Origin of the sequence: Bacillus sp. CFBP9009, from assembly GCF_036541465.1 — a bacterium.
In the GTDB taxonomy this organism is placed as follows: domain Bacteria; phylum Bacillota; class Bacilli; order Bacillales; family DSM-1321; genus Peribacillus.
In genome coordinates this window covers 57,672-103,947 of the sequence record NZ_JAZHFU010000016.1, presented here as the reverse complement: position 1 = coordinate 103,947, position 46,276 = coordinate 57,672, and the positions used below count along the sequence as shown (strand labels likewise).

The window sequence follows — 46,276 nt, the reverse complement described above, 5'->3', positions numbered from 1 at the left end:
CAGCGCCGATGGTAGTTGGGGGTTTCCCCCTGTGAGAGTAGGACGCCGCCAAGCCATTTATTAAGATCAGCCATCCGGCTGGTCTTTTTTGTATTGCAATCTTTTCGGCTTTCAGGGATGAGTGACGTAAATTAACATCTAATCGACCTGCAGCCTAACTTTTTCGACCTAAAATAAAATAAATCGACCCACAGGCTAATTAATTCAACCTAAAGTGAAATAAGTCGACCTTCGTTAAATTCTCTCAAATTACAACAGCTGACTTATAAAATCGGTCTTACTTGAATTGAAATAATTCGCGAGAGCAAGATACGAATATGGAGCAGAGGTTAATTTCATGAATAAGGCTATAGTAATTCAGAGGGGAAGAAGGGTAGGATAGTGAAGAGGATGTATAATTTATGGGTGTAGGTGCTTTTACGGAAGACAGGGATATCATAATCTTAGGCATTATGGAATTTCCATTATAATGTAATCGATTTTTTTGAAATGTATTCTTGTCTTTACTTGTTCTTTTCATTATACTAGGAAGAATTTATTAATGATAATAATACAAGTTAAATGCTAAGGAAGAAGACAGACAAAATAGAATTATGGAAGGAATAGGTATTGTGAGTAAAAAGAGTAAGGAAAAGTTTGAAGTTATCGAGGGCGAGACAATCAATGCATGTTTAGATCGAATTAAAGAGGCAGGGTATTTTCCTGTAAGGAGAACGGAAGAGCCTATCTTTGCCGAGAGAATCGAGAATGGCAAGGTCCATTATGTGCCAGTTGATCGAAAAATTGTATTCGAAGCAAAATTAATTGAGTAAAACACGAACGATTAATTAATATCATGTAAAAATATTCGATTTTAACTTGACATTAAAATGCCCGGAAGGTAAGATGAAGTTACATTAATACATCTCATATAATCATGGGGATATGGCCCAAAAGTTTCTACCTGATGACCGTAAATCATCGGACTATGAGAAAAGCATCTGACTATTTCGGAAACTAGCCAAGTCTTTTTGTTTTTTCAAAAGGGCTTTCTTCTCCGGACAGGTTGCTTTCTCGATGAGGAAGCAACCTGTCCGGTTTTTTAATTTACATGTTATAGATAAATGATAAGCGTCCGTCTGCATACCCGGGACGCCATAATATGAGTGTTGGAGGGAAAGATGATATGAAACCGCAAGTTGGGGTTATTATGGGAAGTGTCTCGGATTGGGAAACGATGAAATACGCTTGTGAATCATTGGAACAGCTTGAGATTCCCTATGAAAAAAGAGTCGTTTCCGCCCACCGGACGCCGGATTTACTATTTGAATATGCAGAGAGTGCAAAAGATAGAGATATTAAAGTGATTATTGCCGGAGCAGGCGGGGCTGCACATCTTCCAGGTATGACCGCCGCTAAAACGATTGTCCCTGTGATAGGCGTGCCAATACAGTCGAAGGCATTAAATGGGATGGATTCGTTATTATCGATTGTTCAAATGCCTGGTGGCGTACCGGTTGCAACGGTTGCGATCGGAAAAGCGGGCGCAGTCAATGCCGGTTTGTTTGCGGCTCAAATATTAGCAGCTTTTGATTCTGACATTGCTGATAGGTTAGAGGCTTTACGAGACGAAACGAGAGAAAAGGTGTTACAGAGCAGTGAACAACTTAAATAATACAATCATTTTACCGGGACAGACCATTGGAATAATCGGCGGTGGACAATTGGGCAGGATGATGGCCTTATCGGCTAAGGCATCGGGCTTTAAGATAGCGGTCCTTGAGCCGACAGCAGAAGGTCCATGTGCTCAAGTGGCGGATATTGAAATCACTGGTGCTTATGATGATATCGAAGCATTGAAAAGGTTGGCTGAGGTCAGTGACGTCATAACATACGAGTTTGAAAATATCAGTTCAGAAGCACTGGATTGGTTAAAGCAACATGCATTTCTTCCACAGGACTCAGAATTATTAAAGCTGACACAGGATAGGCTGACGGAAAAAAAAGCCATATCTGATGCAGGAGCTTCCGTTGCTCCATATCAGGAAATACAGGATATTTCAGAAATTTACCTTCATATAGAGAAATTAGGGTACCCTAGTGTGTTAAAAACGACGCGGGGCGGTTATGATGGAAAAGGGCAGTTGGTCATTAAGGAAGAAGCCGACATCAAAAAGGCTGAATCCCTGCTCAAAACAGGTATATGTGTGCTGGAAGCCTGGATTCCTTTCGTAAAAGAAATATCCATTATCGTGACGCGCAAGGCAGATGGCGAGACAAGTCATTTTCCGATTGCAGAAAACATTCATGTTAAAAACATTCTTCATAAAAGCATTGTTCCCGCCCGTATTAGTCAACAAGCTGAACGGAAAGCTATTAATGAAGCTTTGCAGCTTGCAGAGAAACTTGATTTGGTGGGGACATTGGCGGTCGAGATGTTTTTAACCGCTCAGGATGATATCATCATTAATGAATTAGCTCCAAGACCTCATAACTCAGGCCATTATACAATGGAAGCATGTGAGACTTCACAGTTCGAACAGCATATAAGGGCTGTCTGCAATTGGCCGCTCGGAAATACGGAGTTATTGAAGCCTGTGGTAATGATAAACATCCTAGGTGAGCATGTCAGGCCCTTAATGGATGAAATTCCGACGCTTTCAGATTGGAAGGTTCACCTTTACGGTAAGAAAGAAGCCAAGCTTAAGCGGAAAATGGGTCATGTGAATATTTTACGTCCAACGATTGAGGAAGCTCTTTTGGAAAGTGATCGAAGCAAAATATGGAATCAACAGGTTGAAACGGAGGAAGTAAAATGATTGAACGTTATACCCGCCCAGAGATGGGAAACATTTGGACAGAAAAGAACCGCTTTAATGCGTGGTTGGAAGTTGAAATCTTAGCTTGTGAAGCATGGTCTGAGCTAGGTGTCATTCCTAAAGAAGATGTGAAGCTTCTTCGTGAAAATGCTACATTCGATGTAGACCGTATCAATGAAATCGAAAAAGATACACGCCACGATGTTGTTGCTTTTACACGTGCGGTTTCTGAAACGTTGGGTGAAGAACGGAAATGGGTCCATTACGGACTGACTTCCACTGATGTGGTGGATACAGCTCTTTCATATGTGATAAAGCAAGCGAATGAGATACTTGCCAAGGATTTAAATAACTTCGTGGAGATCCTGAAAAATAAAGCGAAAGAACATAAATACACGGTTCAAATGGGACGTACACATGGAGTTCATGCTGAACCGACCACTTTTGGGTTGAAACTGGCTCTTTGGTATCAAGAAATGAAACGCAATGTCGAACGTTTTGAAGAAGCTAGAAAGAACATAGAGGTTGGGAAAATCTCTGGAGCTGTCGGAACTTACGCAAACATCGACCCGTTCGTTGAAAAATTCGTTTGTGAAAAGCTTGGCCTTGAAGCAGCGCCAATTTCAACACAAACATTGCAGCGCGATCGTCACGCACATTATATGAGCACATTGGCTTTAATTGCGACATCAATTGAAAAATTCGCAGTTGAAATTCGCGGCTTGCAAAAAAGTGAAACACGCGAAGTGGAAGAATTCTTTGCAAAAGGACAAAAAGGATCTTCGGCAATGCCTCATAAACGGAATCCAATCGGTTCTGAAAATATGACGGGTATGGCTCGTGTAATCCGCGGTTACATGATGACAGCATATGAGAATGTGCCATTATGGCATGAACGTGACATTTCGCATTCTTCTGCTGAGCGCATCATCTTGCCGGATGCAACGATCGCATTAAACTACATGCTGAACCGTTTCAGCAACATAGTGAAGAACTTGACCGTTTATCCAGAAAATATGAAACGCAATATGGACCGTACGCTTGGATTGATTTTCTCACAACGTGTACTGCTTTCCCTTATCGATAAAGGACTTGTCCGTGAAGAAGCTTATGATACGGTTCAGCCGAAAGCGATGGAAGCATGGGAGCTTCAGGTTCCATTCAGAAGCCTGATCGAAAAGGATGATAAAATCACAAGCTTGCTTACGAAAGAAGAACTTGATGATTGTTTCGATCCTACACATCACCTGAAAAATGTTGATGTAATCTTTGATCGTTTAGGTTTATAAAAGTGAAGGCGGCAAACATGGCACCTCTAAACGGTAATATGTTTGCCAAGCCTGATCAATGGCAGGAAGATTCATAATATTCACAATGTGGGGGTCTGGACAGATGGAAAAACGAGAATTGTTGTATGAAGGAAAAGCGAAACAGATTTTTGCAACGGACAACAGTGAAATAGTTTGGGTGGAATACAAGGATTCGGCAACAGCGTTTAATGGTGAGAAGAAGTCAGAGATTGCCGGAAAAGGTAAGTTGAATAATCAAATTACTAGCTTACTATTTTCAAAGCTTGCCCAAGAGAATATCCCATCCCATTTTATTGAAATGCTTTCCGACCGGGAGCAGCTAGTCAAGAGGGTATCCATCATTCCACTTGAAGTCGTTGTCAGAAATACGGCTGCCGGCAGTTTTTCTAAAAGAACTGGCATTGAAGAAGGCCAGCCGCTCAAGAAAACGCTGATTGAGTTTTACTATAAAGATGACGAACTCGGCGATCCTCTGTTAACGGAAGACCATATTGAAGAATTGGAACTTGCAAGCAAGGAAGATGTAGCGATTTTAAAAGAAAAGGCACAAGAAATCAGTATCGTCTTAACTTCCTTCTTTAAAGAGTTAGACATTAAATTGATTGATTTTAAATTAGAGTTTGGTAAAACCTCGAATGGAGACATTCTGCTGGCGGATGAAATTTCACCTGATACCTGCCGCTTATGGGATATTAATACGAACGAAAAGTTAGACAAAGATGTATTCCGCCGTGATTTAGGAAGTTTAACAGATGCTTACGAAAAAATACTAGCAAAGTTGGAGGGCACTCAACATGTATAAGGTTAAGGTATATATCACACTACGCGAAAGTGTACTAGATCCACAGGGAGCAGCAGTGCAACAATCACTTCATAGTTTGACTTATAACGAAGTTAGTGATGTTCGAGTGGGGAAATACATTGAACTTACAATTAAGGATACGGATCGTGATTTAGATCAACTTGTGAAGGAAATGTGTGAAAAACTATTGGCCAATACGGTAATTGAAGCTTACCGTTATGATGTTGAGGAGGTTATCACCCAATGAAATTTGCTGTCATAGTTTTCCCTGGTTCCAATTGTGATGTCGATATGTACCATGCGATAAAGGATGCACTGGGGGAAGAAGTGGAGTATGTTTGGCACTCTACAGACAATCTAGATCAGTATGATGGGATTCTTCTTCCTGGAGGTTTCTCTTATGGAGACTATTTACGCTCTGGAGCAATTGCAAGATTTTCGAATGTAATGGCAGAAGTCGTAAAAGCGGCACAAGCAGGAAAGCCTGTATTGGGTGTCTGCAATGGTTTTCAGATTTTACTTGAAGCAGGACTTTTACCTGGTGCGATGCGCCGTAATGAAGGCTTGAAATTCATTTGCCGCAATGTAGGACTGAAGGTTGAAAATAATCAATCGATGTTCACGACAGGATATGAATTAAATGAAACGATTACGATCCCTGTTGCCCATGGTGAAGGGAATTACTACTGCGATAATGAGACATTGGCTGAATTAAAACAAAATAACCGCATCTTGTTCACGTATGATGGTGAAAATCCAAACGGAAGCTTGGAGCAAATAGCGGGAATTACAAATGAACAAGGAAATGTCCTCGGAATGATGCCTCATCCCGAACGTGCTGTTGATTCGCTGCTTGGCAGTAAAGACGGCTTAAAGATTTTTCAATCCATCGTAAAAAACTGGAGGGAATCACATGTTATTACAGCTTGAACCAAGTCCGGAAAAAATTAAATCGGATCGATTGTACGCAACAATGGGACTATCCGATGATGAATTTGCAATGGTGGAGAAAATCTTAGGCAGACTGCCGAATTATACGGAAACTGGATTGTTTTCGGTTATGTGGTCAGAGCATTGTTCCTACAAAAATTCAAAACCCATCTTAAGGAAATTCCCGATTACAGGGGAGAAAGTGCTACAAGGTCCTGGTGAAGGAGCAGGTATCGTTGATATCGGTGACGATCAGGCTGTCGTTTTTAAAATTGAAAGTCATAACCACCCTTCGGCAATAGAGCCTTATCAAGGTGCCGCTACTGGTGTCGGCGGAATTATCCGTGATGTTTTCTCCATGGGAGCCCGTCCGATTGCGATGTTAAACTCGCTTCGCTTCGGTGAGCTAGACAATGATCGTGTGAAATATTTATTTAAAGAAGTGGTTGCAGGGATTGCAGGATACGGGAATTGTATCGGAATTCCAACTGTCGGCGGAGAAATTCAATTTGATCCATCGTATGAAGGAAATCCTCTTGTCAATGCAATGTGTGTCGGTTTGATCGATCATAAGGACATTAAAAAAGGCCAAGCGCATGGAGTGGGCAACACAGTGATGTATGTGGGTGCCAAAACTGGACGTGATGGTATTCATGGAGCAACATTTGCATCTGAAGAGCTATCAGAGTCTTCGGAAGAGAAACGGCCTGCCGTACAAGTAGGCGATCCATTCATGGAGAAGCTGCTTTTGGAAGCATGCCTTGAATTGATTCAAAATGATGCCCTTGTTGGCATTCAGGATATGGGAGCAGCAGGTCTTACAAGCTCATCTGCCGAGATGGCGAGTAAAGCTGGCTCAGGAATAAAAATGAACCTGGATTTGGTACCGCAGCGTGAAACGGGAATGACAGCATATGAAATGATGCTATCTGAATCACAAGAGCGGATGCTGATCGTTGTCACTAAAGGACGCGAACAGGAAATCGTCGACTTGTTTACGAAATATGACCTAGAAGCGGTTGCTGTTGGTGTAGTAACGGATGATAAAAACCTAACCCTTTCCCATCAAGGTGAAATCGTTGCTGAGGTTCCGGTTGATGCATTGGCTGAAGAAGCTCCTATTTATCACAAGCCATCTGCAGAGCCGCAATATTTCCGTGACTTCCAAAGCATGACGGCAGAAGTGCCAGTCATTGAAGATTATAAAGAAACATTGGTATCACTATTGAAGCAACCGACAATTTCGAGTAAGGAATGGGTCTACGACCAGTATGATTACATGGTCCGCACGAATACAGTCGTCTCACCTGGATCGGATGCAGCGGTAGTGCGTGTACGTGGTACGAATAAAGCCCTTGCCATGACGACGGATTGTAACTCCCGCTTTATTTATTTAGATCCTGAAACAGGCGGCAAAATCGCTGTGGCTGAAGCAGCCCGTAACATCATTTGCTCGGGTGCGGAACCTTTAGCGATTACGGATTGCTTGAACTTTGGGAATCCAGAAAAACCAGAAATATTCTGGCAACTGGAAAAAGCGGCAGACGGTATGAGTGAAGCTTGCAGAAGCTTAAGTACTCCCGTAATCGGCGGAAATGTTTCCCTTTATAATGAAACGAATGGTGAAGCGATTTATCCGACGCCTGTAGTTGGAATGGTTGGTCTAGTCAATGACCTTAAGCACATCACAACACAAACATTTAAAAATGAATCCGATTTGATTTACGTGGTCGGTGAAGCGAAAGTTGAATTCGGAGGCAGTGAATTACAGAAAATGCTCGAGGGTAAAATCTTTGGACGCGCTCCAGAACTTGATTTGGACCTTGAACAAAAACGTCAGCAGCAAATTCTGACGGCAATTCAAAACGGACTTGTTGCATCAGCCCATGACCTTTCGGAAGGCGGTTTGGCAGTGGCTTTAGCTGAATCTTTATTCGGGGCTAGCAAACTAGGGGCAAAAGTGAATATATCCGGGGAACCTGTATCTGAATTATTCAGTGAAACGCAATCACGATTCTTACTGTCCATCAATCCTGATAATCAAGCGTCATTTGAAGCTCTTGTTGAAGATGCGATTTGCATAGGCTCAGTAACGGCTGATAATAAATTAGTCGTAGCAACAAGTGATAGCAAAGTGTTGGAAGCGGACGTTGAAGATTTACAAACAGCTTGGAAGGGAGCCATACCATGCTTGCTGAAATAAGAAGCCTAAACGAAGAGTGTGGTGTTGTTGGAGTCTGGGGACATCCCGATGCAGCGCAGCTTGCTTACTACGGTTTGCATAGCTTGCAACATCGTGGTCAAGAGGGAGCGGGCATCGTCGTGACGGATGGTGAGCAGATGTCCATCTCTAAGGGCGAAGGACTTGTCACAGAGATATTCACTGCGGAAAAAATGCAGGCACTTTCCGGTAGCGGTAAAGCGGCAATAGGCCATGTCCGTTATACAACGGCAGGCGGCGGCGGGTATCAAAATGTTCAGCCTTTCCTGTTCAATTCTCATACAGGAGGGCTGGCCCTTGCTCATAATGGGAATATCGTCAATGCCCATCAATTAAAAGCACAGCTTGAAGGACAAGGAAGCATTTTTCAAACGACCTCTGATACGGAAGTTCTGGCACATCTGATTAAACGCTCCGGCTACTCGGATGTAAGAGATTCTGTGAAGAACAGTTTAAGCATGCTGAAGGGAGCCTATGCCTTTGTCATCATGACCGAAACCCAAATGATCATGGCAAGAGATCCGCATGGCTTCCGTCCACTTTCCTTGGGGAAAATAGGCGATGCATATTTCGCTGCATCCGAAACATGTGCACTTGATATTGTAGGTGCAGAATTCATCCGCGATATTGAGCCGGGTGAACTCGTTGTCATTAATGATGAGGGAATCACATCCGAATACTTTTCGCTTTCCAGCCAACAGGCAATGTGCACGATGGAGTACGTGTATTTTTCCCGTCCGGATAGCAACATTGATGGTATCAATGTTCATACGGCACGGAAAAACCTTGGTAAGCAAATGGCACTCGAAACCAAAATTGAAGCAGACGTAGTTACAGGTGTACCTGATTCCAGCATCTCGGCGGCGATTGGCTATGCTGAAGCTGCAGGCATTCCTTATGAAATGGGTTTAATAAAGAACCGTTATGTTGGACGGACTTTCATTCAGCCATCACAAAGTCTGCGTGAACAAGGCGTAAAGATGAAACTATCACCTGTAAGAGGGGTAGTGGAAGGCAAGCGGGTCATAATGGTTGATGATTCAATCGTCCGTGGGACAACGAGCAGAAGGATTGTCCGCATGTTAAAAGATGCCGGAGCGAAAGAAGTGCATGTAGTAATCAGCTCACCACCGATCAAGAATCCATGTTTTTATGGCATAGACACGTCTAAAAAGGAAGAACTGATTGCGAGCTCAAAATCGGTGGAGGAAATAAGGGAAATCATTGAAGCTGATTCCTTAACTTTTTTAAGTGTCGAAGGTATGGTCGAAGCAATTGGACGACCGTTTCCTGGAGAAACGCGCGGTTCATGCCTAGCTTGTTTCACCGGAAATTATCCGACTGAAATTTTTGAATACGAACGAGAAAAAACAAAATGTTAATCAAGTCGGCAATGATGATTGATTTTCGGAGGAGGATTTCAAATGGCTAATGCATATAAACAGGCTGGTGTGGATATTGAGGCTGGTTATGAAGCGGTAAATCGAATGAAGAAACATGTAAAGCGCACATTTCGTCCAGAAGTAATGAATGGTCTGGGCGGTTTCGGCGGCATGTTTGATTTATCTTCCTTGAACCTTAAAGAACCTGTGCTCATTTCTGGTACGGATGGAGTGGGTACAAAACTTTTGTTGGCGTTCATGATGGATAAACACGATACAATTGGAGTGGATTGTGTAGCTATGTGCGTCAATGATGTTGTCGTTCAAGGTGCTGCACCTTTATACTTTTTAGATTATATTGCCTGCGGTAAAGCAGATCCTGAACGAATTGAAATGATCGTCAAAGGAATTGCAGATGGCTGTGAGCAGGCGGGCTGTGCTTTAATCGGCGGAGAAACGGCTGAAATGCCGGGCATGTATGAGACGGAAGAATACGATGTGGCAGGATTTACTGTAGGTGCCGTTGAAAAATCACGTCTGATTACTGGTGAAGCGATCTCGGCTGGTGATGTTGTTATTGGACTCGCTTCAAGCGGCATACACAGTAATGGGTATTCCCTTGTTCGTAAGATCCTTCTTGAAGACTCAGGTATGGGGCTTCATGACTTCGTACCGGAACTGGATTGCAAGTTGGGAGAGGAATTATTAAAACCGACGAAAATCTATGTGAAGTCCGTTTTATCGACGTTGGAAAAATTTGAGGTTAATGGTCTTGCCCATATCACCGGTGGAGGATTCATCGAGAATATTCCGCGTATCCTTCCTGAAGGATGCGGTGTTGAAATCGAGCTTGGAAGCTGGGAAATTCCAACTATATTTTCATTCCTTGAAGAAAAAGGAAACCTTGTAAAAGAGGAAATGTTCAATATCTTCAATATGGGTATTGGGATGACGGCTGTCGTCAAAAAAGAAGTGGCATCGGATGTGCTAGCCCACCTAAAGTCTTGCGGTGAAGAAGCCTCAATTATTGGAACGATCGTGGATGGAAATGGAGTGTCGTTCAAATAATGAAACGCCTTGCTGTTTTTGCATCAGGTAACGGTAGTAATTTTCAATCAATTGCTGAAGCAATAAAAAGTGGAAAGTTGGAGGCGGAAATCTGTCTTGTCGTTTGCGATCGTGAAGACGCATATGTGCTTGAGAGAGCAAAGCTTGAGAATATTGACTCTTTCTCCTTTTCAGCAAAGAATTACTCCAACAAGACTGAATATGAATCGGAAATCCTGGAAAAACTTCGCCAGTATGAGATAGAATTCATCATTCTTGCTGGTTATATGCGTTTGATCGGTCCGACATTATTACAAAAGTATTCACAGAGGATTATGAACATCCACCCTTCACTTCTGCCTAGTTTTCCAGGCAAGGATGCAATTGGCCAGGCTTTTGATGCCGGAGTGAAGGAAACGGGGGTAACCGTTCATTATGTTGATGATGGAATGGACACAGGACCGGTCATTGCCCAAAAAACAGTGCCAATTCTTGAAGGGGATACGAAAGACATCCTTCAGAAAAGGATTCAGGAAATGGAGCATGACTTGTATCCATCAGTTTTGCAGGAGCTATGCCACAAGAAACTTACTTAATGGAGGGACCAACATAACATGAAGAAACGCGCATTAATTAGTGTATCGGATAAAACAGGTATCGTAGAATTTGCTCAAGGTTTAATTGAAGCAGGTTTTGAAATCATTTCTACAGGCGGTACCAAAAAAACGCTTCAGGAAAATGGTATTGAGGTTATCGGAATCAGTGACGTCACCGGTTTCCCGGAAATATTGGATGGACGTGTTAAAACGCTTCACCCGAATGTCCATGGAGCAGTGTTGGCAAAACATGATGACAAAAGTCACGCAGAACAGCTAGCTGAGCATAATATTGAACCCATTCAACTTGTCTGTGTAAACCTATATCCATTCCAAGCGACTATTTCCAAACCGGAAGTCACTGTGGAAGATGCTATTGAAAACATCGATATCGGTGGACCGACAATGCTTCGTTCTTCTGCTAAAAACCACGAATATGTGACTGTTATCGTTGATTCCAATGATTATCCTACCGTATTGGCTGAGCTGAAACAAAACGGCGGGGTAGCAAAAACCACGAATCGCCGCCTGGCTGCAAAAGTTTTCCGGCATACGGCAGCATATGATGCAGTTATTTCAGAGTATATGACAGAGCTTGCCGATGAAGAAAATCCTGAATCATTGACTGTTACCTATGAATTGAAACAGTCGCTTCGTTATGGGGAAAATCCACATCAAAAAGCCGCATTCTATAAAAAACCGCTTGGTTCCGTTTTCTCAATTGCAGAAGCGAAGCAATTACATGGAAAAGAACTATCATACAACAACATCAATGATGCTGATGCAGCACTTCAAATCGTTAAAGAATTCAATGAGCCTGCTGCAGTTGCAGTCAAACATATGAATCCTTGCGGCGTCGGTGTCGGTGCGACCATTTTGGAAGCATATGAAAAAGCTTATGAGGCAGATGCCACCTCCATTTTCGGTGGGATCATCGCTTTGAACCGTGAAGTCGATAAGGCGACAGCGGAAAAGCTTCATGAAATTTTCCTTGAAATCATCATTGCCCCTGGGTTTACACAAGAGGCAGTGGAAGTATTGACAAGCAAGAAAAACCTACGTTTATTAACGATCGATTTCGACGCGGTTAAAAAGCCTGAACGTAAATTGACATCCATTGAAGGCGGATTACTTATTCAAGATCGGGATGCACATAGCTTAAAGGATGCAGAGGTAAAAGTGGCAACGAAACGTGAGCCTACCCCTGAAGAGTGGAAAGCCATGGAACTTGGCTGGAAAATCGTGAAACATGTCAAGTCGAATGCAATAGTGGTTTGTAACGATCAAATGACATTAGGTGTTGGCGCAGGTCAAATGAACCGTGTAGGAGCTGCAAAAATTGCTCTGGAACAAGCTGGGGAAAGAGCGACAGGAAGTGCATTGGCATCAGATGCTTTCTTCCCAATGGATGATACTGTAGAAGCGGCAGCAAAAGCGGGCGTCACGGCAATCATTCAGCCTGGTGGATCTGTTAAAGATGAGGATTCAATCAAGAAAGCTGATGAATATGGGATTACAATGGTGTTTACAGGAATTCGTCACTTTAAACATTAATCAAAAACGAGGTGCGATAATGAATGTACTAGTAATTGGCCGGGGCGGCAGGGAGCATGCCATAGCCCGCAAACTATTTGAAAGTAAACGGGTTGGGACTGTTTTTGCTGCACCGGGAAATCCAGGGATGACCGATGTGGCGACTCTTGTTCCAATTGATGAAAACAATCACGGGGAATTGGTTGCCTTTGCCAAAAAGAATGCAGTTTCATTAACGGTGATCGGGCCCGAAACACCTTTGTTGAATGGACTTGCCGATGATTTTGCGGAGGCAGGATTACAGGTATTTGGCCCTAATGGCCGTGCTGCTGTCATCGAGGGAAGTAAATCCTTTGCTAAAGATTTAATGAAGAACTACAGCATTCCGACAGCGGAATATGAAACATTCTCTGATTATGATTCAGCAAAGGCATATATCGAAAAAATGGGTGCACCCATCGTCATAAAAGCGGATGGTTTGGCTGCTGGAAAAGGTGTCGTAGTTGCTATGACGATGGAAGAGGCGTTAGACGCCATCCATGATATGCTTGTCGGGGCAAAGTTCGGGGAAGCATCTGCCAAAGTCGTTATTGAGGAATTCCTTGATGGCGAGGAATTTTCATTGATGGCATTCGTTAATGGGGAAAAAGTGTATCCGATGGTCATTGCTCAGGATCATAAGCGGGTTTTTGATGGAGATCAGGGTCCGAACACAGGTGGAATGGGTGCATACTCACCGGTGCCGCAAATTTCCGATGAAATGATTCAGACTGCAGTCGAAACGATTCTTAAGCCCACGGTAAATGCGATGATTTCTGAGAATCGGAGTTTTACAGGAATATTATATGCCGGATTGATCGCTACTGAAAAAGGCACAAAAGTCATTGAGTTCAATGCACGTTTTGGCGATCCGGAAACGCAAGTTGTTTTACCGCGCCTAAAAACAGATTTCGTGGATACGCTTGAAGCGGTTCTTTCTGGAGAGGATTTAGAACTTGAATGGCATGAAGAAGCCGTGCTTGGAGTGGTCGTCGCAGCTGATGGATATCCAGGGGAATATAAAAAGGGATCTATCATTAAAGGCTTGGAAAAGATTGATGAGAAAGCCCATGTTTATCATGCTGGAACGGCTCTCAATAATGAAGGGAACTTCATCTCGAATGGCGGACGTGTACTTCTGGTTGCTGCAAAAGGGAAAGATTTGGCCTCTGCGCAAGCTGAAGTATATAAAGAGTTAGGGCATATTGAGAAAGCTGGCTTATTTTGGCGAACGGATATTGGCTACCGAGCAATAAAATACAATTTTTCATCATAATATAAAGAAGCTGACTCTAAGCGGAGTCAGCTTCTTCTTTAGAAAAAACTTAATATGAATAAGATTGATTAGATTCATTTTCCTGTTTTGATTCACTTTTCATCAAGTTCTGTCCGTTTTCCATCGCATCGACGACAGGACAATAGCGGAGTATGCCTTCGCCTATTTTCATGGCAGAAAGCATCACCACGATTATGTAAGATTGGTTTTTCCATGGTTTTTTCACCATTTTAGCCATAGCCCATGTTAAAAATGTAAAACCACAGGTAATTCGCATTAATGCATTTATTATACTGATATTTTGTTTAAACTTCATTTAAAGTCCATCCCTTCACAAAAATTTAACAATATTCTGGATAACATTACTGTTCTAATGGGGCAAGTATGTTACTATGAAATAAAATTGGATTGAAAATGGTTTTTTTCATACATCTGTTTCTAATAACTTATGGGGGAATGTTTATGCTTGAACAGCGCTATAGATGGAAAAATAAACATCTAAGAGAACATATAGATGTGCTGGATGGCAATAGGGCACCACACATTCTGCTTAAAAATACGACTTATTTAAATCAGGCATTACGAAAATGGGTAAAGGCGAATATATGGATATATGAGGATCGCATCATATATGTTGGCGATAAGCTTCCTGATAATATAGACCGCTGTGAAATGGTAGACTGTACAAACCAGTACTTGGTCCCGGGTTATATTGAGCCGCATTCACACCCTTCTCAATTATATAATCCCCTTTCTTTTTCACGTTATGCATCTCATTTTGGCACAACGACATTGATCAATGATAACTTGCCGTTTCTATTGCAGTTAGATAAAAAGAAAGCGTTTTCTCTTTTGAAAGAATTACGTAACATTCCTGTAACAATGTATTGGTGGAGCCGTTTTGACGGACAAACGGAATTGATCGATGAAGATATGGTCTTTTCCCATGGGGCCGTTAAATCATGGCTGGAGCATGATGCCGTATTACAGGGCGGGGAACTGACTGGATGGCCGAAGCTTCTCGATGGGGATGACATGATGCTGCACTGGATTCAGGAAGCCAAGCGAATGAGGAAGAAAATTGAAGGACACTTTCCAGGAGCTTCAGAGAAGACTTTAGCAAAAATGACCTTGTTCGGCGCCGATTGTGATCATGAGGCAATGACAGGCGATGAGGTCATGTCGCGCTTACTGCAGGGCTATTATGTATCGTTAAGACATTCTTCGATCCGTCCGGATTTACCAAAGCTGATACGGGAAATCCATGAACTGGGCATCGATCATTATGACAAATTCTTTTATACGACAGATGGATCGCCGCCGTCCTTTTATGAAGGTGGTTTCATAGACTGCTTGATCAAAATAGCGATAGAGCATGGTGTTCCGGTCATCGATGCATACAATATGGCAACTATCAACATCGCACGGTATTATAACATTGAATACCTTCATGGCAATATTGCCACTGGAAGGGTAGCGAACATCAACTTCCTGACCGATGTAAAGGAACCCGCACCGGTTTCGGTAATGGCAAAAGGGAAATGGGTTAAAAGGGAAGGTGAAATCATTCCGGATAAACAGGAAATCGAATGGAGTGATTTCGATTTTAAACCGCTCGATCTTGATTGGGATCTTAGTTTAAAGGAAGATTTTGAATTTTCCATGCCGTTTGGAATTGAATTGGTCAATAATGTAATTACGAAACCGTACTCGCTTGCCAATGATGTTGGCCATGAAGAACTGAACTTTGAGGATGATGAATGCTTTTTCATGCTTATCGATCGGGAAGGGAAATGGCGCATCAATACGATATTAAAAGGGTTTGCGGACAAATTATGCGGCTTCGCAGGCTCTTATACAAATACAGGTGATATCATACTGATCGGTAAAAGGAAAAAGGATATGCATTTGGCATTTAACCGGCTGAAGGAAATCGGCGGTGGAATCATTTTAACGGAACAAGGCAAGGTGATCCATGAACTTCCTCTGAAATTAAAGGGAGTCATGTCCACCAAGGAGGTTCCTGAACTGATAGAAGAAGAAAATGAATTGAAACATTTGCTGCGTGAGAGAGGTTATCGCTTCGCCGATCCTGTGTACACCCTTTCATTCTTTTCGACAACCCATCTGCCATATATAAGGCTAACCCAGCGAGGAGTATATGATGTAATGAATAAAACTATACTCTTTCCTACTATAATGCGTTAAAATATAAGAGAAGAAATGGCTAATAAATCAGAGGAGTGGAAAGATGAACCTTAAGAGAGTTCTTTTCATCGTTATTGCTATTTTACTGCTGGCAGGATGTTCTACGAAAGAAGATCCTGCATCGGATGACAATAAGCCGAAAGACCAAGCTGTCATCAAAAATACAGATGTGAAAAATGAACCTTCCAATGAGTTTCCACTAACAGGTATAGCCACCGATGCAGGCAGTGAGCGCAGGGCTGCAGCAGTGATGATTAATAATCATCCGGAAGCACGCCCACAATCGGGCCTCTCAGAAGCCGATATCGTCTTTGAAATGCTCGCAGAAGGTGACATAACCAGATTTTTAGCTATCTTCCAAAGTGAAATGCCAAGCCAAATCGGTCCGATCCGGAGTGCAAGGGACTATTATATCGAATTGGCTAAAGGCCTTGATTGCATCTATGTCTGTCATGGGAACAGCCCCGAGGCAAAAACCATGCTGGACAAAGGGTATATTGATAACTTGAACGGATTATATTATGATGGTACTTTGTTTCAACGTTCGGCAGATCGAAAAGCACCGCATAATTCCTACACCTCCTTTGAGGATATCCAAAAAGGTGCGAAGGAAAAGGGATATGAGTTGAATGGTGCACCGGAGCCTTATGCTTTCCTTACCAAGGAAGAGGCAGCTGGACTTCAAGGGGAACCGGCATTGAAAACCGAGGTTTCCTACGGATCAGACGAGTATGATGTACAGTATGAATACGAAGCCACGGAAGAGAAATATAAACGTTATTCGAATGGAAAGCAAACAGTCGAGCATAAATCGAATAAACCTATTTTACTGGATAATATATTGATCATTGAGGCTGCTCATCAAGTGATCGACGATAAAGGGCGTCGTAAAATCGACTTGAAAAGTGGCGGAAATGGTTATTTACTTCAAAAAGGAAAAGCTAATGAAGTAGAATGGGTTAATAAGGATGGTCGGATTATACCAGTGAAAAACGATAAAGAAGTAGGGTTGATTCCAGGGAAAACTTGGATCAATATTATTCCGGATGAACCTGGTTTAGTAGGAGACGTCTCATTTTGATACCCATGAAATTGAGGGGGAGTAACATGCAAATTGATAAGTTAAGAGGAAAAGAAACGGATCAGCTGTTTAAGTCGATCCTTTCCTTGCGTGATTTGGACGAATGCTATCGATTTTTTGATGATTTATGCACAGTTAATGAAATTTCATCACTGGCACAGCGTCTTGAAGTAGCCCGCATGCTTGAAGAAGGAAAAACCTATCATAAAATCGAAACGGAAACGGGTGCAAGCACGGCTACGATTTCCAGGGTCAAACGCTGCTTGAATTACGGAAATGATGCTTATTCCATGGCACTTAACCGTATTAAGGATAACGTTGAGGAAACAACTGAATCCTAATTCTTTCGATCAAAATAAAAAGCCGGGGAATTCATTTCCCGGCTTTTTATTTTGCGTTCAGGACTCTCTTTGCCGGCTGTCTTTCAACCGTATCCGTGTTATATTGGATTTTAGATTCAGAGGTTCCATTTGGTAATAACATTTTATCGATACTTCTCTTTTTTAATGAAAAATCTTAATGCTATAATGGTGTAATGGGAAGTGTGAATGGAGGATTATAATGTACGATTTTCGCGAGTGGAAACATGTTTTCAAACTCGATCCAAATAAAGAAATAAGTGATGAGGCCCTAGAGAAAGTCTGTGAATCCGGTACTGATGCAATCATGGTCGGGGGAACGGATGGTATCACGCTAGAGAATGTGCTTCATTTAATGGCACGTGTCAGACGATATACCGTCCCATGTGTGATGGAAATTTCTTCTGTTGAAACGGTGACGCCAGGGTTTGATTTATATTTCATTCCGAGTGTCCTGAATAGCACCAACCCGGATTGGATGATGAAACTGCATCAGCAAGCAGTCAAGGAATACGGATACCTTTTGAATTGGGATGAAATTTTCGTTGAAGGGTACTGTATCCTGAATCCTGAGTGCAAGGCGGCCCAGATGACGAAAGCCAATACCGATTTGGATATGGATGATGTGGGTGCATACGCGATGATGGCAGAAAAGATGTTCAACCTGCCGATTTTTTATTTGGAATACAGCGGTGATTATGGCGATGTCCAGATGGTGGAAGCGGCCAAAGAGAGTTTGGAGGATACCGTACTATTCTATGGCGGTGGGATAAAATCGGTTGAACAGGCCAAAGAGATGTCCAAGATTGCGGATGTCATCGTTGTCGGCAATGTGATTTATGAAGATTTGGAAGTGGCACTTGCAACAGTTTCGGCAGTTAAATGAAAACATGTAATAAATATAGTATACTAAAACAGAAACGAATGTTCGTATAGGTGGTGTGATAATGCAATATTTAGCGGAAAAATTACTAATAGGTTTGAATGAACAGCAACAAAAAGCAGTGAAAGCAACTGATGGCCCACTTTTAATCATGGCTGGGGCAGGAAGTGGAAAGACGCGTGTGCTGACTCACCGAATAGCTTACTTGATGGTCGAGAAGGAAATAGCGCCTTGGAACATCCTTGCAATCACGTTTACCAACAAAGCGGCACGTGAAATGAAGGAGAGGATCCGTGCCATACTTGGCGGTGCGTCCGAAGATATCTGGATTTCGACTTTCCACTCGATGTGTGTCCGTATTTTACGAAGAGATATCGACCGTATCGGATTTAATAGGAACTTCTCGATATTGGATACGACGGATCAGCAATCGGTCATAAAACAAATCATGAAAGACCGCAATATGGATACAAAGAAATATGATTATCGTACCATTTTAGGTAGCATCAGTTCAGCGAAAAATGAATTGGTCGGGCCGGAAGAGTACGTGAAGACGGCGTCTGATTACTTCACTAAAGTAACTGCCGATGTATATACGGAATACCAAAAACGGCTGCGTAAAAATTCAGCGCTCGATTTCGATGATTTGATCATGATGACGATTCAATTGTTCCAGCTCGTACCTGAGGTGCTTGAATATTATCAGCGTAAATTTCAATACATTCATGTTGATGAGTATCAAGATACGAACAGGGCTCAATACATGCTAGTTAAACTGCTGGCTTCACGCTTTCGTAATCTCTGTGTTGTCGGGGATTCCGATCAATCGATCTATCGTTGGCGCGGTGCGGATATTGCGAATATCCTTTCATTTGAAAAGGATTATCCGAATGCCAACATGATTTTCCTTGAACAGAATTACCGCTCGACGAAAAAGATTCTTGCAGCGGCGAATAAGGTCATCGATAACAATCAAAACCGGAAGCCGAAAAATCTTTGGACCGAGAATGCAGATGGCAATAAGATATTCTATTACCGTGCAGACAATGAACAAGGGGAAGCGCAATTCGTAGCCGGAAAGATAAATGAGTTAGTCCAGGATGGCAGCCGGAAATATTCAGATATAGCAATACTTTACAGAACAAATGCACAATCACGTGTCATGGAGGAAGTTCTGCTTAAATCCAATATAAATTATGCAATAGTCGGGGGCACCAAGTTCTATGACCGTAAAGAGATTAAGGATTTACTTGCCTATCTTCGCCTTATTGCGAATCCTGATGATGATATCAGTCTTCGCCGTGTAATCAATGTACCAAAACGCGGAATTGGTGCAACTTCAATGGACAAAGTGGCAGATTATGCAGATCAATATGATGTTTCCATTTATAAAGCACTGGAATCTGTGGAAATGGTAGGGATAAGCGGGAAGGCTACCAAAGCGGCAAGGGAATTCCATACGCTGATCACTAACTATACAAATCAGCAGGAGTACTTATCCGTGACGGAACTTGTAGAGGAAGTCATTAAGAAAACCGGTTACCGTGAGATGCTGCAGGCAGAAAAAACGATTGAATCACAAAGCCGCCTTGAAAATATAGATGAGTTTTTATCTGTTACGAAAGCATTCGAAGATAACAGCGAGGACAAATCATTGGTGGGCTTTTTGACTGACCTTGCGTTGGTTGCCGATATAGACCAACTTGACGAGAATACTGAAGAAGCTACAAATATGGTAACGTTGATGACGCTGCATTCAGCGAAGGGACTTGAATATCCGGTGGTCTTTCTATTGGGCCTTGAAGAAGGGGTATTCCCTCACAGCCGATCGCTTATGGATGAAGAGGAGATGGAAGAAGAACGCCGTCTGGCTTATGTGGGAATTACAAGGGCTGAAAATGAACTATTCATAAGCAATGCCCAAATGCGGACATTGTATGGACGGACCAGCATGAATCCCGTTTCCCGTTTCATTAGTGAAATACCAGAGGAACTTCTTGAAGATCTAAAACCGAAGCCGGCTCCTAGAGCTAGGCAAACACCTTTCAGTTCTTCAAGAACCGGATCTCCTTCAACTGCTTCAACAAGAAAAGTGCCTGCCTTCGGAAGAGCTGTTTCTGCGCCATCCGCAACGGGTGGTGAAGAGATCGGCTGGGCTGTCGGTGACCGTGCCTCCCATAAAAAATGGGGAATAGGAACCGTGGTGAGCGTAAAAGGGGAAGGCGAAGGGAAGGAATTGGATATAGCCTTTCCAAGTCCAATCGGTATCAAACGCCTATTGGCGAAATTTGCACCAGTTGAAAAAGCTTAAGATTAATATGCCTCCACTGGTAAAGAATAGGGATATCTGACTTTAGACACCGCTCTTCTATAAGAAGTGCGGTGGAGTCTTCTTTAGAAAGGATTGAACGTATGGACTTACAAGCTGCAGAGAAGAAAGTTCTAGAACTGCAAACGTTGTTGAACCAATACAGCTATGAATATTATGTGATGGACCAGCCATCAGTACCTGATGCTGAATATGATCGTCTGCTCCGTGAACTTATTGAGTATGAGGAGAAATTTCCGGAACTGCAAACGGCGGACTCACCGACACAACGGGTCGGTGGCGCCATTTTGGATATGTTTGAAAAAGTGGAGCATACCACACCAATGCTTAGTTTAGGCAATGCCTTCAATGAAAGTGACTTAAGGGATTTTGATAGAAAGGTCAGACAATCTGTAGGTGATGATTTTTCCTATGTATGTGAATTGAAAATTGATGGACTTGCCGTCACTCTTCAATATGAGAATGGATATTTCGTAAGAGGGGCAACCCGTGGAGATGGAACGATCGGTGAAGATATTACCGCTAATTTAAAAACGATCAAGTCGATTCCATTGAAGCTGCGGGAGCCGGTTGCCATAGAAGTGCGCGGTGAGGCCTTCATGCCAAAAAAATCATTCGAATCATTAAACAAGGCTAAGGAAGAACGCGGTGAGGAACCATTTGCAAACCCAAGAAATGCAGCTGCCGGCTCGTTAAGGCAGCTTGACCCAAAACTTGCTGCGAAACGGAACTTGGATATTTTCCTTTATGCGATTGCCGGTTTGGGCGAAACAGGGGTACGTTCCCACAGTGAGGGTCTGGATTTATTGGATCGACTCGGGTTTAAGACGAATCGGGAAAGAAAAAGATGCTCGAATATAGAGGAAGTGCTGGCCTATATAGTAGAATGGACGGAACAACGTCCAAACTTAGCCTATGATATTGATGGAATTGTCGTAAAGGTGGATTCCCTTGAACAGCAGGATGAATTAGGTTTTACTGCAAAAAGTCCGCGATGGGCGATTGCTTATAAATTCCCAGCTGAAGAAGTCATTACAACCCTAAGGGATATCGAGCTGAATGTTGGCCGTACGGGTGTATTGACCCCGACCGCCGTTTTGGATCCCGTTCGGGTAGCAGGTACCACTGTACAGCGAGCTTCACTTCATAACGAAGACTTAATCCGTGAAAAGGACATCAGAATCGGAGATCAAGTGGTCGTGAAAAAAGCGGGTGACATCATTCCAGAGGTAGTCAATGTACTGACAGAGCGCCGTACAGGGGAAGAAGTCGAGTTCCAGATGCCGACTGAGTGCCCGGAATGCAGCAGTGAACTTGTCCGGCTGGACGGGGAGGTTGCTTTACGCTGCATCAACCCGAAGTGTCCTGCACAAATACGGGAAGGCCTGATTCACTTTGTTTCCCGTACAGCAATGAATATAGACAGTCTTGGTGAAAAAGTGATTAGCTTGTTATTTAAAGAAGAACTCATACAAGATGTGGCTGATATTTATAAGCTTACATACGATCAACTGATTGCTTTGGAAAGGATGGGGGATAAATCCGTCAATAAACTTCTTCAAGCAATCGAAGCTTCGAAAACCAACTCGTTGGAAAAATTACTATTCGGGCTGGGCATTCGCCATGTTGGTTCAAAAGCTGCCAAGACGCTTGCGAGGGAATTCGGGACGATGGAAGCCTTAAGCAAGGCGAGCCGTGAAGAACTAACGGCCATTAATGAAATAGGCGATAAGATGGCCGATTCCATCGTGGCTTATTTTGAATTGGAAGAAGTCCATGCATTATTGAATGAGCTGGATGCAGCCGGTGTGAATCTTACTTTCAAAGGGCAAAGAGCTGTTGCTATAGAAGATATCGACTCCATTTTTGCCGGTAAAACAGTCGTTTTAACGGGGAAACTGCATCAGTTAACACGTAACGAAGCAAAAGAGAAATTAGAGGCGCTAGGAGCTAACGTTGCTGGAAGTGTCAGCAAGAAAACCGATTTGGTCGTAGCTGGCGAAGATGCCGGTTCCAAACTGGCAAAAGCGGAAAGCCTAGGCGTCATGGTATGGGATGAAGAGAGACTGATTGAGGAACTAAATAAATAAGAGGTGTAGCTATGAGGAAACACTCTATTTTGGGGATGATTCTTATACTGCTTCTTGCTGGATGTGCGCCTAGTTTTGATGATAAGCAAGAGGTAGTTCAAGACTCCAAAGACAAAAAAGAAACGGCAATTATTCCGAAGTATAAAATTTCGGAAGAATATTATCAAACAATCCTACCGTTTGAACCATCAAAAGCACGCGGTTTGGTCGTATCCAATCTAAATACCCGATATGACATTGAAGAATTCGAAAATGGTTTGATGCGGTTGGCGCAAACCCAATTCGACCCGGAAGATTACCTGTTTCAAGAGGGGCAAGTACTGGATAGTTCCACGATATCTTCCTGGCTGAACAGAAAATATACCGATAGTCAGTTGAAAGAAAAGAAGAAGAAAGCCTCAGAGAACCTTGGCTTGAATCCGGTTGATCCAGGTAAAGGTGACATTGATATGAGGAATGAAGAAAATCCGATCTATCTTGCCCATATTTTAGAACATAATTACTTGGTAAAAACAAAAGATAATTCAGTGAGCCTTGGCGGAGTTGTAATAGGTCTTGCGTTGAATTCAGTGCATTACTATCAAAAGGAGGAATTCGGTGCCACCTATGAAAATAAAATCGATAGTAAAAAGCTAAAGCAAGAAGGGGAGAAAATTGCTGCAGAAGTCTTAAAAAGGCTGCGTAAAATGGACAAGCTGAAAAATGTTCCGATTACGATTGCCTTATTTGAGCAAAATGAAAAATCTTCAGTAGTCCCTGGGAATTTCATTTCCTATACGAATATCGATAAAAACTCAGACAATATTGGAAAATGGACGAACTTGGACGAAGAGTATTTCCTATTTCCTTCTGCTGGGGCAGAAAAAAAATACCGTGATGACGTCAATACTTTCACGAACTTTAAAGAAGATGTCGAAGAATACTTCCCTAACTTTAACGGAGTCATCGGCAGGGCGTTCTATATGGATGATCAATTGCAAAGTCTGAACATCGATATCCCCATTCAATTTTATGGGAACTCCGAAGCGATCGGCTTTACCCAATATGTTGCTGGACTTGTAATGGAACGTTTTCCGAACTATATTGCCGTACAGGTATCCATCACCTCTGTAAATGGACCTGAAGCACTCATAGTCCGTGAAGCGAATCAGGACGAACCAACCGTTCATATATATGAATGAAAAAAGATGAAGCTTAGCGGCTTCATCTTTTTTGTGTCCCGCTTTTAAATGGGAAAAATCTATCCAAAATAACCTTTAAGCAGGAAGTAAACCCTTCCATTTCAGGGAGCAACTGCTTTAAAAAGGGAACATTTGTCGAATTTTAAAGGACTTATTGTCATTTCCCCGGAAATTCCGGCAACTTCCCCATATTTCCCGGAAAATATCTCTTTTTCCTTATGAAATAATTGAATTTCGACATTGTATCTCTTGTTGCTTTACTGTGTAATAGTTTGATATGATTTAAACGATGATTATATGGAGAAAAGCGACGAAATTCAGTCGATTTGGATATTTTTTCGGAGGTGAAGAGAATGTCACGTATTTCTATGGAACAAGTTAAACACGTTGCCCATTTGGCTCGTTTGGCCATTACGGAAGAAGAAGCACAACAGTTTCAGCATCAGCTTGACCAAATGATTTCATTCGCGGAGCAGTTGAATGAGCTTGATACGGATCAAGTAAACCCGACTTCTCACGTTTTGGATATGAAGAATGTTATGCGCGAAGATGTCGCAAAACCGGGATTGCCAGTAGAAGAAGTAGTTAAAAATGCACCGGATAGCAAAGATGGATATATCCGTGTACCATCTATAATTGAATAAGGAGGGACAATGATGTCGTTGTTCGAACAAAAGGTTTCTGAGCTTCATGAACGCTTACATAAGAAAGAGATAAGTGTCACTGATCTTGTTAACGAATCGTATAAGCGAATCGGACAGGTAGAGGACAAGGTGAAGGCATTTTTGACACTTGATGAAGAAAACGCCCGCAATCAAGCAAAACGATTGGATGATCAATTGGTAAAAGGCGAGAACGAAGGCGCTTTATTTGGTATGCCGATCGGAGTGAAGGATAATATTGTCACTAAAAATTTGCGTACGACTTGTGCGAGCAAAATTTTGGAGAACTTTGATCCAATCTATGATGCAACCGTTGTTCAAAAGCTACAGAATGCAGAAACGGTTACGATCGGGAAATTGAATATGGATGAGTTTGCGATGGGTTCTTCCAATGAGAACTCCGCGTTTCAGGCAACACGCAACCCTTGGAACACGGAATATGTGCCAGGCGGTTCTTCAGGTGGTTCAGCTGCATCTGTCGCTTCCGGTGAAGTCCTATTCTCTTTAGGTTCCGATACGGGTGGATCGATCCGCCAACCAGCGGCATATTGTGGAGTTGTCGGCTTAAAACCTACTTATGGACGGGTTTCCCGATTTGGACTTGTAGCATTTGCGTCTTCACTGGACCAAATCGGTCCCGTTACAAGAACTGTTGAAGACAACGCTTATTTGCTTGAAGCGATTTCAGGTGTGGATCCAATGGATTCGACCTCTGCTAATGTTGGCGTGCCGAATTTTGTGAATTCATTAACAGGCGATGTTAGAGGATTGAAAATAGCTGTGCCTAAAGAATATCTTGGCGAAGGCGTTGGGGAAGAAGCACGTAATTCCGTACTTGAAGCGTTAAAAGTATTAGAGGGGCTTGGAGCTGAATGGGAAGAGGTATCCTTGCCGCATTCCAAATATGCTTTAGCTGCCTATTATCTGCTATCTTCATCGGAAGCTTCGGCTAACCTTTCACGTTTTGACGGTGTGCGTTACGGACACCGTACAGATAATGCAGAAACACTTATAGAAATGTATAAGCAAACCCGTGCAGAAGGATTCGGTGACGAAGTGAAACGCCGTATCATGCTTGGAACTTTCTCCTTAAGTTCAGGTTATTATGATGCTTATTATAAAAAGGCTCAAAAAGTACGTACGTTAATCAAAAAAGACTTTGAAGATGTCTTTGAAAAATACGATGTCATCGTTGGACCGACTACACCTACGCCTGCATTTAAAATTGGTGAAAAAGTCGACGATCCATTAACGATGTATGCGAATGATATCTTGACGATTCCAGTCAATCTTGCTGGTGTACCGGGTATATCCGTGCCATGTGGATTCGCAGCGAATGGGCTTCCGCTTGGACTGCAAATGATTGGGAAGCATTTTGATGAAAGCACGATTTACCGCGCCGCTCACGCATTTGAGCAAGCAACAGATTTTCATAAACAATTTCCTAAGCTGTAAGGGGTGAAAAAAATGGACTTTGAAACGGTGATTGGTCTAGAAGTACACGTAGAATTAAAAACGGATTCTAAAATTTTCTCAGCGAGCCCAAATCATTTTGGTGCCGCTCCAAATAGTAACACGACTGTAATCGACCTAGGCTACCCAGGTGTATTGCCTGTCGTCAATAAAAAGGCTGTTGATTTTGCAATGAAGGCTGCAATTGCCCTGAATTGCGAAGTGGCGGAAATTACGAAATTCGACCGGAAAAACTATTTTTACCCGGACAATCCTAAAGCATACCAAATTTCACAGTTCGATCAGCCGATCGGTGAGCATGGTTGGATTGAGATTGAAGTGGGCGGCAAGAAAAAGAAAATTGGCATTACCCGCATTCATATGGAAGAGGATGCTGGAAAGCTGACACATAAAGGGAACTATTCACTTTGTGATTATAACCGCCAAGGTACGCCTCTAGTTGAAATCGTATCCGAGCCGGATATTACTTCCCCAGAAGAAGCTTATGCATATCTGGAAAAATTGAAATCCATCATTCAATACACCGGCGTTTCCGATTGTAAAATGGAAGAAGGCTCACTTCGCTGTGATGCCAACATTTCCTTGAAACCTGTCGGCCAAAAAGAATTCGGTACGAAAACCGAATTGAAAAACTTGAACTCATTCAACTTCGTCCGCAAAGGGTTGGAGCATGAAGAAATCCGCCAAGCGGAAATCTTGAATGAAGGCGGCATAATCGAACAGGAAACACGCCGGTTCGATGAAGCTACAGGCAGAACGGTACTAATGCGAATTAAGGAAGGATCCGATGATTATCGTTACTTCCCGGAACCGGACTTATTGACAATCCATATCGATGAAGAATGGAAAGCGCGTATCGCTGCCGAGATTCCGGAACTTCCGGATGCCCGGAAAAAACGCTATGTCGAAGAATTTGGCTTACCGGAATATGATGCAGCCGTTTTAACGGTAACGAAAGAAAGTGCTGATTTCTTTGAAGCGACAGTCGCTTCAGGCGCGGATGCAAAACTGGCATCTAACTGGATCATGGGCGAGGTTTCCGCTTTCTTGAATGCAGAAGGTAAAGAGCTGCATGATGTCAAATTGACTGCTGAATCGTTGGCTGGAATGATCAAGCTGATTGAAGATGGCACGATTTCTTCTAAAATCGCTAAAAAAGTTTTCAAAGAATTGATTGAAAACGGCGGGGATGCTGAAACGATCGTCAAGGAGAAGGGACTAGTCCAAATTTCCGATGAAGGCGCATTGCTTACAGCCGTTGAAGAAGCATTGAATAATAACCCTCAATCAATTGAAGATTTTAAGGCCGGTAAACAAAAAGCAATCGGCTTCCTTGTCGGACAGATCATGAAAGCGACAAAAGGACAAGCCAATCCACAGCTTGTTAATAAAATTTTGGTGGAAGAAATCAATAAACGTTAATATTGACCGTATCACTTTTAAAGTGGTACGGTTTTCTCTTGATTAAGAAAAGAGTTTACTGTGAAAAAGCGGAAAAATATTTTTGATTTTTTTTGAGTTATCTGTAGGGGTAACTCCTTTTTGTGCGTCTATTACATGAATGATTAAAAGGAAAGGAGGAAGAGAAGTGACGGATGAGTTAGTTGAGAAGGTAAGGGCTGGGAATGATCATGCATTCCGAATGTTGATTGAAACATATAAACAGACGATTTATAGGACCGTCTATTCCGTCTTGCGGAATCAAAAGGATGCAGAAGATGTTACCCAGGAAGTCTTTATCAAAATCTACACCTCTCTTCCTCAATATAAGAACCAAGGTTTCAAAACCTGGATTACCCGAATTGCGGTCAATCATGCAATCGATCTAAAGAGAAAGAGGGAACGCCAAAAGGAAGAATTGCAGGACGAACATTCATCGGAAGCTAATTTGAGCTTAACGGATGATGTCGAGGCCGTATTCTTTCGGAATGAAAGGCGAAAGCAAGTATTACGGAAGCTGAATGACCTTCCAGAGGGATATCGGGATGTTGTATATGGCTATTACATAAAGGAAAAGACATTCAAGCAAATTGCAGAGGAACAGCATATTCAAGTGAAATCTGTCGAGGTAAAGCTATATCGGGCAAGAAATTGGATGAGAAAACATTGGAAAGAGGAGGATTTTTCATGAATCATGTTCCTGAAGCAGAATGGGTTGCATATTTGGCAGATGAAATACCAGAGGCTCTAAAAATTGAATATGAAAATCATCTATACTCCTGTGACAAGTGTTTGTCCGCCTATATGGAAGCGATGGAAAAAGAAGAAGCCACTCTGGACATCGAAGGATTTGATATTGCAGGTCCGGTCATGGACTCGATTAGCCGATTGAAAGAAGGTTCTGGTGAAGAGGCTAAGCAACACAGAAAAGAGAAATCACTTCGGACGATTACAAGACATTACCTGATTGCGGCCGGATTTACGATTTTATTGATGGTAGGCGGAGTATTTCAATCATTGACGGAATACGTGGATTCTGTGGAATCAAGCAGCGGAAAAGAAACGCAGTCCTTAACCGATGGACTTATTGATAAAACATTTAATTGGATGGAGACAATCGAAAAGAAAAATAAGGAGGGGTTTAGAAATGAATAAAAGTCCGGTATTAGCTTTTTTATTATCGTTTCTGCCAGGTTTCGGACATTTTTACCTAGGAAGGAAATATAAAGGGTTATTTTATTTTCTTGCCACGGCTGGATTGGGGCTTGGAGGTCTTTTTCTATCGTTGATCAGTCAATCGGATGCGTTTCTGGCTTTTTCCGTTATTGGAATGGTGTTTTATTTCATCAGTATATTTGATTTGGTGGTCACCTCACTGAGGAATCCTAAAAGTGAAGAGAATGTAGAGGCCGATCAGCCGGAGGCGGAAAGGTTTTATGTAATCATCCTTTCATTCGTTCCAGGATTAGGGCATTTTCAGCTGGGTCTCATGAATCGGGGACTCATTTTTCTCATCGGCTTTTTAGGCCTTGGCATCATGGTGGTATTCATCAGTGTGATGACTCAAATGGAAGGTCTGTTAATATTCATTGCATTATTGCCTGTTATCTGGATTTACAGCTTTTTTGATTCTGTTCAACAGCTGAATAAAAAGCAAAGAGGTGAGGAGCTTATCGATCGGACCGTTTTGGAAGATTTCGAGGAGAGAAGGGAATCCGGGAAGAAGAGTAAATCGGTCGCGACTTTACTCGCCATTTTTCCTGGTGCAGGTCACTTATATTTGGGGCTGCAAAAACGTGGGATTCAATTGATGGCAGGCTTTTTATTCGCCATTTACATACTGGATTTACTCCGGTTAGGTTTCTTCTTTTTCCTTATTCCGATTATCTGGTTTTATAGTTTTTTTGATGGAATGCAAAAAGCTTCGAAAATGGAAGAGGGTCCAGTAGAAGATACGCCCATCATTTCGGGTATGGTCAATCACCAAAAATGGCTAGGATTGGGGTTGGTGGGAATTGGAATCTATTTCTTGGCCAGTAATATAATCGTCCCGGCCATTGCCCCTCATTTAGATGAATGGATTGGAAGCAACTTGGAGTATTGGTTTAGAGATTATTTTCAAAAAGGACTTGTATGCATCCTTCTCATAGGCGGGGGAATCAAATTGCTGACGGGAAGTAAAAAAGGGAGAGTCGAGGAGGAGACGAAATGAGAACATGGAGAGTCGGAACGATTTCAATGGGGATCTCCCTGGTTGGTTTGGGTTTGGTTTTACTCGTTTCTCAAATTGCGGATATGAATTTGACGACGATTCTGCTATCGTGGTGGCCGTTGCTGTTCATTATCTTGGGTGCAGAGATTCTCTTTTATATTTATTTTTCAAGAAAAGAAAGTTCTTTTGTAAAGTATGATATTCTTAGCATTCTTTTCGTTGGATTGCTTGGAACGACGGGAATAGTTTTAATTCTGCTTACATCCAGCGGATTGATGGATCAAGTTAGGGCTGCCGTGAATAGTGAAGAGAAAACGGTCAATTTGCCTGGTTTCAATAAAAAGGCAGGGAAGGGCATACAGAGAGTTGTCCTGGACACTGGCTCATACCCATTGACAATTGAAAGTGGTAAGGACGAGGAAGTTTCCGTTTTTGGAACATATGGTGAGCGGGTACTGGAAGATGCTGATTCGTTGTTGAAAAAGGCGGAAGATTATTTACTTGTTGAGAGAAATGGGGATACTCTTTATATAAGCTTCAAGGATTTGCCGAGTCAAAATGGATTTTTGGACAGTGGTACAAGAAATCTTAAGGCAACTCTTATAATCCCTGCTGAGTTGGCAGTGGAGATAGACGGACAAAGTACCGATCTTGTCTTGAAGCCTAGAAAGCTCTTGAATGACTGGAGTGTGAAGGACAGCGGAAGTCTAAGTGTATTCCTTCAGGATAATAGTGATATCAAGATAGATGCTAGAGGGGTCGAGGAACTTGAAGGCCCTGAGAGTGGCTGGAAAATGACTGAAGTGAAAGAAGGAACAAGTGAAGAAGGCATTGTAAAAAAGAACGGGATATTCAATACTGGTGAAGGGAAACATACTTTAACGGTTACCGATACATTTAACGTGAACGTTCAATATCCATGATTGAAATCATTTACTAGAATAAAATTGTAAAAAGCATTATAATTTCCCTGATACGATTTCTAGTAAAATGCATATAAAGATATGGACCGAAATACGGTCCTCTTTTTTTCGAATATTGCTTTTCATGTAACGAAGGATTAAGATGTAAATTATGGAATCAATATGTATAAGGATGATGGGAAAATGAAAAGAGCAAGGTTGATTTACAACCCGACTTCGGGCCGGGAAGCCATTAAGAAGAGCCTGCCAGGTGTGCTAGCAAAACTTGAAGAAGCTGGTTATGAAGCTTCTGCACATGCGACGACCGGTGCCGGGGATGCGACGAAAGCGGCTAAGATAGCGATTGAACGCGGCTATGATGTAGTTATTGCAGCAGGGGGCGACGGTACGATTTATGAGGTTGTTAATGGACTGGCCACTGCAGAGAAACGTCCGAAACTAGGAATCATTCCGACGGGAACGACCAATGATTTCGCCCGGGCGCTGCATTTACCGAAGTCGATCGAAGGGGCGGCCGAAATTATTGCCGGTGGGCATACGATGCCGGTCGATATCGGGAAAATGAACGATAAGTATTTCATCAATATTGCTGGCGGGGGCAGATTGACCGAATTGACCTACGACGTGCCGATCAAGCTGAAAACCATGCTTGGTCAGCTAGCGTACTATATTAAAGGAATTGAAATGCTTCCTTCAATTAAGCCGACGGAAGTTTCTATTGAATATGATGGAAAGCTTTTTGAAGGAGAGATCATGCTTTTCTTGGTGGCTAACACGAATTCGGTCGGCGGCTTCGAGAAACTGGCCCCTGACGCCTCTTTGAATGATGGGATGTTCACGTTGCTTATTTTGAAAAAGGCAAACCTCGCTGATATTGTCCGTGTCGCAACATTGGCAATGCGCGGTGAACATATCCATGATAAAAACGTCATTTATGAAAAAGCCAATCGAATTAAAGTACATGCCAAAAAGGACATGATGCTTAACTTGGATGGGGAATTTGGCGGGATGGCCCCAGCTGAATTCGTAAATCAGTACCGCCATTTTGATGTATTCATCCCGCAAGGAATACTGCCGGACGATCCGGCAAATAAATAGGTTGAAGAGGCCACTGAATCTGGTGGCCTTTTCAGTTTAATGAAGCAAGGAGAATTACAAACATGTATATCAGGAAAGCGACACCGGAGGATGCGGAAAAGGCAGCCGAATTGACCCGGTTAGCGATTAAGGAAATTGCAGAGGTTTTGACAGGTGAAACGGAAGAAGAAAGGATACTTTCCGTTCTTGCCGATTTGTTCAGGAAAAGTGGGAATCGGGTCAGCTATGAAAATACGCTTGTCAGTGAACATGATGGACAAGTATCTGGATTGATCATTGCTTACCATGGCAAGGATGCCGAAAGCTTGGATGAACCGATAGTGAAACAATTAAGGATGAAGATGAAAGACCCAAGCGTTACGCTCGATAAGGAAGCGGAAATGAGAGACTTTTATTTGGATACAGTATCCGTTGACCCGGATTTTCAAGGGAAAGGTATTGGCAGTGCACTGATTCAATATGTTGAGGGATACGCTAAACATAAGGGATATCCAAGGGTTTCTTTAGTCGTTGAAAAGGAAAATGAAGCGGCGAATCGTCTCTATAGCAGATTGGGGTATGTGGAAATTAAAACCATTCCGATTAGCGGCCATGAATTTTGCTATATGGTAAAGGAAATAGAAGAACCTCCTGTTTAACAGGGGGTCCTTTTTTCTAATTTGAAATTTGGCACTGTATGCGATTACATTTGCTGTCCATTCATGGCGGCCCAATCAGCGTAAGCGCCGGTGCCATTACAGCCGGGACAGTCGTGTATATCGGAAAAATGATATTCCGTAGGTACGAAGGAGCTGTATCCACGTCCGTAACAATCCGGACAGAGGCCTTTTTCCTCCATACTTGCACGATGTTTTTCTAACCTTGTAGCATTCCAGGCCGATATAGAGTTAAATAAACCCATTTCCTCACCTCATCTGTTTTTCCTTATTTTTCTTTTTTTAGTGAACTTTTATTCTTGGAACTATGAAAAATCCGTAATTCCTTATATTTTTATGAAAACCAAGGTAAATTGGTGAGTGGTTTTGTGACAAGGCCTCTATTGTGGTAAAATACAGGCTAGCATAAAAAAGAAAAGAGAAGATGATATGAAAAAAACAGCACCAGTTGCTAAAAATGATATTATAGAGGTTTTATTTGAAGATTTAACACATGAAGGGGCTGGCGTCGCTAAAGTCGATGGGTACCCGATCTTTGTTCAGAGCGCCCTTCCAGGTGAAAAAGCAAAAATTAAAGTGATGAAAGCTAATAAGGGTTATGGCTTCGGCCGCTTGATGGAGATTATAGAAAACAGTCCATACCGTGTTGAGGTCACGACCGAAGATTACCCTAAATACGGTGGTTGTCAGCTGCAGCATATGAGCTATGAAGGACAGTTGGAATTCAAGGAAAAGCAAGTGCGTGAAGTGATGACACGCATAGGGAAACTTGAGGATGTGAAGGTTCACCCAATTATCGGGATGGAGAATCCAACCCATTATCGCAATAAAGCGCAAGTGCCTGTTGGTGAAAAGGATGGCAAGCTAATAGCAGGGTTCTTCAAACCGCGGACACATGAAATTGTTGAAACGAAAGAAAGCATTATCCAAAATGAAGTGATCAATGAAGCCGTTCAAGTTGTTAAAGAGATTTTCAGTAAACTTGGTATTCCTGCTTATAATGAAGAGGCACATAAAGGTGTTTTGCGGCACATCATGGCCCGTTATGGCAAGCAAACAGGCGAATTAATGATTGTTCTTGTTACAAGAACGAAAAGTATCCCTTTCATCGAAACCATCGTGAAGGAAATCGTTGAACGTCTTCCACAAGTGAAGTCCATTGTACAAAACGTGAATTCCAAGAAAACGAATGTTATCTTGGGCGATAAAATGACTGTACTATGGGGCGACGAAGTGATCCATGATATGATCGGTGATGTGAAATTTGCGATTTCAGCAAAATCCTTCTACCAAATCAATCCAGACCAAACGAAAGTCCTTTATGATAAAGCTCTTGAATATGCAGGACTGACGGGTGAAGAAACGGTGATAGATGCTTATTGCGGCATTGGAACCATCTCTTTATTTTTAGCTAAAAAAGCGAAAAAAGTAATCGGTGTCGAAGTCGTCGAAGATGCGATAGAAGACGCACGCCGCAACGCTGAATTGAATGATATCTCAAATACAGAATTCATGGTCGGCGACGCAGGTAACGTTATTGCTGAATGGTATCAAAAGGGCAACACTGCGGATGTCATCGTTGTGGATCCGCCTCGCAAAGGTTGTGAAGAATCCCTTCTGAATACGATCATCGAGATGAAACCTAACAAAGTCGTATACGTATCATGCAACCCAGGCACTTTAGCGCGTGATCTTCATATATTGGAAGAAGGCGGATATAAAGCAGTTGATATCCAACCTGTCGATATGTTCCCAATGACGACACATGTTGAAAATGTAGTTTTATTAGAGTTGAAATGATTGAGTGTGGGCCCGGTCTAATTGACTGGGCCTACAGTTTTTTTATGGCTTGTACAATTTGGACGTTGATTTCCGTTCAAGGCACTCGCTTTCCGCGGGTCTCCCTAGACGCGCTTTTCCCCTTTTGTTTACAAACTGTGGTCCCGGTCTAAATGACCGGGACCTTTTTACCGTAATTAGTTTGAAGGGAAGGGAGGGAGATTTTTTTTTTGCATGTTTATTCTTGACGCTTTGACTTGGACATATATTAAGAAATATATGAATTGGGAGGCAAGGTGATTTTATTAATTTTCAAAAAGCGGTGGCTGTAATTGTTGGTAGCTTTTTGGTGGGCATCGGAATCAATGGTTTTTTAGTTCCTCATCATTTAATAGATGGCGGCGTTATTGGGATTGCACTTATCCTTCATTATTTCTTTGGTTTTCAAACGGGGTTATCCATGTTGATCCTTAGTATTCCTATATTTTTATATGCCTGGTACTATGAACGGTCTTTTTTCTATAGCAGCGTTCACGGATTGCTTTTGACATCCCTTTTTATGGATTGGCTTAATCCATTGAAAAAGGTCTTTTCCATTTCGATACTAACAAGCTCTTTGATCGGCGGTGCCATCATAGGGATGGGCATAGGACTCATGCTTCGATATGAGACAAGCAGCGGGGGAACGGATATGTTAGCTAAAATCATCTCAAAATCTACCTCCATGGATATTGCTTTGGCGATTATCGTCATAGATACACTAATCATTTCAGCTGCAGCATTCACCTTAGGTATCGAAATATTTCTTTTTTCATGTGTGACGATCGTCATCATTGGACTGATCACATCGCTTATGAAAGTGAGGAAATGAAAAATATAATCAGTTCCTTAAGATATGGGCTACGTCATCTATTGCCCTTTGCAGCTTTTCGCTATTTTTGCTAAACATCTCTTTAGCTTCCTTTGATTCAGTTCCAAGGGCAAACAACTCTAGGTCCGCTTGGCATTTTTTCAAGGTCGCGAGCAAAAGAGGTTTTTCTTGAGGGGAAGGAACTTTAAGCTTATCATCATAAAGGTCCACAGTTAATTCTCCGTTAGAATTAGCTTGACCAAGAAACACATTTTCTAGGAGTACACCCAACTTATCCAGTTCAGTATGAAGCCAATTTCGGTTCAGACCAATCGTGGAAAGTGGTTCATCAAGTATGCTGCCGTCCATAATGATGGTTTGTGGCTCCTTTACTGCAGCTACAGACAAGTTAAGGTCCTTAGCTGTTATAGGTTGATTTTGCTTCTTTAACATTACGGAAAAATCCCCGTTGGCTTCCAATAAGGCAAACTCAACTTCAGAAATATCGAAGACATCCTTCTTCCGGAGCAATCCTAACAATTCATCGATGGTATATTTCTCTTTTTTTAAATTATCTTCCATGACTTTCCCATCTTTGATGAATACCGATGCTTTTCCTTCAATAAGGTCACGAAAAGTTTTACTTTTTAAGGATATTAATCCTGCAATGAAGGGTGCTATGGCAAAAACGAGAATGGACAGTACACCATGTATAATATTGCCCTCCACTTTTGTAGCTAATTCTGCCCCAACATTACCAATGGTTATGCCCGTTACATATTCAAAAAAGGAGAGCTGGGACAATTGTTTTTTTCCTAACACTTTAGTGATCAAAAAAAGAACAATTAAAAAGAATAATGAACGTAAAACAATTTCTATCCAATCCGGCATTACCAAACACCTCCTGCTTGATCATGGTTATTAAAAACCTTTATATTGCGGTTCTTCCCTTTCTAACTCGCCTACGCGCTTCTGTACATCCTTAATAACTTCATTCACCACCAGCATCGTTTCATGCAAGATGCGTTTAGATTCATCATCTTGAGTCCGGAGTGCTAAGCTGGATAAACCTGCTTCAACTCCTTTTAGGCTAGAGACACATTGTTTGACATTGGAAGCTATCGTCATGCAGCATCCTCCTTATCCTTTTAGGTCTAAAATAATGACTCGGAACAATGCGCGGCTGTTATCCCGGCACTGGTTGCTTCAAATATCAGAGGCAACAACCGATTAATCGTATGCTTTTCCACATCCGCTAAGGCTACGGAAACAATCTCCGCAGCCAAGAATGTTCATCCAGTATGAGCAGGTGTGTGTTTGAATACTTCAAACCTTATCTGTCCCGTTACACAAGTAAATCATGGTAGTGATTCACTCGAATTCAATCGATACGGCATGGGCAATGCATGGGATCGTCTCACTTTGTTGAAAGGATAGGGGAGATAACAAGGCCCCTGTAGCCACGACGAGCATTCGTTTTATTTCTCCCTTTTTCATGCGATTTAATAAATGACCATAAACGACGGTTGCGGAACAACCTGGGCCACTTGCCCCGGCCAGGACCGGTTGACCATCCCTGTATATCATTAAACCGCAATCTTTATATTGCTCTTCTTTAATCGGCGTACCATGTTTTTTTAATAATGCCAGAGAAACTTCATGTCCAATCTTTCCTAAATCCCCGGTCACTATTAAATCATAATAGGATGGGTCGAGGTTTCTTTCTCTTAAGTGGGCTTCAATCGTATCTACAGCGGCCGGGGCCATGGCACCACCCATATTGAAAGGATCAGTCAATCCCATGTCGATGACACGGCCTATCGTTGCTGAAGTGACCTTTGGGCCTTCCCCGGAACTGCTTAATAAAGCCACTCCGGCCCCCGTAACGGTCCATTGGGCTGTTGGAGGTTTTTGCCCTCCGTATTCAGTTGGGTAGCGAAATTGCTTTTCTACCGCGGCGTTATGACTTGATGCTCCTGTCAATAAGTACTCTGCCCCTTTGGTATTGACAAGGTATGCACCAAGAGCCAGTCCCTCCATTGAGGTGGAGCAAGCACCAAATAAGCCGAGATAAGGTGTTCCCAGTGTTCGACAAGCAAAACTCGTAGGGGTTATTTGATTGATAAGGTCGCCTCCAAGGAAAAATTGAATCTGTTCCTTCTGAAGACCCGCCTTTTCGATTGCTTTTGTACTCGCTTCTTCCAATAAGACTTTATGTGCCTTTTCATAGGTATCTTGATTGATCCATAAATCGGAATGGAAAAGATCGAAATCATCCGCAAGCATACCGTCTGCTTCAAATGGACCGCCAACGGTTCCTGTGGAGATGATGACAGGTTTTTGATCAAACACCCATGTCCGATGTCCCGTAAGCATTATAAACCACCCCATTGTATGAGTATTGTCAGTGCTAAGATAAAATTTTGGAATAACATAAATCCTTCAGCCGATTTGAATATATTACAGCCATCACCTAAAACGAAACCTCGCCCGGTGTTCAATTGCTGCGGATATAGCGGCATTACCGAAACCTTTAAGTGAAACAAGCGGCAGATTCGGTCATACACCTTAAATCCTTTGAGGAACATAGCAATGAATATTAATATTCCTGCCATTGGGTTTACGGCTGTCTGGTCTGTTAAGTCAAAATGGATATGAAAATTCGAGATGACTTGTCCAATCATGTAAATTGTACCGCCGGTCATAACTGACCTTTTAACTTCCAATTTCCTGTCAATCAAATTCTAAAAAACGGCCTGTTTACGATTTTTAAGCGTATGCAATTCACAGCTTTTACATCCGCGACTCGTACTGATTCATTAGCTTGATTGTCCGCAGTTCGGTCAATTCAGGTATGTAAATTCAAGCCCCGTCCCTTATTAATAGCTGGCTTGGGATTAGCTCAAAGATCCTGTTCTACATAAAAACGACGATTGGTATAGAAAAAGGAATGAAAGATATAAAAAAGGCTGGTTGCTTTAACCAACCTTTTTTATATGAATGATTATTGTTTATATTGAGGTTCCTCGTTTTGAATCTCATCTATGCGAGGGGTGATGCTGTCCACAATCGATTGTGTTTGTTGGGCAGCTTGTTGGTATAGTTGTTTGGCTTGCTCATTATCTGTGGAAAGGGCAAAGGTTTCAAAGCTCGCTTGTGCGCTTTTCAGCCCTGCTATAGTTGTTTTGACATCACTTATTACTGTCATATATGAACCTCCTTAATTTGTAACTGCCTTATTAGAGTAAGGAAAAAAATGATTATCTATACCTTCCAAATTTATCTAGGAATTGTATCGAGTGACTGGCTCTTCCATTAATCAAACGTTTGATTAATGGAAAGGGAACAGGCAGAAGTGTAGTTAAAATCGGATTTATTCGTAGTACAAATCGTTTTTAATGTTTAATTATTGACTGAATTCAGAATTATTAATATAATTATAGAAAACATAACGTGATTACGTGAGGTGATATGACATTTACATTAGGGACGATTTGTATAGTAGAGTTGTTTTTGAAATTTCATCTGAAGAAGTGATAAAAGGACTGCTATTTCATAAAAGCAAACAGGAATCGGAAATTGAAGCGATCAAAAGTAAAATACATAAATATGAGCAAAAACGAAGAGCTGAGGAAGCTTGGTATCAATCCCTATCACCATTTAAACGTTTTTTTACAGGGCGTGCTCCAAGTCATCACCAGGCCGTTGAGCATTTGGTGAATGTTAAAGATAGATATAAACAAATCGAGAAAATAAAACAGAAGGTCACTTTTTTAAATGAGGTGATCGGTTTACTTGAAGCTGAACCGGAAAAACGGGAAATGAATTTGCCATCAGACATCATTAAAGAAATAATGGCCTGGCAGAAAGCGGAGGGAACACCAAGATGACTCTAGAAACGTTAAACGCTGGCTTGGATACGGTTTGGGTGGTTCTGACAGCAGCCATGATTCTATTGATGGAGGGCGGGTTTGCCTTATTGGAGGCAGGGTTCGTCCGTACGAAGAATAATGTGAACATCATCATGAAGGTTTTTGCCGATATTACGATCGGAACGCTTTGCTATTTCATCGTTGGTTTTGGCTTAATGTATGGAACGGATGTATTTGGGACTATCGGAGCAAGCGGCTTTCTGCTGAAAGGTGATTTGTCGCACATCGACCTTACGATTTCCATGGATGCATTTTGGTTATTTCAAGGCGCATTCGTCATCGCCGTTATTTCCATCGTTTCGGGAGCAGTTGCGGAAAGGATAAATTTTCGGGCGTATCTTATTTTTGTCGTAATGATGACGGCATTCATCTATCCGATTGCCGGTCACTGGGTATGGGGAGGTGGCTGGTTAAGCGAGTTGGGTATGCAGGACTTCGCAGGGTCGGCGGTCATTCATGCGCTAGGCGGTTTTTCTGCACTTGCGGCTGCCATTGTAATCGGGCCGAGAGCAGGTAAATTCACTTCACGGGGGACTAGTTCCATTTCGCTGCCGAGTAATCTCCCATTGGCATCTGTTGGGGCATTTCTTTTATGGTTTGGCTGGTTTGGGTTTAATGCAGGAAGCACCTTGCAAGCTACTGATGGACGCATTGGCCATATTGCCATTGTCACGATGCTCTCAGCTGCATCAGGGGGAGCGGCGACCTTGCTTTATACACTTTTTAGATATGGACGCTCGGATGCACCTTCCGTCATCAATGGCTCACTTGCAGGTCTTGTCGGGATTACGGCTGGCTGTGCATTTGTTAGTGATCTGGCGGCATTGTTGATTGGAGCAGTTTCTGGAATGTTGATGTTAGCTGCGACGAATTGGCTGGAAGCCCGAAAAATCGATGATCCGGTTGGCGCCTTTCCTGTTCATGCGGCATCAGGGATGTGGGGTACGATAGCGGTAGGGCTTTTCTCCACTGAAAACGGATTGTTCGCCGGTGGGGGATGGCATTTGCTCGGAGTTCAAACATTAGGATTAGCGGTGTTATGCATCTGGGGCTTTTCATTGACATGGCTCGTTTTTAAAATAATAAATGTTTGGCTGTCTATTAGATCCACTGAAGAAGAAGAAGAACTCGGATTGGATATCAGTTATCATGGCATCATGGCCACACATACCTCGCCGGAATTCATCAAGGTAGAGGACTACTATAAGCGGGATGAAGAATTGACAAGGTAATGACTATAATACAAGATAGAATCAAGATAAGTAAGAGGTGAATTTTAAATGGGTGCATGCAATCTTAATCATTCTCAGCAAGATGTCAGGCTGAAATTTGAGAGTCAAAGAACATTTTTACCAAGCGAAATAAGTCAAACATTAGATCGATATTTGGAAAAAGGGAATTCGCAGGAAACATTGAATGAACTTTTTCATCTATTGAAGAAGTATGACTTGTCTACCCAGGAGGAACAGGAATCAAGAAACGAAAAGTTGAAACGGATAATGTTGTAAACGGGAAAAAACGGGAGTGCAAGGATGACTTCCGTTCTTTTTTTGTTTTTTTTCTTATTAAACGATTAAGGGAGGGGGCGCGGGAATCTGACTCCTATTTTCTTTTTATTCGGTGCATCAGTAATTGTAATTGCTTTTTTAAAGAAGATAGCAGGAATCACATTTAAGGCAGCGAAAACATGACTGTAAACAAAAAGGTGTTAAAGTTTAAGTAACGCGGACAAGGGTTTAGCGGACCTTTAAAGATTTAATCAATCGTTTGATTAAATTTCATGAACTGACTACCAAGCCTTCAATAAAAGCATGGAAAAATAAAAAAGCGGGAGCCCATAATGAGCTCCTGCTTTCTTTAAAAACCATCATCTGTTGCGGTGAAGGGGATGTTTAGGTTTCTTTCCACTGCCCGAAGTCTTTGATTCAGCCTGTTTAACCTATTCGTATGTCGCTGGTCCGCTTGACTTAGCCTGGTGATTTCCTGGTTAATGCGGTTCACTTCACGATTTATCCGCGTGATTTCTTGGTTCTGCCGATTGAGTTCCCTCGTTTGACGCTCGTTTTGACGCTCAAGTTCCCGGACTCTTCTTTCAAGTTGTTGAGGCTGCCTTTCAACATCGAATTGGTCGGGCACCTGGCTATATGGATTCTCTTGAACCTGCTGAAGGTCCCAATCTTGCTGTGGCACATATTCAAATCGTTCAGGCTGTTGGAAATATGGGTTATAATTAGACTGAAAGTACTGATGATTTCCATTTTGTTGTGGAAAAGGATAAAATCCGTATGAATTCATAGTCAACTCTCCTTTTTAAAATCGGGATGGATACTTAATAACTTATGTAAGTTCCGGTAAAGTGACTAGGCGTTAGCCCATAATTAGGGGAAGAAGAGGTAATTTACAGAAAAAATTTCAATAAATTTGCAGAAACCATCTGGTTCCTATATCGTTTAGGATAGGAGAAATTCTTTTATCCTTCTTGAAACCAATCTTAATGATAATCCGTATATATAGAAAAGAGTGTAAGTCAGGAGTGTAATGATAATGAATCGATTTCTTGCTGATTTTGTTCCGATATTGATTGCATTTCCAATGGTTTTGCCGGTTTGGATAATTAGCTATTTTGTATTGAATCAACCGTTTGCCCTGTCCGTTGTCATATCTTTAGCAGGAGGGGTGCTTGCATACTGGCTAAGTTCCGTATATTTTTCATCAAGATACCTCAAAAAACATGAATTGACGAGAAAAGAATATCAATATATAAAGAAAAATTTAACTGAAGCAAAACCGAAGATATGGCGGGTGCAAAAAGCACTAATCTCTGTCAGGCATATCTCTTCTTTCAAACAGAGGAAAGATATGATTAAAATGATCAGGAAAATATATAGTCTGACGAAAAAAGAACCGAAGCGGTTTTACCAGGCGGAACAATTTTATTACTCTCATCTGGATTCCGCCATGGAGCTTGCGGAGAAATATGTTTTTTTAGCACAGCAGCCAAAAAAGAATAGGGAACTCGAACTCTCCTTAACAGAGACTCGTAAAACCTTAAAGGAACTAACTAATACGATAGAAAAGGATTTATATAAAGTGATTGCGGATGATATCGATAACCTTAACTTCGAATTGGATGTTGCTAAGCAATCCATTAAAACGAGAAAAGAGTCACAAGTAATTGATGAAAGCAGGAGGTTAAAATGACTAACAATGATCCAAACCTGTTGAATAAAACGAACAATGCCAGTTTGATCGATGATCTTTTAGCCAATCCATTTGATGGGGTGCAGGAGTTGGAGAAAGCATCTTCCCAGGAAGCGAAACCGGTTAAACTGATTGATGTCATTCCTGAAGAGAACAGGGCAAAGGCTTATCAGCTTGCCGAACAAATCGACCCAACGAATCATCAGGCGATGATTTCCTATGGTACACCCGCCCAATCAAAGCTCCTGACCTTTTCTAATTCGATGCTTGAGCATGTCCAGAAAAAAGATGTGGGTGAAGTGGGCAACATTATCAGTGATTTAATGAAAAAGTTAAACGAGCTGAGCCCGGATGAGCTAAAACCGGATAAGCCCTCATTTTTTGCACGTATGTTCGGGAAGCTCTCGGGATCTGTACAGGAGGTGCTATCCAAGTATCAAAAAACAGGGGCCCAAATTGATCGTATCAGTGTGAAACTCGATCGGAGCAAGAATATCCTGTTATCGGATATCGTAATCCTTGAAAAGCTATATGAAACGAATAAGGATTACTTCCAGGCATTGAATGTCTATATTGCAGCAGGGGAAATCAAACTCGAAGAAATCCATGAGAAAACGATTCCGGAGCTAAGGAAGTCCGCTGAATCAAGCAATGATCAAATGAAGTTTCAAGAAGTCAATGATATGCTGCAATTTGCTGAACGGTTGGATAAAAGGCTTCATGATTTGAAATTGAGTCGTGAAATCACAATTCAAAGCGCACCGCAAATCAGGCTGATCCAAAACACGAATCAGGCACTAGTCGAGAAAATCCAATCTTCGATCATGACAGCCATTCCGCTTTGGAAAAATCAGGTTGCGATTGCATTGACCCTAATCAGGCAAAGGCATGCTGTAGAAGCACAAAAACAGGTTTCCAAAACTACAAATGACTTGTTATTGAAGAACTCCGAGATGCTGAAAACGAATACCATTGAAACGGCTAAAGAAAATGAGCGCGGACTTGTCGATATCGAAACATTAAAGAAAACACAAGCTAACTTGATTTCCACGCTTGAGGAAACAATGCGGATTCAAGAAGAAGGAAGGCATAAACGCCGGCAAGCCGAACAGGAATTGGCATCAATGGAAAATGAACTGAAACAGAAACTATTAGAGATAAAGGGATAAGGGGAGATAACATGGAAACTATCGAAGCTATAAAAACGAGAAGAAGCATTGGAATCGTTAAGCAAGATCCGGTACCTAAGGAAATGATCGAGCAAATCATTGAAGCTGGAACGTATGCACCCAATCATCATCGAACGGAGCCTTGGCGTTTTTTTGTATTGACTGGAGAAGGAAGAAATAAACTTGGCCAGGTATTCGAAGAAATCACAAGAATTGAAAATGCTGATGATACCCCTGAAATTTTAATCAGCAAGCTCGAACGGCAAAAAAAGAATCCATTAAGGGCTCCAGTCATCATCGCAGTGGGCATAGAGCCTAGTGATAAGAATAATGTCCTTGTGGCAGAAGAATATGCGGCAGTGAACAGTGCCATCCAAAACATGCTTCTTGCAGCACATTCTCTAGGTCTGGGAGCAGTATGGAGAACGGGGAAAATAACGTATCATGAAAAGGTCCGTGATTTTTTCAATTTATCCTCTAAGGGAGAGGTATTGGCTTTCATATACTTGGGTTATCCTGACATGGAGCCGAAACCTGCCAAGAGAACACCGATTGATGAATTGACCATATGGATCGAATGAAAGATTGAGAGGGCTGCATCAGTTTATAGACACTGATGCAGCTTTTTTTATTGCCTTCAATAAGGCTTCCTTAAATCTGCATTTAATGAAAGGGATTTGGCTTTGTCAGGCTTCGTTTCAAGTGACGATTGATGAATTAGGTTGTACAATACATAGGGAGAATAAATTTTGATGAATTAGGATGTGTCTATAGATGAGAACGATTGATCCATTTGAGATACTCGATGGAAAAGCGATAAAATATTTGGATGTATTTGGCGTTGAGGATGGCATTGCTTTAAAGAGTAAGTACGAAGATAAATCGTATTGGATATATGATTATTATTGCATGCATCAGACTTGTGATTGCCAGGAAGTATACCTTGAATTCGTTGAGGAGCTTAAAGGCAATAAACAGGCAGGACAGCATTTTGGAGTGAGGGTTTCTTTTGGGGATAATCAATTTGTCCTGGAGGATTATAATATTTCCAAGCAAAAGGCGATGGATATCGCGGAAGATACGCTGAAGTACAGTAAAGATGTAATGGAGTTATTTAAACAGCGGTATCAGCAAATGAAGGAAAAAGGCACGCAAATTATCATGGAAAGTGCAAAGGCAGCTAAAATGCCGCATGTTCACACAGAACCGGTCATTGGCAGAAATGAACCTTGTCCATGCGGAAGTGGGAAAAAATACAAAAAATGCTGCGGTGCAGCTTAACATTTTGGAAGCTGACTCAATTCGGAGTCGCTTCTTTTTTAATTGGAAAAGCGCATGCTTGGAAAAAAACTGAATAATGAATAAAAAAATGTGGCATTAAACGAACGTTTGTTCTATAATTAGAGTACCAGATAATAACACAAAAAGAAATAAAAAGTAGTTATTTAGACGGAATTTTCCGAAAACTTCTTTTTTATTTTCATAAATCTGGTATATATAAGAGAGAAGAGTTTTTTGATCTCATCTCTTTCAACGGTAGACGGCAACCAGACGGGATGAAAATCCCCACACTGATGGCAGTTTAACTTATTGAACGAAGGAAGGGGTAATCAAATGACAAGACAAAAAAGATTAATACCTTACAAAGTTCTTGAAGTAATGGAAACGGTGAAAGAGAAGATTCCTGAGGGTGTCGAGCTTGTGAAAGCACCGGCGATTTGGGAAAAAAGCAATTATGGTGAGGGCGTGGTAGTTGCCGTCATCGATACAGGCATTGACAAGGGACATCCAGACCTCAAGGAAAGAATCATTGGCGGGAAGGATTTTACCAATACCGGGGATTATCAAGATGATAACGGACATGGGACACATGTCAGCGGTACGGTTGTGGCTGCCATTAATAAAGCTGGTGTAGTGGGAGTGGCTCCGAAAGCAAGCATATTAGCGTTAAAGGCCCTAAATGGTCAAGGACAAGGCGATATAGATTGGATTAATGGGGCTCTAGAGTATGCAATCAATTGGCGGGGACCTAATGAAGAAAAGGTTTCGGTTATTTCACTTTCACTTGGCGGACCTCCGGATGAGACTGAACACAAACTCATTCAAAAGGCCCTTCAGAACGATATCCTTGTTGTTTGTGCAGCCGGAAATAGCGGTGATGGGCGTCATGAAACGGATGAATTGGATTATCCAGGAGCATATCCCGAGGTAGTGGAAGTCGGAGCTGTGGATTTAAGCAGAAATTTAGCGGATTTTTCAAATACGAATGATGAAATTGACTTGGTGGCGCCAGGGGTTGATATTCTCTCTACGTATCCAGGAAATAAATATGCCAGGTTGAGCGGAACGTCAATGGCTACGCCTCATGTAAGCGGTGCAGCAGCTCTCTTGAAAGTGATTGCTGAAAAGGAATTTGAGCGCAATTTAACTGAAGCGGAATTATATGCACAGCTGGTGAAAAGTACGGAAGATCTGGGAATAAGCAAAAAAGCACAGGGAAATGGATTGCTTAACTTAACGATAGCGGACCAAAGAGCCGAAAAATCGATTAAGATTACCATAGAATCAGAAAACCTTAAGTTACCGAGTAAATCGGTGGTCATGGAATATTAGAAGAGACAAAAGGTGCCTCAAGAAATTGGGGCACCCTTCCATAATGATTATTTTTTAGTTTTCCTTAGAGCTGCTAAAAGCGCTACAATAGAAAGAATTAGTGATATGACAGCCAGGGTGATGATCAGCGTTTGGTTGCTATCACCTTCTGTTGTTGCTGACTCCTTTGAATTGTCAGTTGTCGTGGAATCATTAGTGTCAGC

The 46,276-nt window shown here is 42.0% G+C and carries 48 protein-coding genes, 1 pseudogene and 1 riboswitch (1 of these 50 running past the window's edge); of the genes and pseudogenes, 40 read left to right on the top strand and 9 right to left on the bottom strand.

Annotated features, from left to right (window positions below; translation table 11 throughout):
- Positions 1–611: 611 nt before the first annotated feature.
- The 13 genes from V3595_RS24245 to purD all read left to right on the top strand — a co-directional run bounded on the left by V3595_RS24245 (position 612) and on the right by purD (position 13,934).
- Positions 612–812 (top strand): NETI motif-containing protein, encoded by a 201-nt coding sequence (locus V3595_RS24245; protein WP_485910210.1) that lies wholly within the window; start codon positions 612–614, stop codon positions 810–812.
- A 74-nt stretch (positions 813–886) separates the two neighbouring features.
- A riboswitch (purine riboswitch) is annotated at positions 887–988 on the top strand.
- 177 nt (positions 989–1,165) lie between these two features.
- The gene (gene purE / locus V3595_RS24240) at positions 1,166–1,654 is read left to right on the top strand and encodes a 5-(carboxyamino)imidazole ribonucleotide mutase (protein WP_101225050.1); all 489 of its coding nucleotides are present in this window, start codon (positions 1,166–1,168) and stop codon (positions 1,652–1,654) included.
- Positions 1,638–2,798, top strand: coding sequence for a 5-(carboxyamino)imidazole ribonucleotide synthase (gene purK, locus V3595_RS24235; RefSeq protein WP_485910208.1), 1,161 nt, complete (start codon positions 1,638–1,640; stop codon positions 2,796–2,798). Before purE ends, purK begins: the two co-directional genes overlap by 17 nt.
- On the top strand, positions 2,795–4,087 hold the full coding sequence (gene purB / locus V3595_RS24230) for an adenylosuccinate lyase (RefSeq protein ID WP_034306123.1): 1,293 nt from the start codon (positions 2,795–2,797) through the stop codon (positions 4,085–4,087). Before purK ends, purB begins: the two co-directional genes overlap by 4 nt.
- Before the next feature lie 103 nt (positions 4,088–4,190).
- Entirely contained in the window at positions 4,191–4,910 is a 720-nt protein-coding gene (gene purC, locus V3595_RS24225; RefSeq protein ID WP_485910206.1) for a phosphoribosylaminoimidazolesuccinocarboxamide synthase, read from the top strand.
- The gene (purS, locus tag V3595_RS24220; RefSeq protein WP_034306118.1) at positions 4,903–5,157 is read left to right on the top strand and encodes a phosphoribosylformylglycinamidine synthase subunit PurS; all 255 of its coding nucleotides are present in this window, start codon (positions 4,903–4,905) and stop codon (positions 5,155–5,157) included. Before purC ends, purS begins: the two co-directional genes overlap by 8 nt.
- Entirely contained in the window at positions 5,154–5,840 is a 687-nt protein-coding gene (gene purQ / locus V3595_RS24215) for a phosphoribosylformylglycinamidine synthase subunit PurQ (protein WP_137018223.1), read from the top strand. Before purS ends, purQ begins: the two co-directional genes overlap by 4 nt.
- Positions 5,824–8,043, top strand: a complete 2,220-nt coding sequence (gene purL, locus V3595_RS24210; protein ID WP_485910204.1) for a phosphoribosylformylglycinamidine synthase subunit PurL — start codon at positions 5,824–5,826, stop codon at positions 8,041–8,043. Before purQ ends, purL begins: the two co-directional genes overlap by 17 nt.
- Positions 8,028–9,443 carry an amidophosphoribosyltransferase gene (gene purF / locus V3595_RS24205; protein WP_048680621.1) on the top strand — a complete coding sequence of 472 codons (1,416 nt, stop codon included), beginning with the start codon at positions 8,028–8,030 and terminating at the stop codon, positions 9,441–9,443. Before purL ends, purF begins: the two co-directional genes overlap by 16 nt.
- Before the next feature lie 42 nt (positions 9,444–9,485).
- The gene (gene purM / locus V3595_RS24200; protein ID WP_034306111.1) at positions 9,486–10,511 is read left to right on the top strand and encodes a phosphoribosylformylglycinamidine cyclo-ligase; all 1,026 of its coding nucleotides are present in this window, start codon (positions 9,486–9,488) and stop codon (positions 10,509–10,511) included.
- Complete coding sequence (gene purN, locus V3595_RS24195) at positions 10,511–11,086, top strand: phosphoribosylglycinamide formyltransferase (protein ID WP_485910201.1); 576 nt, start codon at positions 10,511–10,513, stop codon at positions 11,084–11,086. Before purM ends, purN begins: the two co-directional genes overlap by 1 nt.
- An 18-nt stretch (positions 11,087–11,104) precedes the next feature.
- On the top strand, positions 11,105–12,640 hold the full coding sequence (gene purH / locus V3595_RS24190; protein ID WP_485910199.1) for a bifunctional phosphoribosylaminoimidazolecarboxamide formyltransferase/IMP cyclohydrolase: 1,536 nt from the start codon (positions 11,105–11,107) through the stop codon (positions 12,638–12,640).
- Positions 12,641–12,659: 19 nt separating this feature from the next.
- Positions 12,660–13,934 (top strand): phosphoribosylamine--glycine ligase, encoded by a 1,275-nt coding sequence (gene purD, locus V3595_RS24185; protein ID WP_485910197.1) that lies wholly within the window; start codon positions 12,660–12,662, stop codon positions 13,932–13,934.
- A gap of 49 nt (positions 13,935–13,983) precedes the next feature.
- Here the strand turns inward: purD and V3595_RS24180 are convergent, their stop codons facing one another.
- Positions 13,984–14,250 carry a YgaP-like transmembrane domain gene (locus V3595_RS24180; protein WP_485910195.1) on the bottom strand — a complete coding sequence of 89 codons (267 nt, stop codon included), beginning with the start codon at positions 14,248–14,250 and terminating at the stop codon, positions 13,984–13,986.
- A gap of 146 nt (positions 14,251–14,396) precedes the next feature.
- On the opposite strand from V3595_RS24180, the gene V3595_RS24175 reads away from it, so the two are divergent.
- The 19 genes from V3595_RS24175 (at position 14,397) to V3595_RS24085 (ending at position 35,179) form a co-directional block, all read left to right on the top strand.
- Positions 14,397–16,142 carry an adenine deaminase C-terminal domain-containing protein gene (locus V3595_RS24175; protein ID WP_485910194.1) on the top strand — a complete coding sequence of 582 codons (1,746 nt, stop codon included), beginning with the start codon at positions 14,397–14,399 and terminating at the stop codon, positions 16,140–16,142.
- A 43-nt stretch (positions 16,143–16,185) separates the two neighbouring features.
- Positions 16,186–17,223, top strand: coding sequence for a DUF3048 domain-containing protein (locus tag V3595_RS24170; RefSeq protein ID WP_485910192.1), 1,038 nt, complete (start codon positions 16,186–16,188; stop codon positions 17,221–17,223).
- 26 nt (positions 17,224–17,249) lie between these two features.
- Entirely contained in the window at positions 17,250–17,564 is a 315-nt protein-coding gene (locus V3595_RS24165) for a YerC/YecD family TrpR-related protein (protein ID WP_034306094.1), read from the top strand.
- 220 nt (positions 17,565–17,784) lie between these two features.
- Positions 17,785–18,468, top strand: coding sequence for a heptaprenylglyceryl phosphate synthase (pcrB, locus tag V3595_RS24160; protein ID WP_485910190.1), 684 nt, complete (start codon positions 17,785–17,787; stop codon positions 18,466–18,468).
- A 61-nt stretch (positions 18,469–18,529) separates the two neighbouring features.
- On the top strand, positions 18,530–20,776 hold the full coding sequence (gene pcrA / locus V3595_RS24155; RefSeq protein ID WP_485910188.1) for a DNA helicase PcrA: 2,247 nt from the start codon (positions 18,530–18,532) through the stop codon (positions 20,774–20,776).
- A gap of 101 nt (positions 20,777–20,877) precedes the next feature.
- Positions 20,878–22,884, top strand: a complete 2,007-nt coding sequence (gene ligA / locus V3595_RS24150; protein ID WP_485910187.1) for an NAD-dependent DNA ligase LigA — start codon at positions 20,878–20,880, stop codon at positions 22,882–22,884.
- A gap of 11 nt (positions 22,885–22,895) precedes the next feature.
- A complete protein-coding gene (locus V3595_RS24145) occupies positions 22,896–24,065 on the top strand; it encodes a CamS family sex pheromone protein (RefSeq protein WP_485910185.1) in 1,170 nt (389 codons plus the stop codon).
- A gap of 353 nt (positions 24,066–24,418) precedes the next feature.
- Positions 24,419–24,709, top strand: a complete 291-nt coding sequence (gene gatC / locus V3595_RS24140) for an Asp-tRNA(Asn)/Glu-tRNA(Gln) amidotransferase subunit GatC (protein ID WP_137018236.1) — start codon at positions 24,419–24,421, stop codon at positions 24,707–24,709.
- Between the two features lie 12 nt (positions 24,710–24,721).
- The gene (gene gatA, locus V3595_RS24135; RefSeq protein ID WP_485910182.1) at positions 24,722–26,182 is read left to right on the top strand and encodes an Asp-tRNA(Asn)/Glu-tRNA(Gln) amidotransferase subunit GatA; all 1,461 of its coding nucleotides are present in this window, start codon (positions 24,722–24,724) and stop codon (positions 26,180–26,182) included.
- A 12-nt stretch (positions 26,183–26,194) separates the two neighbouring features.
- On the top strand, positions 26,195–27,622 hold the full coding sequence (gatB, locus tag V3595_RS24130) for an Asp-tRNA(Asn)/Glu-tRNA(Gln) amidotransferase subunit GatB (protein ID WP_251432209.1): 1,428 nt from the start codon (positions 26,195–26,197) through the stop codon (positions 27,620–27,622).
- A 166-nt stretch (positions 27,623–27,788) separates the two neighbouring features.
- Entirely contained in the window at positions 27,789–28,331 is a 543-nt protein-coding gene (locus V3595_RS24125; protein ID WP_485910180.1) for an RNA polymerase sigma factor, read from the top strand.
- A complete protein-coding gene (locus V3595_RS24120; RefSeq protein ID WP_485910178.1) occupies positions 28,328–28,795 on the top strand; it encodes a hypothetical protein in 468 nt (155 codons plus the stop codon). Before V3595_RS24125 ends, V3595_RS24120 begins: the two co-directional genes overlap by 4 nt.
- Positions 28,788–29,852, top strand: coding sequence for a hypothetical protein (locus V3595_RS24115; RefSeq protein WP_485910176.1), 1,065 nt, complete (start codon positions 28,788–28,790; stop codon positions 29,850–29,852). Before V3595_RS24120 ends, V3595_RS24115 begins: the two co-directional genes overlap by 8 nt.
- Positions 29,849–30,775, top strand: a complete 927-nt coding sequence (locus V3595_RS24110) for a hypothetical protein (RefSeq protein ID WP_485910174.1) — start codon at positions 29,849–29,851, stop codon at positions 30,773–30,775. Before V3595_RS24115 ends, V3595_RS24110 begins: the two co-directional genes overlap by 4 nt.
- Positions 30,776–30,958: 183 nt before the next feature.
- Positions 30,959–31,873 (top strand): diacylglycerol kinase, encoded by a 915-nt coding sequence (locus V3595_RS24105; protein ID WP_101225006.1) that lies wholly within the window; start codon positions 30,959–30,961, stop codon positions 31,871–31,873.
- Positions 31,874–31,935: 62 nt separating this feature from the next.
- Positions 31,936–32,511 (top strand): GNAT family N-acetyltransferase, encoded by a 576-nt coding sequence (locus V3595_RS24100; protein WP_485910172.1) that lies wholly within the window; start codon positions 31,936–31,938, stop codon positions 32,509–32,511.
- 38 nt (positions 32,512–32,549) lie between these two features.
- Positions 32,550–32,732, top strand: coding sequence for a hypothetical protein (locus V3595_RS24095; RefSeq protein WP_170971626.1), 183 nt, complete (start codon positions 32,550–32,552; stop codon positions 32,730–32,732).
- A 226-nt stretch (positions 32,733–32,958) separates the two neighbouring features.
- Positions 32,959–34,329, top strand: coding sequence for a 23S rRNA (uracil(1939)-C(5))-methyltransferase RlmD (gene rlmD, locus V3595_RS24090; protein WP_485910169.1), 1,371 nt, complete (start codon positions 32,959–32,961; stop codon positions 34,327–34,329).
- A 301-nt stretch (positions 34,330–34,630) separates the two neighbouring features.
- Positions 34,631–35,179, top strand: a complete 549-nt coding sequence (locus V3595_RS24085; RefSeq protein ID WP_350301028.1) for a YitT family protein — start codon at positions 34,631–34,633, stop codon at positions 35,177–35,179.
- 9 nt (positions 35,180–35,188) lie between these two features.
- On the opposite strand, the gene V3595_RS24080 is transcribed toward V3595_RS24085, so the two are convergent.
- From V3595_RS24080 to V3595_RS24055, 6 genes are all read right to left on the bottom strand, one after another.
- Positions 35,189–36,049: a DUF421 domain-containing protein gene (locus V3595_RS24080; protein ID WP_485910167.1), complete on the bottom strand. Its 861-nt coding sequence runs from the start codon at positions 36,047–36,049 to the stop codon at positions 35,189–35,191.
- A gap of 30 nt (positions 36,050–36,079) precedes the next feature.
- Positions 36,080–36,286: a DUF1657 domain-containing protein gene (locus V3595_RS24075; RefSeq protein WP_101225000.1), complete on the bottom strand. Its 207-nt coding sequence runs from the start codon at positions 36,284–36,286 to the stop codon at positions 36,080–36,082.
- A 26-nt stretch (positions 36,287–36,312) separates the two neighbouring features.
- The gene (locus V3595_RS24070; protein ID WP_485910165.1) at positions 36,313–36,444 is read right to left on the bottom strand and encodes a hypothetical protein; all 132 of its coding nucleotides are present in this window, start codon (positions 36,442–36,444) and stop codon (positions 36,313–36,315) included.
- Between the two features lie 85 nt (positions 36,445–36,529).
- Entirely contained in the window at positions 36,530–37,534 is a 1,005-nt protein-coding gene (gene spoVAD, locus V3595_RS24065) for a stage V sporulation protein AD (protein ID WP_485910163.1), read from the bottom strand.
- Positions 37,534–37,863, bottom strand: a complete 330-nt coding sequence (locus V3595_RS24060; protein WP_485910161.1) for a SpoVA/SpoVAEb family sporulation membrane protein — start codon at positions 37,861–37,863, stop codon at positions 37,534–37,536. Before V3595_RS24060 ends, spoVAD begins: the two co-directional genes overlap by 1 nt.
- Before the next feature lie 299 nt (positions 37,864–38,162).
- Positions 38,163–38,366 carry a DUF1657 domain-containing protein gene (locus tag V3595_RS24055; protein WP_289318211.1) on the bottom strand — a complete coding sequence of 68 codons (204 nt, stop codon included), beginning with the start codon at positions 38,364–38,366 and terminating at the stop codon, positions 38,163–38,165.
- A 286-nt stretch (positions 38,367–38,652) separates the two neighbouring features.
- On the opposite strand from V3595_RS24055, the gene V3595_RS24050 reads away from it, so the two are divergent.
- The 3 genes from V3595_RS24050 to V3595_RS24040 are packed head-to-tail and all read left to right on the top strand — an operon-like array spanning position 38,653 to position 40,598.
- Positions 38,653–39,048 (top strand): hypothetical protein, encoded by a 396-nt coding sequence (locus V3595_RS24050; RefSeq protein WP_485910159.1) that lies wholly within the window; start codon positions 38,653–38,655, stop codon positions 39,046–39,048.
- Positions 39,045–40,322: an ammonium transporter gene (locus tag V3595_RS24045; protein ID WP_485910157.1), complete on the top strand. Its 1,278-nt coding sequence runs from the start codon at positions 39,045–39,047 to the stop codon at positions 40,320–40,322. The genes V3595_RS24050 and V3595_RS24045 overlap by 4 nt, the downstream gene beginning before the upstream one ends.
- A 48-nt stretch (positions 40,323–40,370) precedes the next feature.
- Entirely contained in the window at positions 40,371–40,598 is a 228-nt protein-coding gene (locus V3595_RS24040) for a hypothetical protein (RefSeq protein ID WP_485910155.1), read from the top strand.
- Positions 40,599–40,947: 349 nt separating this feature from the next.
- Here the strand turns inward: V3595_RS24040 and V3595_RS24035 are convergent, their stop codons facing one another.
- Complete coding sequence (locus V3595_RS24035; protein WP_289318207.1) at positions 40,948–41,385, bottom strand: coiled-coil domain-containing protein; 438 nt, start codon at positions 41,383–41,385, stop codon at positions 40,948–40,950.
- Positions 41,386–41,634: 249 nt separating this feature from the next.
- Between V3595_RS24035 and V3595_RS24030 the strand changes: the two genes are divergently transcribed.
- From V3595_RS24030 to V3595_RS24010, 5 genes and pseudogenes are all read left to right on the top strand, one after another.
- On the top strand, positions 41,635–42,291 hold the full coding sequence (locus tag V3595_RS24030; protein WP_101224994.1) for a 5-bromo-4-chloroindolyl phosphate hydrolysis family protein: 657 nt from the start codon (positions 41,635–41,637) through the stop codon (positions 42,289–42,291).
- Complete coding sequence (locus tag V3595_RS24025; protein ID WP_137018253.1) at positions 42,288–43,460, top strand: toxic anion resistance protein; 1,173 nt, start codon at positions 42,288–42,290, stop codon at positions 43,458–43,460. The genes V3595_RS24030 and V3595_RS24025 overlap by 4 nt, the downstream gene beginning before the upstream one ends.
- An 11-nt stretch (positions 43,461–43,471) precedes the next feature.
- Entirely contained in the window at positions 43,472–44,041 is a 570-nt protein-coding gene (locus V3595_RS24020) for a nitroreductase family protein (RefSeq protein WP_485910152.1), read from the top strand.
- Positions 44,042–44,663: 622 nt separating this feature from the next.
- Positions 44,664–44,741, top strand: a pseudogene (locus V3595_RS24015) (SEC-C metal-binding domain-containing protein); the annotation flags it as partial.
- 333 nt (positions 44,742–45,074) lie between these two features.
- On the top strand, positions 45,075–46,073 hold the full coding sequence (locus tag V3595_RS24010) for a S8 family peptidase (RefSeq protein ID WP_485910150.1): 999 nt from the start codon (positions 45,075–45,077) through the stop codon (positions 46,071–46,073).
- 47 nt (positions 46,074–46,120) lie between these two features.
- Here V3595_RS24010 and V3595_RS24005 read toward each other — a convergent pair whose 3' ends face one another.
- A protein-coding gene (locus V3595_RS24005) for a YcnI family copper-binding membrane protein (RefSeq protein ID WP_485910148.1) crosses the window boundary here: on the bottom strand, positions 46,121–46,276 show its final stretch. The gene runs 507 nt beyond the window's last position; the window shows 156 of its 663 coding nt (coding positions 508–663); its start codon lies beyond the right edge, outside the window; the stop codon is at positions 46,121–46,123.

Bases quoted from the DNA above. Each gene is read 5' to 3' on its own strand.
- purE (WP_101225050.1), top strand. From the start codon at position 1,166: ATGAAACCGCAAGTTGGGGTTATTATGGGAAGTGTCTCGGATTGGGAA.
- purB (WP_034306123.1), top strand. From the start codon at position 2,795: ATGATTGAACGTTATACCCGCCCAGAGATGGGAAACATTTGGACAGAA.
- purC (WP_485910206.1), top strand. From the start codon at position 4,191: ATGGAAAAACGAGAATTGTTGTATGAAGGAAAAGCGAAACAGATTTTT.
- purS (WP_034306118.1), top strand. From the start codon at position 4,903: ATGTATAAGGTTAAGGTATATATCACACTACGCGAAAGTGTACTAGAT.
- purQ (WP_137018223.1), top strand. From the start codon at position 5,154: ATGAAATTTGCTGTCATAGTTTTCCCTGGTTCCAATTGTGATGTCGAT.
- purL (WP_485910204.1), top strand. From the start codon at position 5,824: ATGTTATTACAGCTTGAACCAAGTCCGGAAAAAATTAAATCGGATCGA.
- purF (WP_048680621.1), top strand. From the start codon at position 8,028: ATGCTTGCTGAAATAAGAAGCCTAAACGAAGAGTGTGGTGTTGTTGGA.
- purM (WP_034306111.1), top strand. From the start codon at position 9,486: ATGGCTAATGCATATAAACAGGCTGGTGTGGATATTGAGGCTGGTTAT.
- purN (WP_485910201.1), top strand. From the start codon at position 10,511: ATGAAACGCCTTGCTGTTTTTGCATCAGGTAACGGTAGTAATTTTCAA.
- purH (WP_485910199.1), top strand. From the start codon at position 11,105: ATGAAGAAACGCGCATTAATTAGTGTATCGGATAAAACAGGTATCGTA.
- purD (WP_485910197.1), top strand. From the start codon at position 12,660: ATGAATGTACTAGTAATTGGCCGGGGCGGCAGGGAGCATGCCATAGCC.
- V3595_RS24180 (WP_485910195.1), bottom strand. From the start codon at position 14,250: ATGAAGTTTAAACAAAATATCAGTATAATAAATGCATTAATGCGAATT.
- V3595_RS24175 (WP_485910194.1), top strand. From the start codon at position 14,397: ATGCTTGAACAGCGCTATAGATGGAAAAATAAACATCTAAGAGAACAT.
- V3595_RS24170 (WP_485910192.1), top strand. From the start codon at position 16,186: ATGAACCTTAAGAGAGTTCTTTTCATCGTTATTGCTATTTTACTGCTG.
- V3595_RS24165 (WP_034306094.1), top strand. From the start codon at position 17,250: ATGCAAATTGATAAGTTAAGAGGAAAAGAAACGGATCAGCTGTTTAAG.
- pcrB (WP_485910190.1), top strand. From the start codon at position 17,785: ATGTACGATTTTCGCGAGTGGAAACATGTTTTCAAACTCGATCCAAAT.
- pcrA (WP_485910188.1), top strand. From the start codon at position 18,530: ATGCAATATTTAGCGGAAAAATTACTAATAGGTTTGAATGAACAGCAA.
- ligA (WP_485910187.1), top strand. From the start codon at position 20,878: ATGGACTTACAAGCTGCAGAGAAGAAAGTTCTAGAACTGCAAACGTTG.
- V3595_RS24145 (WP_485910185.1), top strand. From the start codon at position 22,896: ATGAGGAAACACTCTATTTTGGGGATGATTCTTATACTGCTTCTTGCT.
- gatC (WP_137018236.1), top strand. From the start codon at position 24,419: ATGTCACGTATTTCTATGGAACAAGTTAAACACGTTGCCCATTTGGCT.
- gatA (WP_485910182.1), top strand. From the start codon at position 24,722: ATGTCGTTGTTCGAACAAAAGGTTTCTGAGCTTCATGAACGCTTACAT.
- gatB (WP_251432209.1), top strand. From the start codon at position 26,195: ATGGACTTTGAAACGGTGATTGGTCTAGAAGTACACGTAGAATTAAAA.
- V3595_RS24120 (WP_485910178.1), top strand. From the start codon at position 28,328: ATGAATCATGTTCCTGAAGCAGAATGGGTTGCATATTTGGCAGATGAA.
- V3595_RS24115 (WP_485910176.1), top strand. From the start codon at position 28,788: ATGAATAAAAGTCCGGTATTAGCTTTTTTATTATCGTTTCTGCCAGGT.
- V3595_RS24110 (WP_485910174.1), top strand. From the start codon at position 29,849: ATGAGAACATGGAGAGTCGGAACGATTTCAATGGGGATCTCCCTGGTT.
- V3595_RS24105 (WP_101225006.1), top strand. From the start codon at position 30,959: ATGAAAAGAGCAAGGTTGATTTACAACCCGACTTCGGGCCGGGAAGCC.
- V3595_RS24100 (WP_485910172.1), top strand. From the start codon at position 31,936: ATGTATATCAGGAAAGCGACACCGGAGGATGCGGAAAAGGCAGCCGAA.
- V3595_RS24095 (WP_170971626.1), top strand. From the start codon at position 32,550: ATGCGATTACATTTGCTGTCCATTCATGGCGGCCCAATCAGCGTAAGC.
- rlmD (WP_485910169.1), top strand. From the start codon at position 32,959: ATGAAAAAAACAGCACCAGTTGCTAAAAATGATATTATAGAGGTTTTA.
- V3595_RS24080 (WP_485910167.1), bottom strand. From the start codon at position 36,049: ATGCCGGATTGGATAGAAATTGTTTTACGTTCATTATTCTTTTTAATT.
- V3595_RS24075 (WP_101225000.1), bottom strand. From the start codon at position 36,286: ATGACGATAGCTTCCAATGTCAAACAATGTGTCTCTAGCCTAAAAGGA.
- spoVAD (WP_485910163.1), bottom strand. From the start codon at position 37,534: ATGCTTACGGGACATCGGACATGGGTGTTTGATCAAAAACCTGTCATC.
- V3595_RS24060 (WP_485910161.1), bottom strand. From the start codon at position 37,863: ATGACCGGCGGTACAATTTACATGATTGGACAAGTCATCTCGAATTTT.
- V3595_RS24055 (WP_289318211.1), bottom strand. From the start codon at position 38,366: ATGACAGTAATAAGTGATGTCAAAACAACTATAGCAGGGCTGAAAAGC.
- V3595_RS24045 (WP_485910157.1), top strand. From the start codon at position 39,045: ATGACTCTAGAAACGTTAAACGCTGGCTTGGATACGGTTTGGGTGGTT.
- V3595_RS24040 (WP_485910155.1), top strand. From the start codon at position 40,371: ATGGGTGCATGCAATCTTAATCATTCTCAGCAAGATGTCAGGCTGAAA.
- V3595_RS24035 (WP_289318207.1), bottom strand. From the start codon at position 41,385: ATGAATTCATACGGATTTTATCCTTTTCCACAACAAAATGGAAATCAT.
- V3595_RS24030 (WP_101224994.1), top strand. From the start codon at position 41,635: ATGAATCGATTTCTTGCTGATTTTGTTCCGATATTGATTGCATTTCCA.
- V3595_RS24025 (WP_137018253.1), top strand. From the start codon at position 42,288: ATGACTAACAATGATCCAAACCTGTTGAATAAAACGAACAATGCCAGT.
- V3595_RS24020 (WP_485910152.1), top strand. From the start codon at position 43,472: ATGGAAACTATCGAAGCTATAAAAACGAGAAGAAGCATTGGAATCGTT.
- V3595_RS24010 (WP_485910150.1), top strand. From the start codon at position 45,075: ATGACAAGACAAAAAAGATTAATACCTTACAAAGTTCTTGAAGTAATG.